The organism is Wolbachia endosymbiont of Ctenocephalides felis wCfeT (assembly GCF_012277295.1).
In the GTDB taxonomy this organism is placed as follows: domain Bacteria; phylum Pseudomonadota; class Alphaproteobacteria; order Rickettsiales; family Anaplasmataceae; genus Wolbachia.
Genome location: NZ_CP051156.1, coordinates 1,095,162 through 1,152,832 on the forward strand (window position 1 = coordinate 1,095,162; position 57,671 = coordinate 1,152,832).

At 35.1% G+C, this 57,671-nt stretch carries 49 protein-coding genes, 2 tRNA genes and 4 pseudogenes (1 of these 55 only partly in view); 24 read left to right on the top strand and 31 right to left on the bottom strand.

The window, feature by feature from the left end; all coding sequences use genetic code 11:
• The 5 genes from HF197_RS05320 to HF197_RS05345 all read left to right on the top strand — a co-directional run.
• Positions 1-1,601, top strand: partial view of a TrbL/VirB6 family protein gene (locus HF197_RS05320; protein ID WP_168464537.1) — the 3' portion only. It extends 937 nt beyond the left edge of the window; the window shows 1,601 of its 2,538 coding nt (coding positions 938-2,538); the start codon falls outside the window, past its left edge; it ends in the stop codon at positions 1,599-1,601.
• Between the two features lie 8 nt (positions 1,602-1,609).
• A complete protein-coding gene (locus HF197_RS05330) occupies positions 1,610-4,384 on the top strand; it encodes a TrbL/VirB6 family protein (RefSeq protein WP_246168468.1) in 2,775 nt (924 codons plus the stop codon).
• A 3-nt stretch (positions 4,385-4,387) separates the two neighbouring features.
• Positions 4,388-7,309 carry a TrbL/VirB6 family protein gene (locus tag HF197_RS05335; RefSeq protein ID WP_168464538.1) on the top strand — a complete coding sequence of 974 codons (2,922 nt, stop codon included), beginning with the start codon at positions 4,388-4,390 and terminating at the stop codon, positions 7,307-7,309.
• 80 nt (positions 7,310-7,389) lie between these two features.
• Entirely contained in the window at positions 7,390-10,662 is a 3,273-nt protein-coding gene (locus HF197_RS05340) for a TrbL/VirB6 family protein (protein WP_174855539.1), read from the top strand.
• On the top strand, positions 10,663-11,328 hold the full coding sequence (locus HF197_RS05345) for a WD_0853 family protein (protein WP_168464540.1): 666 nt from the start codon (positions 10,663-10,665) through the stop codon (positions 11,326-11,328).
• Positions 11,329-11,407: 79 nt separating this feature from the next.
• Here the strand turns inward: HF197_RS05345 and tnpC (HF197_RS05350) are convergent.
• Positions 11,408-12,768, bottom strand: a pseudogene (tnpC, locus tag HF197_RS05350) (IS66 family transposase).
• Between the two features lie 311 nt (positions 12,769-13,079).
• Complete coding sequence (pstC, locus tag HF197_RS05355; protein WP_168464914.1) at positions 13,080-14,156, bottom strand: phosphate ABC transporter permease subunit PstC; 1,077 nt, start codon at positions 14,154-14,156, stop codon at positions 13,080-13,082.
• An 82-nt stretch (positions 14,157-14,238) separates the two neighbouring features.
• On the opposite strand from pstC, the gene rpmH reads away from it, so the two are divergent.
• From rpmH to HF197_RS05400, 11 genes and pseudogenes are all read left to right on the top strand, one after another.
• Positions 14,239-14,373: a 50S ribosomal protein L34 gene (gene rpmH, locus HF197_RS05360; protein WP_168464541.1), complete on the top strand. Its 135-nt coding sequence runs from the start codon at positions 14,239-14,241 to the stop codon at positions 14,371-14,373.
• Positions 14,348-14,716: a ribonuclease P protein component gene (rnpA, locus tag HF197_RS05365; RefSeq protein WP_168464542.1), complete on the top strand. Its 369-nt coding sequence runs from the start codon at positions 14,348-14,350 to the stop codon at positions 14,714-14,716. The genes rpmH and rnpA overlap by 26 nt, the downstream gene beginning before the upstream one ends.
• Positions 14,717-14,806: 90 nt before the next feature.
• Positions 14,807-15,043: a hypothetical protein gene (locus HF197_RS05370; protein WP_168464543.1), complete on the top strand. Its 237-nt coding sequence runs from the start codon at positions 14,807-14,809 to the stop codon at positions 15,041-15,043.
• Between the two features lie 91 nt (positions 15,044-15,134).
• The gene (locus HF197_RS05375) at positions 15,135-15,653 is read left to right on the top strand and encodes a demethoxyubiquinone hydroxylase family protein (RefSeq protein WP_168464544.1); all 519 of its coding nucleotides are present in this window, start codon (positions 15,135-15,137) and stop codon (positions 15,651-15,653) included.
• 647 nt (positions 15,654-16,300) lie between these two features.
• Complete coding sequence (gene ltrA / locus HF197_RS05380) at positions 16,301-17,782, top strand: group II intron reverse transcriptase/maturase (protein ID WP_168464545.1); 1,482 nt, start codon at positions 16,301-16,303, stop codon at positions 17,780-17,782.
• A gap of 29 nt (positions 17,783-17,811) precedes the next feature.
• A complete protein-coding gene (locus tag HF197_RS07575) occupies positions 17,812-17,937 on the top strand; it encodes a hypothetical protein (protein WP_256359332.1) in 126 nt (41 codons plus the stop codon).
• Positions 17,938-17,984: 47 nt separating this feature from the next.
• The gene (gene trhO, locus HF197_RS05385) at positions 17,985-18,800 is read left to right on the top strand and encodes an oxygen-dependent tRNA uridine(34) hydroxylase TrhO (RefSeq protein WP_168464546.1); all 816 of its coding nucleotides are present in this window, start codon (positions 17,985-17,987) and stop codon (positions 18,798-18,800) included.
• An 86-nt stretch (positions 18,801-18,886) separates the two neighbouring features.
• Positions 18,887-19,474, top strand: coding sequence for a cell cycle transcriptional regulator TrcR (locus tag HF197_RS05390; RefSeq protein ID WP_168464547.1), 588 nt, complete (start codon positions 18,887-18,889; stop codon positions 19,472-19,474).
• Positions 19,475-19,645: 171 nt separating this feature from the next.
• On the top strand, positions 19,646-21,064 hold the full coding sequence (rho, locus tag HF197_RS05395; protein ID WP_168464548.1) for a transcription termination factor Rho: 1,419 nt from the start codon (positions 19,646-19,648) through the stop codon (positions 21,062-21,064).
• 290 nt (positions 21,065-21,354) lie between these two features.
• A pseudogene (locus HF197_RS07600) lies at positions 21,355-21,457 on the top strand (IS5/IS1182 family transposase); the annotation flags it as partial.
• A 111-nt stretch (positions 21,458-21,568) separates the two neighbouring features.
• Positions 21,569-22,579 (top strand): hypothetical protein, encoded by a 1,011-nt coding sequence (locus HF197_RS05400; RefSeq protein ID WP_168464549.1) that lies wholly within the window; start codon positions 21,569-21,571, stop codon positions 22,577-22,579.
• Here the strand turns inward: HF197_RS05400 and tnpC (HF197_RS05405) are convergent.
• The 10 genes and pseudogenes from tnpC (HF197_RS05405) to HF197_RS05450 all read right to left on the bottom strand — a co-directional run bounded on the left by tnpC (HF197_RS05405) (position 22,576) and on the right by HF197_RS05450 (position 34,316).
• Positions 22,576-23,936: pseudogene (gene tnpC, locus HF197_RS05405) on the bottom strand (IS66 family transposase). The gene HF197_RS05400 and the pseudogene tnpC (HF197_RS05405) sit on opposite strands and share 4 nt — an antisense overlap.
• 137 nt (positions 23,937-24,073) lie before the next feature.
• Positions 24,074-24,940 (bottom strand): FAD-dependent thymidylate synthase, encoded by an 867-nt coding sequence (gene thyX / locus HF197_RS05410; protein ID WP_168464550.1) that lies wholly within the window; start codon positions 24,938-24,940, stop codon positions 24,074-24,076.
• Between the two features lie 9 nt (positions 24,941-24,949).
• Positions 24,950-26,218, bottom strand: coding sequence for a UDP-N-acetylglucosamine 1-carboxyvinyltransferase (gene murA / locus HF197_RS05415; RefSeq protein ID WP_168464551.1), 1,269 nt, complete (start codon positions 26,216-26,218; stop codon positions 24,950-24,952).
• A 109-nt stretch (positions 26,219-26,327) separates the two neighbouring features.
• Positions 26,328-27,086 carry a phosphate ABC transporter ATP-binding protein PstB gene (gene pstB, locus HF197_RS05420; protein ID WP_168464552.1) on the bottom strand — a complete coding sequence of 253 codons (759 nt, stop codon included), beginning with the start codon at positions 27,084-27,086 and terminating at the stop codon, positions 26,328-26,330.
• A complete protein-coding gene (gene dapB / locus HF197_RS05425; protein ID WP_168464553.1) occupies positions 27,083-27,871 on the bottom strand; it encodes a 4-hydroxy-tetrahydrodipicolinate reductase in 789 nt (262 codons plus the stop codon). The genes pstB and dapB overlap by 4 nt, the downstream gene beginning before the upstream one ends.
• Before the next feature lie 58 nt (positions 27,872-27,929).
• Positions 27,930-31,403 carry an isoleucine--tRNA ligase gene (locus HF197_RS05430; RefSeq protein ID WP_218938886.1) on the bottom strand — a complete coding sequence of 1,158 codons (3,474 nt, stop codon included), beginning with the start codon at positions 31,401-31,403 and terminating at the stop codon, positions 27,930-27,932.
• Between the two features lie 66 nt (positions 31,404-31,469).
• Positions 31,470-31,793, bottom strand: coding sequence for a Grx4 family monothiol glutaredoxin (gene grxD / locus HF197_RS05435; RefSeq protein ID WP_168464554.1), 324 nt, complete (start codon positions 31,791-31,793; stop codon positions 31,470-31,472).
• Between the two features lie 108 nt (positions 31,794-31,901).
• Entirely contained in the window at positions 31,902-32,492 is a 591-nt protein-coding gene (gene pyrE / locus HF197_RS05440; RefSeq protein ID WP_369800004.1) for an orotate phosphoribosyltransferase, read from the bottom strand.
• An 8-nt stretch (positions 32,493-32,500) separates the two neighbouring features.
• A complete protein-coding gene (locus tag HF197_RS05445) occupies positions 32,501-33,685 on the bottom strand; it encodes a dicarboxylate/amino acid:cation symporter (RefSeq protein ID WP_168464555.1) in 1,185 nt (394 codons plus the stop codon).
• Positions 33,686-33,791: 106 nt separating this feature from the next.
• Positions 33,792-34,316: a hypothetical protein gene (locus HF197_RS05450; protein ID WP_168464556.1), complete on the bottom strand. Its 525-nt coding sequence runs from the start codon at positions 34,314-34,316 to the stop codon at positions 33,792-33,794.
• A 420-nt stretch (positions 34,317-34,736) separates the two neighbouring features.
• Between HF197_RS05450 and HF197_RS05455 the strand changes: the two genes are divergently transcribed.
• Positions 34,737-36,809 (top strand): ankyrin repeat domain-containing protein, encoded by a 2,073-nt coding sequence (locus HF197_RS05455; RefSeq protein ID WP_168464557.1) that lies wholly within the window; start codon positions 34,737-34,739, stop codon positions 36,807-36,809.
• On the opposite strand, the gene recA is transcribed toward HF197_RS05455, so the two are convergent.
• The 11 genes from recA to ykgO all read right to left on the bottom strand — a co-directional run bounded on the left by recA (position 36,806) and on the right by ykgO (position 43,459).
• Positions 36,806-37,858, bottom strand: coding sequence for a recombinase RecA (gene recA, locus HF197_RS05460; RefSeq protein WP_168464558.1), 1,053 nt, complete (start codon positions 37,856-37,858; stop codon positions 36,806-36,808). The two genes, HF197_RS05455 and recA, sit on opposite strands and share 4 nt — an antisense overlap.
• Before the next feature lie 98 nt (positions 37,859-37,956).
• Complete coding sequence (locus tag HF197_RS05465; protein ID WP_168464559.1) at positions 37,957-38,787, bottom strand: 3'-5' exonuclease; 831 nt, start codon at positions 38,785-38,787, stop codon at positions 37,957-37,959.
• A complete protein-coding gene (gene era / locus HF197_RS05470; RefSeq protein WP_168464560.1) occupies positions 38,780-39,664 on the bottom strand; it encodes a GTPase Era in 885 nt (294 codons plus the stop codon). Before era ends, HF197_RS05465 begins: the two co-directional genes overlap by 8 nt.
• A 101-nt stretch (positions 39,665-39,765) precedes the next feature.
• Positions 39,766-40,548 (bottom strand): lipase family protein, encoded by a 783-nt coding sequence (locus HF197_RS07495; RefSeq protein WP_246168470.1) that lies wholly within the window; start codon positions 40,546-40,548, stop codon positions 39,766-39,768.
• 4 nt (positions 40,549-40,552) lie between these two features.
• Positions 40,553-41,065: a hypothetical protein gene (locus HF197_RS07500; protein ID WP_246168473.1), complete on the bottom strand. Its 513-nt coding sequence runs from the start codon at positions 41,063-41,065 to the stop codon at positions 40,553-40,555.
• Positions 41,066-41,164: 99 nt separating this feature from the next.
• The gene (locus HF197_RS05480; RefSeq protein ID WP_168464561.1) at positions 41,165-41,866 is read right to left on the bottom strand and encodes a triosephosphate isomerase; all 702 of its coding nucleotides are present in this window, start codon (positions 41,864-41,866) and stop codon (positions 41,165-41,167) included.
• A 21-nt stretch (positions 41,867-41,887) separates the two neighbouring features.
• Positions 41,888-41,960 (bottom strand) — tRNA-Thr (locus tag HF197_RS05485).
• 45 nt (positions 41,961-42,005) lie between these two features.
• Entirely contained in the window at positions 42,006-42,608 is a 603-nt protein-coding gene (locus tag HF197_RS05490) for a TIGR02217 family protein (protein ID WP_168464562.1), read from the bottom strand.
• Positions 42,609-42,715: 107 nt separating this feature from the next.
• Positions 42,716-42,937 (bottom strand): hypothetical protein, encoded by a 222-nt coding sequence (locus HF197_RS05495; RefSeq protein WP_168464563.1) that lies wholly within the window; start codon positions 42,935-42,937, stop codon positions 42,716-42,718.
• A gap of 76 nt (positions 42,938-43,013) precedes the next feature.
• Entirely contained in the window at positions 43,014-43,262 is a 249-nt protein-coding gene (locus HF197_RS05500; RefSeq protein WP_168464564.1) for an FtsB family cell division protein, read from the bottom strand.
• 68 nt (positions 43,263-43,330) lie between these two features.
• Positions 43,331-43,459 (bottom strand): type B 50S ribosomal protein L36, encoded by a 129-nt coding sequence (gene ykgO / locus HF197_RS05505; RefSeq protein WP_168464565.1) that lies wholly within the window; start codon positions 43,457-43,459, stop codon positions 43,331-43,333.
• Positions 43,460-43,664: 205 nt separating this feature from the next.
• On the opposite strand from ykgO, the gene HF197_RS05510 reads away from it, so the two are divergent.
• Positions 43,665-45,272 carry a hypothetical protein gene (locus tag HF197_RS05510; RefSeq protein ID WP_168464566.1) on the top strand — a complete coding sequence of 536 codons (1,608 nt, stop codon included), beginning with the start codon at positions 43,665-43,667 and terminating at the stop codon, positions 45,270-45,272.
• 25 nt (positions 45,273-45,297) lie between these two features.
• Here the strand turns inward: HF197_RS05510 and HF197_RS05515 are convergent, their stop codons facing one another.
• Positions 45,298-46,116 carry a pyruvate, water dikinase regulatory protein gene (locus HF197_RS05515; protein ID WP_168464567.1) on the bottom strand — a complete coding sequence of 273 codons (819 nt, stop codon included), beginning with the start codon at positions 46,114-46,116 and terminating at the stop codon, positions 45,298-45,300.
• 48 nt (positions 46,117-46,164) lie between these two features.
• A complete protein-coding gene (locus tag HF197_RS05520) occupies positions 46,165-46,422 on the bottom strand; it encodes a hypothetical protein (RefSeq protein ID WP_168464568.1) in 258 nt (85 codons plus the stop codon).
• Positions 46,423-46,759: 337 nt separating this feature from the next.
• Between HF197_RS05520 and HF197_RS07505 the strand changes: the two are divergent.
• From HF197_RS07505 to HF197_RS05545, 5 genes and pseudogenes are all read left to right on the top strand, one after another.
• Positions 46,760-47,715, top strand: a pseudogene (locus HF197_RS07505) (IS5 family transposase).
• 525 nt (positions 47,716-48,240) lie between these two features.
• Positions 48,241-50,043 carry a Ulp1 family isopeptidase gene (locus HF197_RS05530; RefSeq protein WP_246168632.1) on the top strand — a complete coding sequence of 601 codons (1,803 nt, stop codon included), beginning with the start codon at positions 48,241-48,243 and terminating at the stop codon, positions 50,041-50,043.
• An 82-nt stretch (positions 50,044-50,125) separates the two neighbouring features.
• Complete coding sequence (gene dusB / locus HF197_RS05535; protein WP_168464570.1) at positions 50,126-51,094, top strand: tRNA dihydrouridine synthase DusB; 969 nt, start codon at positions 50,126-50,128, stop codon at positions 51,092-51,094.
• A 125-nt stretch (positions 51,095-51,219) separates the two neighbouring features.
• Positions 51,220-52,410, top strand: a complete 1,191-nt coding sequence (locus HF197_RS05540) for a bifunctional 2-C-methyl-D-erythritol 4-phosphate cytidylyltransferase/2-C-methyl-D-erythritol 2,4-cyclodiphosphate synthase (RefSeq protein WP_168464571.1) — start codon at positions 51,220-51,222, stop codon at positions 52,408-52,410.
• A gap of 103 nt (positions 52,411-52,513) precedes the next feature.
• Positions 52,514-52,861, top strand: coding sequence for a hypothetical protein (locus tag HF197_RS05545; protein ID WP_168464572.1), 348 nt, complete (start codon positions 52,514-52,516; stop codon positions 52,859-52,861).
• On the opposite strand, the gene HF197_RS05550 is transcribed toward HF197_RS05545, so the two are convergent.
• Genes HF197_RS05550 through rpmF form a run of 3 tightly spaced genes read right to left on the bottom strand, consistent with a single transcriptional unit; the run spans position 52,862 to position 55,035 of the window.
• On the bottom strand, positions 52,862-53,821 hold the full coding sequence (locus HF197_RS05550) for a beta-ketoacyl-ACP synthase III (RefSeq protein ID WP_168464573.1): 960 nt from the start codon (positions 53,819-53,821) through the stop codon (positions 52,862-52,864). It lies immediately after the preceding gene.
• Positions 53,814-54,842: a phosphate acyltransferase PlsX gene (gene plsX, locus HF197_RS05555; protein ID WP_168464574.1), complete on the bottom strand. Its 1,029-nt coding sequence runs from the start codon at positions 54,840-54,842 to the stop codon at positions 53,814-53,816. Before plsX ends, HF197_RS05550 begins: the two co-directional genes overlap by 8 nt.
• Positions 54,843-54,852: 10 nt before the next feature.
• The gene (gene rpmF / locus HF197_RS05560) at positions 54,853-55,035 is read right to left on the bottom strand and encodes a 50S ribosomal protein L32 (protein ID WP_168464920.1); all 183 of its coding nucleotides are present in this window, start codon (positions 55,033-55,035) and stop codon (positions 54,853-54,855) included.
• 143 nt (positions 55,036-55,178) lie between these two features.
• Here rpmF and HF197_RS05565 point away from each other — a divergent pair.
• Positions 55,179-55,254: transfer RNA gene (locus tag HF197_RS05565), tRNA-His, on the top strand.
• A gap of 226 nt (positions 55,255-55,480) precedes the next feature.
• Here HF197_RS05565 and HF197_RS05570 read toward each other — a convergent pair.
• The 3 genes from HF197_RS05570 to HF197_RS05580 form a co-directional block, all read right to left on the bottom strand.
• Complete coding sequence (locus HF197_RS05570) at positions 55,481-56,437, bottom strand: IS5 family transposase (RefSeq protein WP_168464516.1); 957 nt, start codon at positions 56,435-56,437, stop codon at positions 55,481-55,483.
• A 68-nt stretch (positions 56,438-56,505) separates the two neighbouring features.
• Positions 56,506-56,826 (bottom strand): ankyrin repeat domain-containing protein, encoded by a 321-nt coding sequence (locus tag HF197_RS05575; RefSeq protein WP_369800005.1) that lies wholly within the window; start codon positions 56,824-56,826, stop codon positions 56,506-56,508.
• Positions 56,827-56,882: 56 nt separating this feature from the next.
• Positions 56,883-57,554, bottom strand: coding sequence for an ankyrin repeat domain-containing protein (locus HF197_RS05580; RefSeq protein ID WP_168464576.1), 672 nt, complete (start codon positions 57,552-57,554; stop codon positions 56,883-56,885).
• Positions 57,555-57,671: the final 117 nt, after the last annotated feature.

A 57,671-nucleotide genomic window follows, 5' to 3' on the forward strand; every position in this document is an offset into this window, starting at 1 on the left:
TTGCTCCTATGTGTGAACAATCTATAATGATATTCAAGAATAAAGACGGCACAGGTGGTGAGGAAAGAGTTTCTATCGGCAATGACGATGATTACAAAGCTATTATCAGAAATAAAGAAAAGGTAGGAAAGCGTTTTATAAGTTACGACAATAAAGGTTGTTTCCAAGATTACATCTCCGAGGCTTGTTACAACCAGGCAGGAAGTAAATCATTAGCTCCTCTTCCTATAACTTCTATGATAGTACAGTGCATTAAGGAATCATTAGATAATTTAGTTGCAGGCATTGATTCAAGTGGTGATCTGCTAAAAGATAAGAATGGAAACAAAAAGGGTAGCTTTTTGTTCGTTGCTCAAAAGAGGCTAAAAAATACCGTAACTGCTGCTCTAGTATTAGCTTTAGTATTGTTTTCTATCAAGGCAATGTCCGGTGGCGTCCAAAGGCCTCAGGAAATGTATATGTTGATCCTCAAATTTGCCTTAGTGCTTTATTTCACAACGGGTGATACCATGTCCAAGTATTATGGATACCTAACAACACTTTCAAATGGTTTATCAGAAATAGTACTAAAAGCATCATCCGAAAGTAAAAATATATGTAACTATGAAGCAGGTAAAGATTATGAATACACTCGCAATGGAAATAAGATATCTTACAGCTACCTCGCTCCTTGGGATAGACTAGATTGTAGAATTTTATTTTACTTGGGAGCTCCTTTGAGTGGCATTGGAAGTAACATTAGTGGTGGTGCTGCCTTAGTGACAATTATAATTGGTGCTGCTCCTGTCTTATTGGTTGCTGGTTCAATAATTGGTATTGTTCTTGCTGGAGGACAGATTTTAATAGCGCTTGTTTGTATATTTATGGCACTTCTACTGACAATGGTTATTTTATGGATGTGCTATGTATTCATTTTATCTTTGGTTGCTTTAAGCGTAATTGTCATTTTATCACCGCTATTTATTCCAATGGTTTTATTTCAGCACACTAAAACATATTTTGAGGGGTGGGTAAAGGAGTTGATTACTTATAGTCTATACCCAGTTATTCTTTTTGCATTTTTGTCTTTTATGTTCATAGCATGTGACAAGATTTTCTATAAAAATCTAAATTTTGAGAAAAAGGAGACAACAGTGTTAGGTAATAAAAAACAATGGTTTAGTGTCAAGGATGGAGAGTGTAATGCAAATGAATCCACCTTAGCATGCGTTTTGCAGAACTATAGTTTTAAACAGAGTAGCATAATTGGTTTATTTGACATCAACTATATAGAGTTCGGCAGCTCTCCTCTCGGAGAGTTACTAAAATTATGTTTAATATTATTCCTCTTCTATCACTTTTTAACTATTCTTCCTTCAATGGCTGCTGAACTTGCAGGCAACCACAGAGCAGCACTTGGTCAAGGCTCTACTCCTCAACAAATGATTGGTAAAACTTTATCTGCTGCCAAGGCCATTATAGGAGCTGCTGCTAAAGCAAAGTCTGGAGATGCTTCTGGAGCTGCTAAAGATGCCAAGAATGCTACAAACAAAGCAGGTGGTGCTAATGGTGGAGGTTCTAAAGAAAGTATTCGTAAAGGAGGTGTAGGGGGTGATTCGTAAGATATGCCATGTCTAAGTTTTGGTTGATAGCATTAGTATTTCTTCTTTCTGGTTGTGGTGAGAATCACTGCATTAAACCAGAAAGTCTATCAAACTTGCGTGAAAAACTTAATGTAGTATCAACAGAGCAGAAATGGGTTGAGTCTAGTGTGTACATTTCAGATAGGATAACAGTGACAGAAATTGATATAGTACCAAGCAAAATTAATTTTTGCCCCAACCAAGATAAAAAAGATTTTGTAGTTAAAAATGATGGTTCAGTACCTGTAAGTACAATTGATTTTGTAGCCCTTGGTTTGAATGATGGCAATCCTATAGCAGTAATCAATGAGCAGTTGAGTTATTTATGGGAACTAAGAAGAGAAGCATATAGCAATTGGTCCAATCAAGAGTATGTTCTTAAGCAGTTTGAGAATTTTAAAAACACCACATCCAGTAGAATAAGCTATTGCTTCGAGAAAGATTGGTATGCAAATGGTGTAAGAGATGCGAAAAATAGCACAAAGTGGAGTACATGGAAAGATGTTCCATTAAGAGTAAATGATAGCAGTCAGGATCCTTATCGATATCTTAGATTAATTGATGGCCACATAAACGCTTGCCAAAGAAATAAACGTCATTTTGAAGGATTTGCAAAACAAACAGTTTCACTACCATTCGAGCTTAAAAAGGGTGATACGATCAGTTTTAGTGTAGTTGAAAAAAAAATGTGCGAAAATGATGAGACTAATGAAAAAAGATATATCACAACCGATGAAAAGTGCGGTGAACACGAAACAGAATATTTTGCAAAAACTTTAAATCAAGAAGAATGTCAGGGTGATATATGTCCTAATAGATACACTATAGGTAATGCTGAATGGTTAAATGGAAAAGAATATTGGAGTTCTAATTTTTTAAAATCAGATAAAGATAAGAAAAAAAGTGAGATTATAGATGTTATCAAATTTCTAAAAGATAACAACGGAGATTGTAGTAAGCTTTCAGATGATCACAAGAGTAAAGTAGATACGTATATTTTAAACTCTATGTGCAATAAAGTATGTCATTTTAAGGCTAAAGATTGTGTGCAAGTTGAAGGCCTTGATTTGATAAGTGGCATGCATGATTATAATGATATGCGTGATGAAGAGGGTGATCATGATGAAGAGAATAATAAAATCAGGTTTGCAAAAACACTTATAAGAGAGGTAGAATCTGGAGCGCAGTCTAACGTTCCTTTATTAAGAATTACAATGAGAGATGAAGATTTTGAGCACCTGCAAGGTGGTATACGCACTAACTATAATCATAAAGTAGAAAAGGATTACCCTCAGGGTGAAAATTTAATCTTTACCTTTGGTTATGCTGGTGGAAAGGGTGGTTATAATATGAGAGTGACAAAAAATCATAGCCTAGCAGATAACCTATATATACACGTTTCTGATAAACTCCCAGAGCATAAAGCTGGTGAAAATCAAGCAGACATACCTGTGGATATTAGCAGAATTCATGATGTCCAATATATGGAAAATTTAAGAGATAAACTGAAGGATAAAACTGGCTACATATACTATGGAATAAAGGATCATGGCTGTGATTATAAAAATGAAGGTAAGTTTAACATTAATTTAACAATAAAAGAACCGCCAGTTAAAACTTTTAGTGCAATATATCACTTCTTTGATGAGAAAGTTAAAACTGCATTCTTTGGCTCTAGCTACAAAGATGGCAATGCAACTCACTCCGAAACCAGCCCTGTAAAATCACTTTATCAAAGCTTCGTAGGATCAAACAGAGCGCATAATATTAGATCTACAATAATATCACTACTAACACTATATATAGTCTTATACACTCTTTATTATTTTTTTGGACTAACTCATTTATCTATATATGAGTTTTTAATTATATGTGTGAAGATAGGAATTATTGTCCAATTATTACGAGACGATAGCTGGAATTTTTTCTATAACAATGCATTTTCTATGTTTATCAACGCCCCAATGCAATTGATAGAAGTAGCAAATTTCAGAGGTACTACTTCAAATGTTTTTGAATTCCTTGATTTGCCATTAAATAGATTTTCATCATCACACTTAATACTATTAATAGTATCTCTTATCTTTTCTGGTCCTTTAGGTTTTGTATCTTTTTGTTTGGTAATCTGGGGCTTAATAATAGTATGTTTATCTATTTGTCATGCATTATTTTCTTTTATTACATCAATAGCAATTGTTGCATTATTATTATCCTTAGCGCCTCTTTTTATTATTTGTCTGCTATTTCCGTATACTCGGCAGATGTTTCTAGATTGGGTAGGATTTTTAACAAGATTTGCAATTCATCCAGTGGTGCTTCTACTTTTCATATCATTGATAAGTCAAGCTATGGACTATATTATATATTCAGTGTTTGATTTTGAAGTCTGTACTACATGTATATTTAGTATTAACTTAAAGATTTGGGAGCCATGTATACTTTATAGTTATGCCTCTAAATACACACCCAATATCACTGCTATGATGGCTTTCGTCATTTTAGGCCATGCTATGAAAGCTTTGATCGAAGCATCTTCAACAATATCTGAAGCATTATCTAGTACTAACCCGTTAGGTGAGCCTGGAAGACATTATCAACAGAGTTTAATGGGATTAGTTGGTCTTGATGAAACCAGCGTTGCAAGAAGAGAGTACGCAAAACAACATGAAGAAAAATATGGAACGTCTACTGGCATCTCTCAATCATCTGGTGGATCAGCTCAAAAAGCACAAACACCTCTACCAAGGCCTGAAAGGAAGTGAAATATGATAAACAAGATATCATTACTAATTATTATATGCTTCTTAATCACTGGATGCACAATGGATTGTGTTGAACCAGGATTACAAAGTAGAAATACCAGCGTGAACGTAACTGTTCCAGTTCATGAATCTAAGGATGGAGCTAAGATTTACTGGATTGATTCCGATCAAACAATTAGCAAAGATGAAAAGGTAAAATTTAGTATTAGCGGATCAATCAATTTTTGTCCTTCTCAGGGTGAAAAAAAGGTGCTTGTTCCTGCTAGCTTCTGCGATGATGGTTCAGAACCAAGGTATGCAAAAGCTAAAAATATTAATGCAGTACAAGATAATTACGGTATTGATAAAAACGAGATGTGTGGTGGTCAAGAATTTGGTAGTAATAGACGCTATGTTGATGCTGAAGTAAAAGTCAATCCAGGTGATAAATTAAGTTTCAACTTAGTTGCAAGGGAAGTAGAGATTAATTACAGCGATCCTGAAGGAAAAGGCATAAGTTTTGATGATAACTGTTATAAGGCAGAGGGAGGTAATGAGAAAGCTACAGCAAAAGACATAATTGAAGGAGGAACATTTTGGTGTAAAGATAAGGATGGTAAAAGGAATGAGGTAAAATTTCCATCGCTTAGTGAACAAGAAATGAAAACCAATAGAGTGCTTGTTGGTAATGGCTACACTCCTTACGATAACAAAGTGCATTTTAATAAAGATTATATTAAAGACGATGTGCCATGGATAAATGGTGCATTATCAGATTTGCGCCGTACTAAAGTGGGATTAAATGAATTATGTGATGGAAAGAGATGTAGTTCTGGTGAGGTAAAAAAATATAGCTCATATGAGCTTAATTGTTACTATCAGAATATATGTTACAACAAGGAAGGTACTGGTGATAATTGTGTTTCCTCAATCAGATATAAAAAATACGACAATAATAATACATGTGACATGTATTCTCACCTTAAAGAAATGCAGGAAGCGCATGAACGAGGTGATTATAGTGTAAAAACTATAGATGATGCATGGGCTGAAGCTCTTGTCGCAAAGATTGGTAACCTTGATGCACAATATACTGCTAAAGGTAATCAATGTCTTCCAAATAGTGGTGGTGCAAGAAATGATAATACATGTTCAAGAACTAACGGCGACTTCAAGGACTTTTCTTTACAGTTAAGCCGTGAATACAAAGTAAATGAAAACATACAGCCTGGTAGTAATGTTATGCTTGGTATAGCATATAATGGTAATGCTTCAGGGTTTAAAAGGGGTGGATATCATGTTAAAGTAAAAAGATCATGTGAACATACTGATGGTAATAAATTGTATGTATATCTAGGCGATAAACCACCTAAAGATTTATCCACTATAGGAAGTAATAATTTTAATAGAGTATCGGTATTAAATAAAATTAAAGAAGATGATATTGATTATTATACAATAGATGGAAACAAACTTAATGAAGAAGGGCCAAAAAAGATATATTTTGGTATTGATGTAAGCAATGTTAATATAAGTGATATTACAGACAAAAATGGTAAGTACTATGAAAATAATAAATACACTATCACTCTGTTTGTAAAAAAGAAAATAAATGATTTTATTTCATCAAGTATAAATAAGCTATTTGATTTTATAAGGGAAGGTGGTGATGATAACGTTAAAACTTCCTATGAGGGATATAGAAAAGGGCTCCTACAAGGGGTAAGAGCTTTACTTACTCTATACGTTATATTTTCCGTTGTTGGCTATATGATGAGAACAATACAACTAAGTAAGTTCGACTTCATCGTAAGAATGATGAAAATAGCATTTATAGCTTTTGTTTTCAGCGAAAAAAGCTGGGAATTGTTTGGTATGACTCTATCTGGGCTTTTTGTAAATGGTAGCACGTATTTAGTTGACAGTTTCTCTGGCTATATAGCAAGTGATGGAAGAAAATTTGCATTTTTAGATCTAACAGCAGGAGTATTATTTACTTCAGAAACTTGGTTGAAATTTCTATCGTTGATGCTTTCTGGTCCTTTTGGCTTTATTGCCTTTTTAATGATACTTAGAGCTACGTTTGCATTCTTGAGATGTATTATTAGTGCCACATTTAAATATGTAATATCTACTGTTTTGGTGGCGTTTCTTTTGTCACTAACACCTCTATTTATTGTATTTATGTTATTCCAACAGACAAAATCTTTGTTTGATGGTTGGATAAAAACGCTCGCACATATTGCAATAGCACCAGTTATTTTATTTTCATCTTTGTCTCTTTTGAATCAGTTGATGTATTTAGTTCTGTATAACCTCACGAACTTTTCTGCATGTTATCAGTGCTTAATTAGCGTAAATTTCTTGTCCTATGATCTATGCCTTATGAAATCAATACTACCTCTGGGATATAATCCTGGCACTACTGTTGACGTAGCATTAAGTAGTGGAGAAAGAAGCGGTGGACATTTTGCAGCTTTACCTATAGACCTTATTCAAGCGTTTATATACTTAATTATTGCCAGTGCAATGGAAGTCTTTGTCCATGCATCAGAAGTAATGGCACAATCGATATTTAGATCTGGCTATGGAGTGACAGGTAGTGTACGTCAAGTTGCGCACAATGCATCGCAAGCTATACTATCAACTGTTGGCCTTGATAATGAAACACAAGAACAAATTAAAGCAATAAAAAGGTCGCCTGCTAAGGATAGAGCTAAAATAGATATTCAAGATAGCAAATCTTCTGATGGCACTGATCCTCAATCAAATAAATCTAACACAAAAAAGCAACCAGGTAATAAGGGAGGGGAAAAAACAGGTAAGTCAGGAGTACAAGAAGAAGTCGCACGTAGAGGGAGCACGAGTAGTAGTGATTCTGGGAGAAGTAACGTCAACAGTCGTGAAACAGGAAATGGGGGAACAGGAAATGGGGAGGAAAATTAAAAGGAGAGTTACATTATATAGTAACTAATTAAAAAGAGATTTTAAGTAAAGTTTTAGAAATTTATTTTGTGGTGAGAGAAATGCAATTATATTGCAGCAGATATTGGTTTAAGTTACTACTTCTTGTAGTATGTATATTGATAACAGGCTGTAACAAAAACGATATGCCTTTTCCAAGATGCATATCTGCTGATTATTTCGGTCCTGAGCCTGTTGCAGTAGGTGCTCATTTTCCAAGTGATCATGTTAATTTTCTTCCAGAAGGGGATGATAGCAGTCCTATTGATCCTGATACTGGAGAAGTCAATTATGGTTTTCACTCCAATCAAGTAGTGCGATGGAAAGATACTGGATTTGAAACTAATGGAGATGATCTAGTGGTGCGAGTTAATGGTGCGTGGACATCTTGGGGTATTAATAACAAAAAGGAATCTAATAGTAGCTATAGTTTAGAGAATTTGGAACAATTAAAGTACGCAACCAAATTTGAAGGTGGTAGTGGTGATAATGCACTACCTGATTTTCACCTGATTTGTAATGATTATAAATCTAGCAATAGAAATATCTCAAGCAATCCTAGCGTGAGCTGCAGTGTAAATTGTAAATGCCTTAATGAAGACGAAAGTACAAGGCGTGGCATACCATGCTGGTTTACTAATGGTCACGGTGCTTATTTCTTATTTAAAAGACCAGGCGATGAAAATCCCAATAAAAGTTTAAAATATATGCGTAATCCACAATCTCCCAACATACATTTGGGTTATAATTCTATAGCAGAAAACGGAAGCGGACTTTTTACCTTAAAGAGAGATAGCACTGAACTAAAGGATGGAAAATGTGTTGGACAAAAGCTAGAAAAAGGATGGAAAATATATGTAAAAATATTAGACAGATATTACCTAGATAATGCAGGTGGTTATTCCTTTGAGTTTTTAAGTGGAGTGCAAAAACCAAGTAGCTTTGGTTTTTTTGATGAAGTTTATAGCTTTCTAAAATGTACACTGTTAATCAATGGAAACTGTCAAGGATATTTTGAAAGTAATGATCCTGCAGCTGCGCAAGCTATGTTTGAGAACATAGCTGAAAAAAGTACAGACTTTCATAATTTTGTACGCTCGCTGTTAGTGTTATATGTAGTGATTTCATCGCTTCTCTATCTTTTTGGTATGGTGCAGGATACTAGACATGATCTGATTGTTAGAATGATGAAAATTACGCTTGTAGTAGCGCTTATCTCTCCTGGTAGCTTCAAGTTTTTCTATAATCATTTCCTTGTGTTGTTTATCAAAGGTCTTGAACAATTAGTAAGTATCATTACTAACTTTGCTCCCAACTCAAATACTGATAAATTATTTGGCTTCATAGAGAATATGTTCAATAAGTTTTTTGCTTATTCAGTATGGAAAAAATTTGCAGGACTTTGGCATTACCAAATGTGGGCAAGCAGCTTGATGATACCAGCGATTTTTGTAGGAATAGTTCTATATTTCATATTATGTATATATGCTTATGTAATATTCTTATCTGGTTTTGTAGGTATAGCGTTCCTCATAGCTATAATGCCACTGTTTTTCATTTCCATTTTATTTTCTCAACTAAAAGATCTATTTCAAGGTTGGATAAAATTCTGCATTAGTTTTTGTTTACAGTCGATTATGGTATTTACTTTCTTGTCGTTGTTTGCTGCACTTATAATGAGTACCTTTTATAGGCAGTTAGGCTTTACAGTATGCTATAATAAATGGCTTGAGATAAGGCTATGTGCGCCGTCATGGATGTTTGGTGGATTTTGTGTTATTAACAATCAGTATTTTGATTGGACTCCAGGGCAAATTTTTGTACCTTACACTATTGGGGAAGCTTCTCCTCTCAATGTAGATAAAAGCATGGCAGGAATAGAAAGCTTAAGTAGAGAAGGTGGAACAGTAAAATTTACTAATGGTGCCGGATATATTCTCCTTCCACCGGATTATGTTGAAAAAGGGTTCCGCTATATAGATTATCCTTTCTTTAACCCAGTTCCTGGTACTGAAAGCAATCCGACAGATCACTATATCACAGAAAGCGATTTAGTTATTAATAAAGACTGTAATGTAAAGGATCTGGTGCGTTTAACAAATAGTTTATCACATGCAGTAGAAAAATCTGATATCCTATCTCTCATCGACAATATAGGTAAGAGAGTAAATATAGACAGTACAATAAAGAAAAAAATCGAAAAATATAAAAAAGATAACATTCTATCCGATCTAAAGGACGAGATAAAATCTTTAGTAGTTAAAGAAGTAGAACGAGATGCAAGTTGCCAGATACAAAAATTTCATGAGGTAAATAAAAAGTATCAAGAAAATAGTGACTATAAAAGAGTGCAGGATATCAAGAGGGGATATTTAATCAATGCTGGAGATATATTTGTATTATTCTTGCTCTCATTTTTAATGTTCTCTCTACGTAAGTTTGCACAGGAATTGGGTTTAAGTCTTGCTAGAGGTGGATACAGCATTGGCAGCATATCTCAGATGTATGATTCATCTCCCTTGGCCGGCATAGCAGAAGCGATGAAGAATCAGTATCAAAAGTCTGTTGGTGGCAAACTAGAATCTTTGGGTAATTGGGCTATGAATCAACCTAATAGAATAGCTGGTGGTGTAGCTCACCTTATCGGTAGGGGTGTCGGTAAGTATCTGCCTGTGAATGTTAATATTGGAGGTAAGGAAGTTAATCTAGTGCAGGCAGCTTTAGATGCACCACGCAAACTTATCAATGTTGCTGTTGGAGCAACAAAATTTATGACATCGCCTAAAAACGACGTTGATAAACTTGAAGAAAAAATTTATAATGCATTTGGAGTTGATAAAGAGGATATTGCACATAGAAGAATTAACAAATACTTGGATTACTATAGAGGGTATGTAGGATCGCACTTAGGTTATACACTAGAAGATGCTATGAAATTTGCTTGGAATCATGGAGTTGATTCCATAGGAAAACGCGGATATAAGCATAATTTACTTTATAGGGCAAAAACACACAGAAAAGAATTCTTACAAAAGCTTCGCGATTACACCATAGGCCGCAAAAGGGTGCCAGAAAGATATAAGGATGAAGAAGACAATACTCAACCTCAATCCAGTGAAGAAGTAAGAAATATCTCAGGAGATAATGATGAAGGACGTGAAGTGCTCACAAGAAGCTCTCCTGGTTCACCAAGTTCACAAGCATCAACAAGCTCTTCTGGTCCATCAAGTCCACAAGCACCAAGAAGACGCCCTAAAAGGAAAGCACCAGAACCACCAGACAGAAGAAGCTTGCCTGGTGATAGGGAACCTGATTCAGACGACGATGAGGTATAAATGAAATCTAAGCAAAATTTTAAAGGTCTTGATCATTATAAGCTGAAGCAAGATGAAAATGGCAACATAAAGTTGGATAGTTATGATGACGTTTTAAATGCGCGTATAGCAAGGCTGAATCTATTATTAGACAATGTGCAGCCTAATGATGACATTAATCTTACTAGATTGAATAATGCTTTAAGCGAAAAATTTACAGGTGATCAGGGATTGTCATCAGAATTTGAAAAAGAGGACCAAGAAATTGCACAGGAAGAGCTTAAGATGTTTAGCATTTTAGATAAACTTGATGATCTTACAGATGTGAAAAGTGAGGATTTATTAGAAGTAAGCTTATTATTATCAGATCTAAGCTTTATAGAGAGAAATATTGTGCTAAATCCTGACCAGAACTCAGATTTAGCAGGATTTAAAAATTTATTTATTGAAAAAAAAGCTTCAGGTGAGGAATATAATCATAAGGAATGCGAAAGTTTTCTCGATAATATAGAAAAGATAAATACTATAATCAAGCTAGAGCTAGAAAGTAGAATTGAAGGGCGGGAAAATGCTGAAGAAATTAGCCATGACAATTTACAGGATGACATTGGTCAAGCAATGGATACAGTAGATAAGAACAAGGTAGATGATTGTATCCATTCAGGGGTATGGCTTAAGAAGCAATAGCCAGGTATCCATTCAGGTATATGGCTTAAGAAGCAATAGCCAGTAGGTTTTGAAAAGGGTATCCATTCAGGTGTATGGCTTAAGAAGCAATAGCCAGTAGGTTTTGAAAAGGATTTAACTTCTTTTGCCTCCAAGTCAAGTACAATGAAATTATCCTCTCAAGAAACATATTTCCCCGTTTCGATTGTGTAAAATATGAAACTTTTCGGTAAACAACGTAATGCCGAATCTGTCGCTCAGCATAGTTGTTTGTCAGTGGAATATTTTCTGGATCGTCCAAAAATTTCCACATCATCAGATCCGATTTCATGATATTTTTTGCTACTCGAGACGCTCCAATTGCCTCGGGTAAATTTGATATATTCTTTAAGTAATATCTCGTTCGCTTGCGTAATTTTCTTGCTCTTCTTATGAACCTTAATGTGTCTATTTCATCCTTTAACAGAGCTTTTTTCAATGCAAATAATTCAGTAGCAACATTCCTTAAATAATACCCCAAAACTTTCACTTCGCTATTCCAACTATGAGACAACCTTTCAAAATCTCTTGCTAAATGTGCCCAACAGACCTGCCTTTTCTTGCTGGAAAAGTAGTTGTAAGCTGCATATCTGTCGGTCACTACTAGGTTGTTATTCTTTCCAAATTTACTATTTTCCAGGACTTTCATCCCTCTTGACTCTGTCAATTTGATCACACTTCCTATTTTGCTCGCAAACATCCAGCACCAGCCCTGTTTACCTTTGTTGTAATGGCTAGTTTCATCGATATGTAAAATTTTGCTCTTGCTTACCTCTTCCTCAATTTGCTCATATGCTTCTTGGCATTTTTCTGCCACTCTAGCCTCGCTATTTGATACACTACCGACGCTGATATCCAGGTTGAAAATGTCCTTTATAATATTTGCCACTTCTTTTTTCGAATTCTTGTAAAATCCACTTAATGCTGCAATTACTGACTTAACTCTTGGACCAAATGTGTCCGCAGTTACTCCTTCTTGTAGCTTGCTACTTTTTCTTTTTCCACATTTTTTGCAACGTCCATGCTCTAGTTGATATTCAACTACATACGGCTTGATTTCCGGCAAATCGACCTTTTGATGAGTATACGGATCTTTTGATACCGCAATTTCTCCTCCGCACTCACACGTATTGGGCAGTTCTATTTTTACCATCTCATCTGCCTCCATTTTAGGGCGGTAACTGCCTTTATGTCCAACCTGTGCTCCTACTTTCCTGTCACTTTTTGGCTTATTTTCCCTCATCTTATATAATTCTTTGGAGCTTGGTATAGATGAATTTTTTGAACTTAAGCCAAGCCTTTCTTTTAACTCAGCGTTTTCGATCCTTAGCGCTTTATTTTCTGCTTTAAGCTCTTCTATTTTTGTTTCTAACTTTTCTATAGTCTGCTTAAACTTTCGCAAAATTCTAAAAGATCAACCATATTACCTCACAGCCACTCTAGTTTACCTTTTTAGCATTCCTTGTCTACTCTTTATTTTACCGCCCAGCTGAATGGATACCTATTTTCTTTAAAAATATCATTATTAATATATAAATTTTATCTAATATTCTTAACTTTCGTCGACTTTTTAATGAGATTATGGGAAATTATATACAAATCAGTTATTTCCAAAACGGAAATAACTGCCCCTTAAATGGAAATAACTGGTCTTTAAAAGTATGTTGCCACATAATGATAGCGTTAAAGTTGTAATTTTGAGGTTTGTGGAAATTTTAATATTCTTACAGTCACTAATTACGCTTTACTATAAATAACGCAAACGCATTTAACAGCCAAGTGATAACAAACAGCACTAAACTTAGTGCATAAGCAGCAAGAGTTTGCACGCTGCTAAAATCTTGATCTCCTGTAAGTAGCGTTGCTATTTGCACAGTTATTGTGGTGACCGAGTGAAGGGGGTTGAAAGTTAGATTTGCATTTATTCCCACAGCCATCAGCACAATCATTGTCTCACCTATCACCCGCGATATTGACAACAAAATTGCGCTTAAAATGGTAGGCATTGCATATGGTATTGTTATGTGCCACACAGTCTCTGCTTGAGTTGCTCCCAATGCCATAAAGCCATAACACAAACTCTTTGGAACGGATCTAATTGCATCTTCCAGTAGAGAAATAATAAAGGGAAGAATCATTATTCCAATCGCCAGTCCAGCAACCAAAGCACTTTCTGAGTGTATACTTAAACCAAAAAAATTTGCTATCTGTCTTATAAAGGAAGACAAAAATACAACTGAAAAATACCCATATACCACGGTAGGAATGGCAGATAAAACTTGTAAAGTCGTATTAACGACATAACGCACTTTCTCGCTGGCATACTCACTAATGTATATTGCAGAAAATAAACCAAGCGGAATAACAACTAACATTGCTACAATAGTTATAAGTAATGTGCCAACTAAAAGTGGTGCTATACCAAAACATCCTATCTTTTCCTTATTAATAGTAAATACGTTGTAATTCCATTTAAGGCAAAATAGAAACTCTGAAAGAGGTACTTTATCAAAAAAGCTAATAGATTGAGAAAAAATGGATAGCATTATAAATAAAGCAATAGAAAACGATAAAGCCAAAGCTGTAAATAAAGAGAGTTTTATTATTCTTTTTCCCTTATATTCGAAAGCAAATACAAACAATACTATTACAATAGCAATTATGAAACAATGATCACACAGCGTTGATAGCCACACTAGCACCCATGCGCCACTTAGGTATAAGTAAGATTTAACTTTATCTGTTCGTTGAAACCTGTTAACACAAAACAAAAGAATTAGTAATATGAGTATGGAAAGTAAGATGCTCATATGCCAAGTTTTATTTTGCAAGCCATTGTTTGACAATCAGATAGAATAGTTTAAAATAAGTAATTATATTAATATAAAAACAATGAAGAGGACATTTCAACCAAAAAATTTGATAAGAAAGCGCAGGCATGGTTTTCGTTCGCGTATGTCAACAAGAGCTGGAAGAAAAATTCTAAATAGACGTCGATCACTTGGATGCGCTAAGTTATGCGCATGATAGGCATAAAAAAAAAGATTTTTCCTTTGCTTTTAAAAACAAGCTAGCATCCAATAATTTTTTTTATCGCGGTCTTTACATATCGCTATACGTGATAAAGGAGAGAGAGCCTCAAAAATATACTCATGTTGTTAGAACAGGTTTTGCTATCAGCAAAAAAATAGGGAAGGCAACAAAAAGAAATAAAATAAAAAGACAATTATGTACTCTTGCCAAGTCTAGTATTTTAAATATAAATAGTGTAGGATACTATTATATAATACTTGCTGGTAAAGATATTATGCAAGCAAGCTATCAAAATTTACAAAAAGATCTAATTACTTGCATAAAAAAGATAAAATAAGAAAAAACTTAAATTAAGGTGTTTACACCTATATTATTTATGATAATATAAGTAAAATTTTTAAAATTAATTAATAGGTGTAGGTGCTTAATGGTAGAGAGCAGAGACGACAGCAATCCTAATACAAGTAGCAAAATAGTTGATCCTTATAGATGCACAGAACTTGGTAATCGTAACCCTAATAGTATAGGTTGGGGAGAAGCATTTAAGCAGGGCCAATTTTTAACAAGAGAAACACCAGAGTCAAAACCAAATTCAAGCGCAATAGAAGTAGAAGAGATAGTAAAGGTAGGAGATGGTAAGAAAAAAAACGACTTGCCTATTTAATCATACGATTTAATAAATATCTATAATTTTATTGTATACTTTTCTGGGCTGAATTTGTATGTTACAGTAGGTAAAACAAGTGGAGAAGTAGTTGATCGAAAAAGTAAAAGGAAATTTTCTGCATCAAGCAATAAGAGTAAATCATGCTGGAGAATATGGAGCCATTTGCATTTATTCAGGTCAAAAACTAATTCTTAAAAAATCATCTATAATTAACGAAATCATTGAAATGGAAGAACAGGAAAAAAAGCATTTCCATTACTTTGACGAAAAAATCAAGGAATATAATGTGCGCCCTACTTTTTTGATGCCAATTTGGCGTGTTTTAGGAGTGTCGCTTGGTGTTGCAACAGCAGTGATGGGAAAAAAAGCTGCTATGGCTTGCACTGCTGCAGTTGAAGAGGTTATAGGAGAACATTATAAGGAGCAAGTTTCACATCTGGAAGATGGAGAATTAAAAGACACTGTAAGTAAATTTCGTGACGAAGAGTTAGAACATAGGAATATTGCAATTGAGCACGATGCAGAAAATGCACCTTGTTATAGTGCCCTGTCTTTATTTATCAAAACAGGCTGCAAAGTCGCTATTTACCTATCTAAACTAATTTAACTGATTATTGATCTGTTAAACGATTTTATGTATGTGCGACGTGAAAAGTCGCTTATTAAATTGTTTAGCAGGTCACCCTGACTAAACCGAGTGTTTTGCTACTCGTACCCTACTAGGCTGTACAAGTACAGTAATGTCTTGTGCAAAGCGTCTAGGACAACGTGCCCGCCTGAAAAGGAGAAGTTTGATCTGCGAAGAGAGGACAATGCTGTGAGTGTCAATATGGCACGGGTGCTAGGGTTGTATGGTATGGATAATGTAAGTGAACGATTATAAGCATCGTTAAGTCGAACAAGCCAAAGACACTGACAGGCTTGAACCAAAAGGTATGTAGCTGGTTGTCAGACTGAACGTATCTGATACGCAAACACGAAAGCTACCGGTGTAGTAGATCGATCCTAACCCGTACGTTGTTTAATAAGTGGAACACGGAAACCCCATATATCTCTGGGTATCTTGATACTTAGTAAGGTTGATCGCGAGAAAGACTGATGGGTATGTGGGATTGGGAGTGTGGAAAAAGTGAATGCTCATCTGTAATGGATGTGATACAGGTTTAAACGTTACCTGGCTCGAAAGGGAACTGACGTCCACAATGGTCATCTTGGACAAGATTGTTTGTAAAACCTTTAAAGAGAGGAAAGCAGATGGTTACAGGTAAAATTGTAAGTGCACCTTTCGGTACTGCCGAGCACTGGAACCAGATTAACTGGTCTCGGTGCAAGAAAAATACAAAAAGGCTACAATCTCGTATTGTTCAGGCAACAAAAGATGGTAGATGGAATAAAGTGAAAGCTTTACAACGTCTCCTCACACGTAGTTTTAGTGCTAAAGCATTAGCAGTTAAACGCGTGACTTCGAATAAAGGAAAATACACATCTGGTGTCGATCGTCAGTTGTGGCAAACACCTTCAGCTAAATCTCAGGGAATTAAAAACCTAAGGCAACATGGATATAGTCCTCAACCTTTGAAACGGATTAATATCCCTAAGCCCACAGGCGGCAAACGACCCCTTAGTATCCCAACGATAAAAGACAGAGCTATGCAAGCCTTATACCTAATGGGACTTGACCCTGTTGCAGAAACAATAGGAGATATACACTCATATGGGTTTAGAAAACATCGCTCAGCGGCCGATGCGGTAAGCCAGGTTTTTCTAACTTTGGCTAGACATGACGCTCCACAATGGATTTTAGAGGCAGATATTAAGAAATGTTTCGATGAAATAGACCATCACTGGCTAGAAAGTACAATTCCAATAGAAAAAGGTATTCTCAAGAAGTGGTTAAAATCTGGGTTTATAGAGAAACAAATGTTCCATTCCACAATAGCAGGAACTCCACAAGGTGGAATTATATCTCCTGTACTTGCTAATCTAACCCTAGACGGTCTTGAAGATGTTTTCATTAAACACTTTGGTAAGAAAGGGACAAAGAAACGCAAGGCAAGTGGTGTGCACCTGATCCGCTATGCCGATGATTTTATAGTAACTGGAAAATCGAAAGAAATTCTTGAAACTAAAGTCAAACGGCTAGTAGAGGTTTTCTTAGGTTATAGGGGGTTAACCTTATCAGCAGGAAAAACTAAGATCACACATATAAAACATGGGTTTGATTTTCTAGGTCAGACAGCGCGTAAGTACAGAACGAAATTAATCATCAAACCTTCAGTAAAAAGCATAAGCAGGCTACTGAAAAGCGTTCGGTGCTTGGTTCGTAAGAGTGGTGCACAAACCCAAGAAAAGGTAATTGAAGTCCTCTCACCTCATATTCGAGGTTGGGCCTATTATCATCGTGGGATATGTGCAAGAAAAGCTTACGAGAAAGTTGACCATGAGATTTTTAAAGCCTTATGGCAATGGTCAAAGCGCAGACATCCTAACAAAGGTAAACGCTGGATCAAAAGGAAGTACTTCAAAGTCATAGAAACCAGAAAATGGTGTTTTGCGGCTTTGACTAAGGATAAAGATACAAACAAATGGAAAGAACTTTTCCAGGCGACAAGTGTATCAATTCGACGCCATAAGAAAGTTAGAGCAGTAGCTAACCCCTATGATAAAGAGTGGTATGCTTACTTTAAAGAACGTCAATCAAAAAACTTTTCTCTTTGCAGAAATGGTGTAATATGATTAACGTTAGCTCTAAGAAGGGATTTGATATGTCCAAAAGTTCGAAGAAAATTGTAGCCGGTTCTCATCAAAAGGACTTAAGGTGGCTCGAGCCGTATGAGGGAAAACTTTCACGTACGGTTCCTAGAGGAGGGTTCAATGGGCAGGTATCTTAGTCCATTGAATCCTTACTCGTTCCATATCTCAATTACAAATAATAATTATGAGCTTTGTTATTGCAACCTTTTATCATTTTGTAGAGCTTTCTAATTATTATGATATGAAAGATGAAATCAAGGCTGCGTGTGATGCTGAAGGATTAAAGGGTACTATACTTCTCGCAGAGGAAGGCATTAATGCAACTGTATCGGGTAAAAGAGACACAATAGATAAAATATTTGATTTTCTGCGTTCTGATCATAGATTAAAAGATATCATGTGGAAAGAAAGTGCAGCAGAATATCAACCTTTCAGCAAGATGAAAGTGAGGCTAAAGAGAGAGATTGTGAACCTTGGTGTAAGAGATCTTGATATTTCCCTTCGTGGTCAATATGTTGAGCCAGAACATTGGGATAATTTCACGTCTCAGCCTGACGTTTTAGTGATAGACACAAGAAATGAGTACGAAGTAAAGTTAGGTAAGTTTAAAAATGCAATCAACCCAAATACTCTGTGTTTTCGTGACTTTCCTCAGTGGGCAGAATCATTTTCCGAGAGTAAAGATCTAAAGTTAGCTATGTATTGCACTGGCGGAGTTAGATGCGAGAAGTCTACAGCATATATGAAAAATATTGGATTTAATCACGTTTACCACCTAAAAGGCGGTATTCTTGCTTATCTTGAAAAGACTAATAACAAAAATGACAATTGGACAGGAGAGTGCTTTGTTTTTGATGATAGAGTCGCTGTTGATAATTCTCTTATTCCAAGTGACAGGATAAAATGTATATTTTGCTCAAGTCAGGTCTCAACAGACGATCTAAAATCAGTCCCACGCGGTCAAGTGATTTGCTCTAACTGCAAAACAAAAAATAACTAGTATAGGAAAATTAATGCTTTTTTAATTTTAATGGTTTATATTCTAAATTCTGTGAAAATATTTATAATAAGGGAGATAGTCTTTTAATGTTAATGAAATCTTCTAAAAACAACAATGATAAAAATAAGCAATTCCTTATGCAAATTGCCGGTTGGTTGGTAGATAATACATCTCTAACTTTTGATCAAATAGCACAGTGCTGTAGATTAACCCTCGAGGAAGTTCAAGGTATAGCTGATGGGGAAATAGAGGTTGAGAACTACAACCCTGTTCCTGGGATAATGAGTGACGACGATATTGATAATTGTCACAATAACCCTAATAAGGTACCAAGTTTAATTGTAAAAAACATAAAAAAAAGGAGCAAGGTAATTGGCAATGCTCTCGGTCTCGTTTCCATGGCAAGACGTAGAGATAAGCCTGATGCTATTTACTATTTAATAAAAAAATTTCCTAGCCTGGATAACAATGTTATAGCTAAATTGATTAGCACAACAAATTATACAGTGGAGCAAGTGAGAAATGGAACTCACCATAATATGCAAAACATAAAACCTCAAGATCCAGTGCTTTTACGTTTATGTAGCCAAGAAAGTCTAGACACAGAAGTAGAAAAAGCAAAGGTAGAAGAAGAGAAGCAGGAAAGATTGAGAAATATAAAAGATAGTTATTAAAATTTCTTGTTGAATTAGCTTGACTTGTTTTTATTTGTTAGTACAATACAGTTAAGTGTCAAGTTTATGGACAACTTAGCTTGATGCTTCCTAGAAACTAGCTCAGCCTAATTTATTGTCTTATAGTTGCATTTTAGGTTAGCAGGCATCAATTAAAATTTTTGGAGGACTATGACAACAATCAATGAAGGTGTTTTAGCAAGAGAAAGTGTTCAAGCTAAACTAGAATCGACAAAAGAAAATGAAAAAATTCCCAACAATAGTATGACAGAACAAGAAGTAAATGAAAGTGCTGAGGAAAGCAAAAAAACTCTAGACTTAAGTGAACTGAAAGGGAAAGGAGCAGAGGAATTGTTAGCACTAGCTGAAGAGAGAAAGATCTCAACTAATGGCAAAGGTAATGGTGGCATGCTGAAGCATGAAATCATATTTAGCTTAATGAAGAAAATAAGTGAGGAAGGAGGAATTACTACGGGAAGTGGGGTTGTAGAAATATTACCTGACGGTTTTGGTTTTTTACGTTCGGCAAGCGCAAATTATGCACCAAGTACTGATGATGTTTATATTTCTAACGGGCAAATAAAAAAATTCAATTTACGTACAGGGGATATAGTATGTGGAGAGATAAGGCCACCTAGTGATAAGGAGAGGTATTTCACTTTAACTAAGGTACATAGTATAAACTGCACTGAAATAAATGAACTCAGAAAGTACGCTCATTTTGATCACTTAATTCCACTTTATCCTGATGTAAGATTAATTCTCGAGGATAGCAGTAACAGTGACAAAAAGAATATAAGTATGCGTGCTGTTGACATAACCGTACCACTTGGAAAAGGACAAAGAGCATTAATTGTTGCTCCACCACGTACGGGGAAAACAATGTTGCTCCAACAAATAGCTCATTCTATAGCTATAAACCACCCTGAAATAGAGTTAATAGTATTATTGATAGATGAAAGACCTGAAGAAGTAACAGATATGAGGCGTTCTGTCAAGGGTGAGGTGATAAGCTCTACGTTTGATGAGCCAGCTTATCGTCATATTCAAGTTGCTGAAATAGCTATAGAAAAAGCCAAGAGAATGGTTGAAAATAAGAAAGATGTGGTTATTTTGCTTGACTCTATCACCCGTCTTGCACGTGCTTATAATGCAGTGATTCCTTCATCTGGAAAAGTATTAACTGGAGGCGTCGATTCAAACGCACTACAAAGACCTAAGCGCTTTTTTGGAGCAGCTCGTAATATAGAAAACGGTGGCTCTTTAACAATTATTGCTACCGCTCTTGTAGATACAGGCTCAAAAATGGATGAAGTAATTTTTGAAGAGTTTAAAGGTACAGGTAATGCTGAGATTATACTTGACAGGAAGCTTGCTGATAAACGTATATTCCCAGCTATTGACATTACAAAATCTGGAACAAGAAAAGAAGAGTTGCTAATTGATAAAGCTATACTAAATAAAATATGGGTGCTACGTAGGATACTTAATACTATGGGATCTGTTGAAGCGATGGAATTCTTGCGTGATAAATTGCTTTTAACAAAGAGTAATGCAGACTTTTTCAATTCTATGAATGATGCAAAGTAAACGACATTAGACTTCTTTCAAAACCTATTTATGATGAGAAAATTCTAGGAGAAGAGAAGATGAGCACCATAGAATAACTTGAGCGTATTTGAGGAGCGCAAGCAATCTTTGACGCCGAAATTGCCATCAGAAATTGAGTTTAGAAAAAAGTCTATTGTTTTAACTCTGAAAGTAAAACTGTAAGGTGTATTTGTATCCGTTCAGGGCAGCGGTAAAAAGTAAATAGATAAGGAATGCTAAAAAAGTACACTAGAGTGGCTGTGAGGTGATATGTATATTCATCAAAAGGTCGATTACTCAAGAAAATGGAGCCGCTTCTAGTAAAAAAAAATCACAATTACAAAAGATAGAACCATGACACCAGAGAGAATTTTAAAGATTTTAGAAGAAATATAACATGAGATTCAACATAATTGTAAAGGTCAAGTAATTTGTTGACAAAAGTTTTAAAAATTTATATAATAATTATATAATTATTAAAAACTATGATGCTTAAATGTTTAAATGAGAGGCAAAACAATCTTTACTCTAATAAAGAACGTAAAAAACTTATCTGATCTTAATGCTGCATTAAAAGATGTTACTGCCGAAGATCTAAAAACAGTGCTTCTTGCAGAAGATGAAAGTGGTAAAACACTATTGCACATGCTCTTTGATAGTACTACAGCTGTAGATTATGATATTGTTAAGTGTATAATAGAAAAATTAGAGAAATTTGAAAAAGAATTAGAGAAATTTGAAGCTTTAAAGGATATACTTACCGCAAAGGATAGCGGTGAAAAAATGCCTCTTGATTATTTAGTGAGTAACCAAAGCCTTGCTGGATCTAATCTTGGTTTAGTTCATTTTGTGCTAGGAAAAACTAAAAAATGTTGTGATAAAGATAATCAAAATGTGAAAAAAGCTGAAGAAGAAATTGGAAAAATGGATTCAAAAGAAGTTAAGAAGATATTAGCAAATGGAGAAGGGTTGTGCTCACAATTGCGAAAAGCAATACAATGCGGAATAGACATTTCACCAATACTAAATGGTCAATCTAAAGAGAATATAAATAAAGCTCTTGCTGCTCAATACTGTTGGAACAATACACTATTACACAGTGCTGTTAGACATAGTGAAAAGAATGGGAATAATGTTGCTATACTACTTAATATAGCTAAAAAACTTCAGATTACTAAAGGTGTTCTTTCTAAACAAATGCGCTGGGAAGAAAAAGGAGTGGATGCCAATCGTCATAGTGAAGCAGATAATAATTTTCTTCATATGTCACCACTAGCTCTTGCTATTTACGAAGAAAATGAAGATGCTATTAGAGCAATTGAGAGTATAGATAAAGTTACCGCTTATACCGCATTAGCACAAGATATTAAGGATCATTCCTCCTCTACACATGAGAAAAAGGAGGAATTTCGCAACAAAGTTTCACGGTTCACTGGACTGCGGTCTGATGTTTCTGGTATTGGAGTTGTGCGGAACAGTCTTAAATCTACGTATCCATTCAGGGGTATGGCTTAAGAAGCAATAGCCAGTAGGTTTTGAAAAGGATTTAACTTCTTTTGCCTCCAAGTCAAGTACAATGAAATTATCCTCTCAAGAAACATATTTCCCCGTTTCGATTGTGTAAAATATGAAACTTTTCGGTAAACAACGTAATGCCGAATCTGTCGCTCAGCATAGTTGTTTGTCAGTGGAATATTTTCTGGATCGTCCAAAAATTTCCACATCATCAGATCCGATTTCATGATATTTTTTGCTACTCGAGACGCTCCAATTGCCTCGGGTAAATTTGATATATTCTTTAAGTAATATCTCGTTCGCTTGCGTAATTTTCTTGCTCTTCTTATGAACCTTAATGTGTCTATTTCATCCTTTAACAGAGCTTTTTTCAATGCAAATAATTCAGTAGCAACATTCCTTAAATAATACCCCAAAACTTTCACTTCGCTATTCCAACTATGAGACAACCTTTCAAAATCTCTTGCTAAATGTGCCCAACAGACCTGCCTTTTCTTGCTGGAAAAGTAGTTGTAAGCTGCATATCTGTCGGTCACTACTAGGTTGTTATTCTTTCCAAATTTACTATTTTCCAGGACTTTCATCCCTCTTGACTCTGTCAATTTGATCACACTTCCTATTTTGCTCGCAAACATCCAGCACCAGCCCTGTTTACCTTTGTTGTAATGGCTAGTTTCATCGATATGTAAAATTTTGCTCTTGCTTACCTCTTCCTCAATTTGCTCATATGCTTCTTGGCATTTTTCTGCCACTCTAGCCTCGCTATTTGATACACTACCGACGCTGATATCCAGGTTGAAAATGTCCTTTATAATATTTGCCACTTCTTTTTTCGAATTCTTGTAAAATCCACTTAATGCTGTAATTACTGACTTAACTCTTGGACCAAATGTGTCCGCAGTTACTCCTTCTTGTAGCTTGCTACTTTTTCTTTTTCCACATCTTTTGCAACGTCCATGCTCTAGTTGATATTCAACTACATACGGCTTGATTTCCGGCAAATCGACCTTTTGATGAGTATACGGATCTTTTGATACCGCAATTTCTCCTCCGCACTCACACGTATTGGGCAGTTCTATTTTTACCATCTCATCTGCCTCCATTTTAGGGCGGTAACTGCCTTTATGTCCAACCTGTGCTCCTACTTTCCTGTCACTTTTTGGCTTATTTTCCCTCATCTTATATAATTCTTTGGAGCTTGGTATAGATGAATTTTTTGAATTTAAGCCAAGCCTTTCTTTTAACTCAGCGTTTTCGATCCTTAGCGCTTTATTTTCTGCTTTAAGCTCTTCTATTTTTGTTTCTAACTTTTCTATAGTCTGCTTAAACTTTCGCAAAATTCTAAAAGATCAACCATATTACCTCACAGCCACTCTAGTTTACCTTTTTAGCATTCCTTGTCTACTCTTTATTTTACCGCCCGGCTGAATGGATACGCTTAAAACTTCTTTTGAAATCAATTTATTTAAGAGAATTGGCTTTCTCTTAAATAAATTATCTTCCAGTCTTCTTAAGTGTACACATCATCTCATCCCATTCTCTTTTACCAATATTACTTTCTTCTCTAGTAACATTTTCTCCATCAATCAATTTACGAATAATTTCCAAACCTGTTCTTGAAATACTGACTGACCCTAAACAATATTCAACAAAAGCATTGTAAGCTAGAGGAACCCACTTTTTAACTATATCCAACATAACTTCCGCATAAACTCTAATTTCGTATTGAGCGTGTTTGTCAGCTCTAAGTTTTAAGAAATGGAGGAGATTGTGCAAATCTATTTTCCAGTAAAATTGTGTATAGTAATTAAGTGTTAGATTAGTTCGAGCAATCTCTCTTGCAAGCCCTTGTTCAATAAACTTTTCATAATGAGAATAGACTAAATTAGAATCTTTCGTTAAAGAATCTATTATTTCCTGCGAAATGTGTGTATCAAAAGCTTCACCACTACCTTGTTTATTATTATCAGACTGCTTTGCAACTTGCTCTGGCTTTGGTATGTAAAATTCATGATCAAGAATTGAATACCTTGCTGAATACTCATTTACATTTGCTGTCCTATGCCTTATCCATTGTCTTGCAACAAAAATTGGAAGTTTCACGTGAAACTTAATCTCACACATTTCAAAAGGAGTTGTATGATGATGCCTCATTAGATACTTGATAAGAGCTTTATCTTGACTTACCTGTTTTATTCCTATGCCATAAGAAACACGAGCAGCTTGAACTATGCTATTATCAGAACCCATGTAATCTATTACTCGAATAAATCCATGATCTAGCACTTTATGTTCTTCATATAAAAGATCATCTATCTCCTTTACTGTAACACGTTTAGTTGTGTAATATTCATTATCCATAAAATATCCTCAAGACAAAATAGCTCCACACGAGTTAAGTTTTTCAAGCATTGCTTCATATCCTCTACACAAATGATGTGCGTTATTTATTATAGTCTCTCCACCGGCTACCAAAGAAGCAATAATTAAAGCCGCTGTTGATCTGAGGTCAGTAGCATACAAATTAGCATGAGACAAGCTTTTTACTCCACTGATAGTAGCTATATTTTCTTCTATACTTATTCTAGCTCCTAGCTTTTTTAGCTCAGTTACATGTGTAAATCTACTTTCAAAGATATTTTCTTCAATAACAGATACCCCATCGGCAATGGACATTGCAGACATTAGCTGAGGTTGCATATCACTGGGGAAGTTAGGATATGGATTTGTTGCAACTTGTATGGGCTTTATCGAGCAATTCCTCCTTGAAATGACAAGGCTACTATTACGTGACTCAACGCTAGCATCCATATACTGCAATTCATTTGCAATACATCCTATATCGGACAAATTTATTCCTTCCAATTCTAACTTACCATCCGTAACTATAGCAGCAAGTGCATATGTACCAGCTTCTATACGATCAGGTATGATTGTGTGACAACATCCACTTAATACTTCGACTCCTGTTATTGTTATCCTTGTATCTTCAATTTCAATCTTGGCACCCATCTTCTTTAAAAACCTTACTAAATCAAGAACTTCAGGTTCTATTGCAGAATTTTCTATTATTGTCACCCCATCAGCTAGCGTTGCTGCCATTATTATATTTTCTGTTGCACCAACACTTACTTTTTCAAATATTATTTTTTTTCCCTTTAATTTTCCCTTTGCTGCTGCGGTTATATTATTACCATCGATTTCAATTTCAGCCCCCATTGTTTCTAATGCGCTAACGTGTGCATCAATAGGACGTTTACCTATATTACACCCTCCAGGAAGTGTTGTTTTCACTTTGCCGAATCTGCTTAGCATTGGACCCAGCATTACAAGAGAAGCTCGCAATTTACTTACAACCTCAAATGACATCACGTGATTACTAACAGAACTGCAATCGATTTCTAAAATATGATTTGCCTTGTAGTTTTTATTATATACAAAGTTTACCTTTGCCCCAAGATCTTCAAGCAACTTAGACATTAGATGCACATCAATCAAGTCAGGTGCATTATATAAAGTTACAGGAGAATTACTTAACAAACTTGCCGCCATTATAGGTAAAACAGCATTTTTTGAGCCATTAATCTGAATTCTTCCAATAAGCGGATTATGATTGCACTTGACTAATATTTTATGCATTTAACTTAAGTGGAGTCTTGTTAAGCAAGTATAATAAACTAGCGATCAAAAGCAAAATATTTAAAGTATAAAATTCCTATCTCACTTTTTATACGCTGAGCAGTATAGTTTAATGATCTAGTATATATTCCTGTGTTAAAGGAGACCGAGCATTGTTAAATATTTCTTCAGTACTTCCAGATTCAATAATTTTGCCACTATGAAAAAAAACTACACTATCAGATAACTTTCTCGCCTGTTTCATTGAATGAGTTACCATAATTATAGTAAATCTTGATTTTAACTCTTGTATAAGATTTTCAATTGCACTGGTTGCCACCGGATCAAGGGCAGAGCATGGCTCATCTATCAACAAAATGGTAGGTTTTATTGCTATTGCACGAGCAATACATAACCGCTGTTGTTGGCCACCTGACAAATCCAGTGCACTGTCTTGCAACCTATCCTTCAGCTCTTCCAATAAACCGACCTTTGTTAAGCTATTTTCGACTATTTCCCTTAATTTTTGTTTATCTTTTGCCATGCCATGAAGCTTTGGCCCATAAGCAACATTATCATATATAGACTTTGGAAAAGGATTTGGTTTTTGAAATACCATACCAACCTTTGCTCTTAGCAGCACCACATCCATATTGCGCGAGTATATATTACCCAGTCCATCAACATCCAATTCACCAGTAGTTTTGCACCCATGCACGTAGTCGTTCATACGATTAAAGCAGCGCAAAAGTGTTGATTTACCGCACCCAGATGGCCCGATGAAAGTATTAATCTTTCTCTTGTAAATATCTAAATCTATATCAAACAAAACTTGCTTAGAGCCATACCAAAGATTCAAATTTTTCACAGAAGCATGTATTTCATTCATATCACATCCTGCATCGAATAGAGCCCCGGAACTTCTCTTTTATTTTCATATAACCATATCGCTGCTTGAACAGCCCCTCTTGCAAATGCTTTACGATCTATTGCCTTGTGATTTAACTCTACCCGCTCATCAGAATTAATAAACATCACACTATGATCTCCTATTACTCCACCCCCACGAGATACTGCAAAGCCTATTTTTCCTTTTTGTCTAATATTATGATCCAAATACTGATTAACTTGAAAATCCACCTTTAAAGTACTAGCAATGGTTTTACCAAGCTCTAAAGCTGTCCCAGATGGTGAGTCCTTTTTTAAACTGTGATGCATTTCCCAAATTTCAACATCATATTCATTTCCTAAAAGTTCAGCAGCTTTTTTTACTAATTTTAGTAATATATTAACTCCAACGCTCATATTTGCTGACCACAAGATCGGAGCTTTAGCAGCATATTCACTTAAATTGATATCATCTATTCCAGTTGTACCACTGACCAGAGGTTTTTTTAATTTCATGGCTGTCTTAAGGCAGTCTAACACACATTCTCTGGTTGTAAAATCTATTATAACGTCAGATAATTTACATATCTCATAAATAGAGCTCGTAACCTTAACCCCTACATTAGAATTATGACCTACAATCAACCCAATGTCAGAACCTATATACTGGCTGCTTGAACGTGTAACAGCACCTACAATTTCCGTTTTTGTATTCCCAATCAATTCAGCAAGTGTTGCTTTACCCATTCTACCTAAGCAACCCACTACTCCAACTTTGATCTTCATAAATTTCTTTTGTTAGATCTTTTATCTGCTGATTCTCCTCTCAAATTCTGGTGAAAATTCACGCTACTCTACTTACACATATAGAAACATCTTCATAATCACTGGAATAGTCACTATTTTCTCCAGCGTGCATATCTGCTCCAATTTCAAGCGATAAAGTCTGCTCTTTCATGTATTCGCTCCATTTATTTATTGCTTCCTTAATCTTTTCATCTTCTGTTTTCACAATCACTTTAATACGGTCAGATATATGAAAATCTGCTTGTTTTCTGGTCTCTTGAATAAGCCTGACAATGTCCCGTGCAAGCCCTTCTAAAATTAACTCATCATTCAAAGCAGTATTGAGTATTACAATTCCTCTGTTATTATCAAATACAGAAGAAAACTCGCTATTCGCTTTTAACAACAGATCATACTCATTTTTTTCTATAATGTAGTTCTCTGATTCATCTCCCACAAGTATCAAATTTTTTATCACTCCTGAAGGCTTTGAAGTATTTGTCTCAGAGATGGTGTCATTCCAGTGCGTGACACTGGAATCCATCTTGCGTTCACCCTTGCCATGCCGACGTAGGGTTTCAGGTTTATTTGCAGGCAAAGCCTGCTGGATCCCAGTGTCACGCACTGGGATGACATCGGAGTGAGTTTCTTCAATTTGCCTCCATTTTCCCTGCTTAACATATTGAATTAAACCTTTGATCTTGTTTGGAATTCTTTTTCCAAGCTGAGAAAAATTTAATTTTAACTCCAGTGAAGCAACTTCCTTCAATTCGCTAACTACTTTTAATTCTTTTACGTTAACTTCGTCTTTTATCATTTCTTGATATTCACCCTCAAGAAAATCACAAGAAGACTTATGATAAATCGTCATGCTGCTCAGCGGCTGCCTGATACGTATATTGTAAGTATTTCTAATAGACAGAGCAGAATTGCATATTTCTCTTATCAAATCCATTTTTGTAGTAAGCTCGCCATCAAACTCTTCCAATTGTGGAAAGTCTGCCAGATGAACTGAAGCTTCTTGATACTTCAGCCCCTGCCATATAGCCTCTGTTATGATTGGTAGTAAAGGAGCAGCAGCTCTTAGGATATGGTAAAAAACTGTATACAACACGTTATAAGCATCAGTTTTATCTTTATCAAGTTCTTCTTTCCAAAAACGTTCACGACTGCGGCGAATATACCAGTTATTCAGCACTTCAAAAAAATCCACCAGAACTTTACAAGCCTCTTGCGAATTATAGTTATTCATGGATGTATGAATTTTTTGCACAGCTTCAGAACACTTAGCTATCATATAGCGATCAATAGTGCTCTTATAATCCTTACAAACCTCAGCTTTTATTCCATCTGCATTTGCGTACATAGTAAAAAAGTGATAGCTATTCCAAATAGGCTTTATCACATTTCTGAGTACATCTCGTATTGAATTTCCTTCTTTATCAAGCAACAGGTTACCACCACAAACAATAGAGCCAGAGAGCATGAGAAAACGCAATGCATCAGAACCATATTGATCAAAAACTTCCATGGGATCTGCATAATTGTTCAGGCGTTTTGATAGCTTTTGTCCTTTTACATCCAAAACAACACCATGGCATATGCAATTTTTAAACGGCTCACTATCAAAAAGAGCTGTAGACAATACAAATAACGTATAAAACCACCCTCTGGTTTGTGCTATATATTCAGTGATAAAGTCTGCGGGAAAATTGTTCTCGAACCACTCATTATTTTCAAACGGGTAATGAACTTGTGCAAATGGCATCGAACCGGACTCAAACCAGCAATCAAACACATCAGGCACACGACGCATAGTTGATTTTCCAGTTGGGTCATCAGGATTAGGTCTTGTTAAAGTGTCGATAAATGGCCTATGTAAATCTTCTACTTTAATATTAAAGTCTTTTTCCAGCTCTTCTATTGAACCATATACATCAACTCTTGGATATCTTGTATCATCTGACTTCCACACAGGTATTGGCGTACCCCAGAAACGATTACGTGAAATTGACCAATCATGCGCACCTTCAAGCCATTTTCCAAACTGACCATCCCTGATATGACCTGGGATCCAATTAACTTTTTTATTGAGATCCATCATCCTATCTTTGAATTTTGTCACAGCAACGTACCAAGAAGGCATAGTACGGTAGATTAAAGGAGTATCAGTACGCCAACAGTGTGGATAATTGTGAATATATTGTTCAGTTTTAAACCAACTTCCCTGCTCTTTTAGCTTCTTTATTATCGTATCATTTGTATCAAAAACGTGAATGCCTGCAAAATCTGCAACTTCAGCAGTAAATCTACCACCGTTATCGATTGGACAAATAGCTGGAATATCATAGCCTTGGCAGAGGTTAAAATCCTCTTCACCAAACCCAGGAGCGGTGTGCACAATACCAGTTCCATCTTCTTCCGTTACATAGTCAGCAATAAGCACACGAAATGCATTTTTCGTACCTTTAAAATAATCAAACAGTGGCTTGTAAGAAAGTCCCGCAAGATCATCTGCAGTAAGTTCAATATTGCATTCTTCATACTGAATCTTATTTTGTTTACAATGACTAACGAATTTTTCTAGATAACTTTCAGCGAAGATATAGATTTCACTATTTTCTGTCATTTCAGCACCATCTATTGTAATTCCAGCGCGTGACGCTGGAATCCATGTACTTTCTTCCTGGATCCCAGTGTCAAGCACTGGGATGACAGAGGATTTTGTAAAAGACTTATTACTTACTGACACTGCGCAATATTTAATATCTCTCCCTATCGCCAAAACCAGATTACTAGGTAATGTCCAAGGAGTTGTAGTCCAGGCAAGTAATTTACATTTTTGATCTTTAAACTGCTTTGGCTTTTCCAGAAGCTCAAATGCAACTGTTACCGCCTTACTAGTCTTTTCTCTATAAGCGTTATCCAGCCTCGTTTCAAAGTTGGATAAAGGAGTCTCACATGCCCAGCTATAAGGAACAACTCGCACCGATTCATACATCAAACCCTTATCATGTAGCTGTTTAAATGCCCACATAACTGACTCCATGAATGACTTATCCATAGTTTTATAGTCATTGTGGAAATCCACCCATCTTGCCTGCCTATTTACATACTTTTCCCATTCTGAGGCAAATTTCATTACTGAAGTACGGCAATGGTTATTGAATTTATCAATGCCAAATTTCTCTATCTCAGTTCTGCCAGATATTCCAAGCTCCTTTTCAGCTCCCATTTCAGCAGGTAATCCATGGCAATCCCAACCAAATCTGCGTTCAACTCTTTTTTGAAGCATGGTTTGATATCTTGCAAATGCATCTTTTATAAAGCCAGTAAGTAAATGTCCATAATGTGGCAATCCATTTGCAAATGGAGGGCCATCATAAAATACAAAGCAATTATCCTTAGAACGTCCTTCCACTGATTGCTCAAAAACTTTATTTTCCTGCCACAATTTTATTGTTTCCTTTTCAATTGAAGCAAAATTAGGACTGCTACTTGTATCAAGGTAATGTTTTGGCTTTGGTTTCATACTCACTAGATAACCTAATATTCACTGTTAAAGCATATAGAACTTCCTTAAGAATTTCAAACTAGCTTACTTGGCAATAATCTTTTTGTCTCTTAATAAGCTTTGCAACTCACCTTTTTCATACATTTCTCTAGTTATATCACAACCACCGATGAATTCTTCTTTTATGTATAATTGTGGAATTGTTGGCCAATCAGAAAATTTCTTTATAGATTCACGTATTTCATCATTTTCCAGTACATTGATATCTTTAAATTTTACATTTAATTTTTTAAGAATTGATACCACAAGCCCAGAGAATCCACATTGAGGAAAGTCAGAAGTGCCTTTCATATATAACACTACGTCATTTTCTGCTATATCTTTTTTTATTTGTTCAAAATCACTCATAAACTTTAATAGAACGCGTTCTTTTAAATTATAATACCTAATTATTACCTAAAACTCTTGTATGTGCAATCGAATCTTTTTCTTGCAATATAGGCTTACAAATTAAAGTTATAGCAAATATTCCCTGCTTCCTGGCTTAGTTATAGGTAATTGTTTTAGCTCACTAGGAATTTCTTTTTCACTATAATTTTCAATATTGAGTTCAACCAAAGATATCACGGGAAAAGGTAATTTCGTTTCACTGCTCCTCTTTATCAAAGAAGCTTCCGCAATGACCTTACCCCCCATACCTTCTGCACATTTTACTGCTTCAAGCGATGATTTTCCTGTAGTTATCACATCTTCAATAAGTAGTATCTTATCGCCTTGTTTAATTTTAAATCCACGGCGTAATTCAAATTCACCATTAACACGCTCGCAAAACATTGTCTTTACTCTAAGCTGCCTACCAATTTCATAGCCTACAATTATTCCACCAATTGCAGGAGAGAGTATTAAATCTATAGGAGTATTTAGCTCTTTTTTTATTTTATTTGCTAGTAATTTACAAACTTTCATAGCCCTGCTTGGATCTTCAAAGATTTTGGCACATTGTATGTATGTATCGCTATGCAAGCCAGATGATAGAACAAAATGCCCCTCTAGTATTGCTCCCGCTTCTTTAAATTCTTTTATTATTGGATGACTTTCTTCTAACATTATTTTAATTAAGTTTCACTATCACATTCTTTATTAATTATCTGAGTTACGCAAACATCAGACCAAACATTTATTGCAGTTTCAAACATATCAATGATTGTATAAATAGGCAAAATTAGCCCCATAATATGCAATGGCACATTCATCGATACTAGGTAGCTAGTTGCCATAAAATAGCACCCCATCGGCACTCCAGCATTACCAATTGCAGCTCCTGTAGCCAAAAAGATCCATATAAACATTTCACTCAGAGAAAAAGTGTACCCATTCATTTCTGAAACAAACATCACTGTAACCAGTATAAACGCAGCACATGCGTTCATATTAATTGTTGTGCATATTGGCAAAATAAATGATGACAACTTCTTTGGCACTTTGAGCTTATTTTGCACACAATCTATAGTGGTTGGCAGAGTTGCACTGGATGATTTTGAAAAGAATGCGAGTGTCAATGCTGGCATTGCCCCCTTTAGCGTCTGAATTGGCGATATACCCTTGTACCACATAAGTAATGGCAAAATAAAAATTGCCTGCACGAGATTTGCAGACATTATACAAGCAAAATACCATATAAGACTATATAACTCACTTCCACCTTTTAGCTCGTGTAAAAAGCACGTTATAAATGACCACACAGCAAGTGGAATAAACTTCAACAATCCTTGAGCAATTTTAAGTAATGCATCAAAAAGTGCAGAGAACACTTGATGCAGTATATCCTGCTTTTCCCTTGAGAGCGAGATAACAGACCCACCCATTAAAAAAGCAATTAATATGCTACCAATTATATTATTCTCGAGAAAAACTTGCACGAAATTTGAAGGTATAAGTGATTTTAAATACGAGAAGTAATTGTGACCATTCTCATTTACACTTTCTATCGTATTGCCTATAAAATTTTTTCTTACTGGATCGATTAGTAAATAAAAGGATAATGCAACAAACGCAGCAATAATGGTTGTAAGCAGTGTATAGAATAGCGTTTTTTTGACTAAAACTTTGATTTCAATTGAATCTTTCAGCCCAGAAATTGTGGATACTATAGATAAAAACACCAATGGTAAACTTATCAATTTTAACAGACTGATAAATATATCACTAAATAACTTTGCTATTTCAAATATAATATCATTAGCTAAATAATACGCAATGATCGCACATATTACAGCGCAAAATATAGCTAACTTATTCATGTGAAATACACAACGTATAAAGCAACATTATACGACTAATCTTGAAACAGAGAAATAATTTTACAGATTTAAACCAGATCTTATGAATAAGAATATTCTGCTTTGATCAACCAAGGTCATGACCATAATCGTGACCTTGATCATGACCAGGTGTAGGGCCAGGTGAGAAAGATTGACCTCTATAATTGCCTTCGTTATGCATGTCATGTAAACCTTCCGCATCATGAGCCATCGCATTATTAGCATGAGGATAGTCATTCGGGTCAGGTCCTTCCATGCCTCCACCCTGCGCACCTTCATGCTGCATACCATCTTCTGGTGGCGCTTCCCCGCCTTCTCCGGCATAACGTGAAAGATATTCTGCAATACCAGAAGCATCAAACATTTTTATGCCAAACATATTATCTGGTTTACTCAATCCAAATAATGATACTAAACTGCTACAACTTACTAAACCTTCAAATACGTTATTAAAAGCAGCAATTGACCCTTCATGAACATTAAACAGCCACTTCATACCATCTACAATCGTTGCAGCAAAATCTCCATGACCAAGGCCGAAGCCGCTTTTCTCACCACCAGATTCTTGGTGTTGTTGCATCGATTGCCATTCTGAAATATTTGGACCCATAAATCTTTAATTGTAAATTACTAACTATTATTATATCAAAAATAGTTAAAAATCAATTGATTAATTGCTCGTAGCAACAGTGAAGTTGCAACAGGCACACTGAGGAAGAGTGTTAATATTTATCATTTCTTAAGATAAAACGTTTAAAATGTTAGACAATTGTTAAAGTGAGGTTTAACTATGTCAAAGTATTTTCCAGTAGATTGTAATTCCTTGTATTTCTATCTTTATTTTGATGAGGTTTAGCTTTCATCTGCAATCCAGTGTGCCGCTATTAACTTAGCGGCACTATTGTACTACTCCGATTAATAGAAAATTAATCATTAGGCTCAACTGTTAGTTGGTGTATTTTAATTTTAACTAGAAATATATCGATAAATGCAACTTTGCAGATAAATGGCTTTAATATTGAGGTTTAATATGATAGCATTATTTACACTTATAAGGAGAATACTACTACCGCCCTCCAAAAGTAAACAAAATGTACCTGCCAGTAAGTATAGAAGAATAGCAGAGCAACTATTGCCAGGTGAAAGAAATCAAGAGTTATATGATGCCGTAAAAAACAAGGTAAGTAAAAATAGTCATGAGCCAATGACTTTCAAGTGTGGAGCTATTGAACGCTGTAAAGAACTATTGAAAAACGGTGCTCACCCTCACCGGCTAGTGCTATTTAAAGAAGATTTTAACGCATTATCTAAAAAACAAAAAGAATACTACTTAGAGTTTTTAAAGCGCTTAAACAAAATAGTGCAGAAATCAAAATATATTTCACAAGAAAAAAAAGAGAAGGTCGCCAACATTGTTAAACAAATTAATAATATTGTTAAGAAAGAAATAAACACACGCGTTAAAGAAAAAAGTCATGACAAAAGTGATGATAGCGGAATCGGAAGTTGTATCGAAAGTTGTTCTGAAGAGGATTCATACTCGCTAGAATCCTCTTCAGAAGATGAGCTTCATTCTAATAATATTGAAGATGGCCCTTCTACAAGTAGAAAAGATCAAAAGAGTAATGAAGTCATTAATAACTTACATGCTATTGCTCGGCAAAGTGGAAAACAAAAGTGCGAGTTTTTAGATAAAGTCATTCAGAACACACCTCAGGAGAGCTTAGAATCGTATATCAATAGTCAAAAAGATGGAAAAACTCCTCTGCAAGTAGCGTTAATTGCTAAAGTATCAAAAACAAAACATAAATCTAACACAGTTAGAGATAACGATAACACCCTTAAATTCATTGCCAAGTTACTACAACATGGAGCAGATCACACTGGTTTAAAACTATTGCCAGACCAATTATGTGACCTAAATAAAGAACAAACAACATATTATTATGGCTTCTTAAAAAAATTATCTGAATCGATAAAGCAATCTGAATTAGATCAGAAAATAAAAGATAAAATAATAATTAAAATTGCAGAGATTATTGACAATGGCTATCCATTACATTCAGCAGTTCGAAATAAAGAGAAAGATAGGTTTTTTAATCTTTTAAAAATTGATTGTGATATTACCACCCAAGATGAAGAAGGTAATAATGTTTTACATTATATTGCTTTGCTCAAGAAAAATAAAAAAGTTGATTATTTAGACCGAGTATTAAACTATAAAATACCTAAATATAAATTATATGAAGCTGTAAATGCTGTTAATAATGAGGGATATACGCCGCTACAAGTCGCATTAACAACAAAGGCTAGGAAGCCAAAAATCGAATACCTAAAACAAGAAACATTTTTTGACTTAAAAGCAGTTGATAATAATACAACACAATTTTGTGCAAAATTATTAGAAAGTGGTGCAAGTCCTGACTCTTTAGAATTAAAGGATAGGGAGTCAAAAAATGAATTTAATCAATTTCACACTAAACGATATTATTTTGCTTTGCGAAATTTAAAGTACTACCCCGAAACTCCACCAAACGCTCGAAAAGAAGCGAGAGGATTAAAAGAAAAACTTGAAGAAAAATACGGCTGTAGAACTGCTTCTAAGGCATGCAAATCTGGAGCCAAATCTGTTGCTAAAGGGTGTAAGTCTGGAGTTAAATATGTCGCAAAAAAAACAAAATCCGCCGTAAAAGCTATAGGAAGATTTATTGATCCAGGTAGAAGAGCTTTCATTGCAGCAGTGGCGGCTGTTACAATTACCATTATTATAATAACAATAATTGCTTTTGCTGAAGGCGCAATTTCACCAATAGCAGCTATATCTCTAATAGCTGCTGCAGGGATTTGTCTTGCTTTAACTTTATTGGGATGTGGTGTTCATAAGGGATTCAGCAAAAAACCCTCTTCTGATTCACCTAAAGATGAAAGTAAGTTTCAACCAACTATTGAAACTAAGGATCAGCGCTTAGCTAATGATCCAGAGGAGAAAGCAGAACAATTGGAGTTTAATGATGCTCCTGTAACTGGACTAAACAGTGTATCAATAACTTCTGGGCAGATTACGAACTCTCAGCAATCTAATAGACAAGTCAGTAACCTTTAAAATACTGCTTCTTCTAAAAGCTGCTCGCTTTCATCATCAATGGTCATACCATTTGTTAGCAGTAAATCCCTGATTTTTGTTTCTATCTCGTCTGCAACTTCTTTATTTGTTTTTAAGTAACTTTTGACATTTTCTCTTCCCTGCCCAAGACGTGTATTTTTGTACGAATAATAAGCACCAGCTTTTTCAAGCACACCAAGCTTTGCTCCCATATCTATTATTTCTCCAAGCTTTGATATACCTTCATTATACATTATGTCAAATTTTGCCTCTCTAAATGGAGGCGCAACTTTATTTTTTACCACTTTCACTCTTGTCTCATTTCCTGTGATATTTTCCTTATCTTTTATTGCACCAACTTTTCTGATATCAAGCCTGATAGAAGTGTAAAATTTCAATGCATTTCCACCAGTCGTTGTTTCTGGATTTCCATACACTACACCTATTTTCATACGGATTTGGTTAATAAATATCAATATGCAGTTTGCCTTTGAAACAGCAGAGGTCAATTTACGGAGCCCATGACTTAAGAGTCTTGCTTGAAGACCCATGTGTTGATCACCCATATCTCCTTCTATTTCAGCCCTTGGAGTGAGTGCTGCAACAGAGTCAACAACTATCACATCAACAGCTCCAGAACACACTAAATACTCAACGATATGTAACGCTTGCTCTCCAGTATCTGGTTGTGAAATCACTAAATCATCAGTATTCACTCCAAGTTTACGAGCATATATTACATCCAGCGCATGCTCCGCATCAATGAACGCGCATGATCCACCTTTTTTCTGCGCCTCAGCAATTACATGCAAAGCAAGAGTAGTTTTTCCTGAGCTTTCAGGGCCAAAAATTTCAATTATACGTCCCTTTGGTAATCCTCCAACACCAAGAGCTGAATCAAGTGCGATTGATCCTGTAGATATTGTATCTATCTTCTCCACAGGATTTTGCTTTAATTTCATTATAGCACCTTTGCCAAACGCTTTTTCAATTTGACTTATTGCATTGTCCAGTGCTTTCTGCCTATCACTACTTCTTTCGTCTGTCATGGTTCGTTTACAAGTTCATACAATCTTCTATGGTAACCGAACGCAAATAACCTGCCAAGGTTTTTTCTTGGAGAAGCCCTATGAAAGAGATAAACAAGTTATGTAATGGATTCAATATCAAACTTTCCACCACAAGCTGCTTCCCACTCTTTCTTGAATTTTTTCAAATGCTCTTTTTTTTCACATTCCAAAAGCAACTCCTCTATATTCTTGTTATAGCTTCCTGCAGTGATCCTTCCCTGGTGATACATAAATCTTAAGTAAATCAAATAAGTATTAACTACATCTGTTTCACAATAGTCTCGAATTTCTTGCAACTTGCCACTATCGTATAAGCTCGTCACTTGTGAACCATCAACTCCGATCTTGCCAGGAAGGCTAAATGCAGCACAAACTTCATTCATTTTTACCCTTGCAGAAGCACCAAAATCAGAAAGAGACTCAAGTAAATCACAATGCCAATCACTACTATACCTTTGATTATAGCTATTCCACTTATCACCTGCTTTATGTAAATATTCTGCTTGAATACCATGAACCATAGCACGATACTTGAGCACTGGCATGTCAAAAGTGCGTCCATTAAAAGAAACTAATCTAGGCTTTTTTTCTGACATGTAGTTAAAAAACCCTCTAACTAATTCCTTTTCGTTAGAACCCAGTGTTCCTCCTGATCTGATTTCTTGAAGTGTAAATACTTCATATCCATTTTTATGGCTTATGTTACAAAGTAAAAAGCTGATAACAACAACTTGGTGAAAGGGTTGACGTAAAAAAGGATTTTGCCCACTTGTTATTTCCAGGTGATATTTTGTTAATGCCTCCCTTCTTTCTTCTACACTAGTATTGTTACTGATATTGAGTAAATTCGTGCAGGAATCTACGTCTGGTATAGTTTCAATATCAAATACTAGTAGAGAATTAAGCATCGCTTATATACTCCTCAGGGCGGTCAGTCCAAGGCCGTACTTTTACAAACAAAAAAAGGTGAACTTTACATTCAAATAATTTTTCTAGCTCAGCACGCGCTTCAATGCTAATTTTTTTAATACTACTCCCATCTTTTCCCAACACTATTTTTTTATGACTATCTTTTAATACAAATATAACCTGCTTTATAACCAAACTCTTGTCCTTTTTTTCTTCAAATTGCTCAGTTATTATAGCTGCAGAATACGGCAACTCTTCACGTAAATTCAAGAACAATTTTTCTCTCGTAATTTCCGCTGACAAAAAATTCATTGATGAGTCGGTTATTTGATCTTCTTCATAAAACCAAGGACCAACAGGTGCGATTTCAGATAGGTAATCCATCAAGTCATCAAGTCCATCATTTTTCAAAGCTGATATCGTAAAAATCTTTTCAAACTTATAAAGTAGTTTCAGATGCTCATATGCCATTTTTAGTTCAGGCTTTTTTATTAGATCAGTCTTATTGATAACTAAAATGCATCTACTTCGCGTACGCTGCAGCCGTGCAAATACAGTCTTGATTCTCTCTATATTCTTTAAATAATTGCTTGCATCAATAAGCAGCAAGGTAACGTCATTACCCTTAATGGCCGACCACGCAGATTTAACTAAAGCTTTTTCAAGCTTTGTCTCTGCTGAAAATATTCCTGGAGAATCAGTAAATATAACTTGTGTCTCATTATACGTTGCAATACCCCTAATTTGCGTTCTTGTTGTCTGCACCTTAGGAGTAACGATTGCAATCTTTTTACCCACTATACTGTTAATTAATGTAGACTTCCCAGCATTTGGTAAACCAGCAATAGTAACGAATAAGCACTTTTGTTCTTTCACGTGGAATTTTTTTTTATCTTATATATTAACTATACAGATACCACGCTTTATGGCAACTATGGTCTTCTTATACGCTACTATACCTTACTCTTTTATAACAATTATAATCCTCTTGAAGAAGATACAACACTCTTATGTGATTCATCCTCTACTTGCTTAGCATAAGAAGAAAGAGATATAAAACTCTCATATGGTTCAATCTTTACTTGCTCAATATAAGAAGAATTTTTGTAATTACTTTTCACTTCATCAAAAAAATTTACACCTCTTAAGACATAATCTACCAAATTGGCAGCATAATGTTGAACTTTACCCAAAACTACAGCATTGACCTTATTTATTGCTCTAACAGGATAGTAAAAGAGAGATACATAATTGTTTGACCGGAAATCGCTTTCATCTGTTCTATAAATAGCTTCGTGGTAACCATCTATTTTATGGACGCTATACTCCTCTGGAGCTGATACCCTTAATTGTGCACCCACATGTGCATAACCAAGGCAACCAGGTGATACTGCTGGTACTGGATCTTGTCTATGCTGAGTTACCCTGATGGTTTTCTCTTCCAGAGCTTCATTATAGAATTCACTAGCAGTAAGATCAAAAACCCTTGGATCACCAAAAGTTGCAACATGAAGATCTTCAGCACCTTCTGTTTTGTTAAGACATAAAGCAGCTATTTTTGCAACAGCTCCTCCCATACTATGGCCTGTAAGATTAAATTTAAAATCTTTAATTTCTGACCCTTGTTTTTCAGCATGAGATTTTAAAATACCATAAAGATTAGGCCATGAATCCGTAAATGAATTATAAAAACCACGATGAATCCTTCCACCTTCAGGTAAAAGCTCTGAAGTAGTAAAAGACATGTTGAGATCAGTCATTACATCATTTAACCCCCACAAACCATGCTTTAGACGAGTACCATGGTAAGCTATTGTTATTCTGACCTTTTATGAAAACGCACCCAGCATCTTCTTCAAAGCTGTTACCAAATGGAATAACCTCGTAACCTTCGCTCATAAATTCAGCTCTGGTTTTATGCATTTTTTCGTTTTCAAGGATAATAAAATCCTCTTTCTCTTCTGTAAGCTTATCAGCTACGGCTTTGTATTTTTTCTCACTTAACTTAAAGTCAGCGTCACCATAGCTTATTTTGCAGAAATTACTCATTTCCAGTAATTTCTCTTTATTAAATCCTGCAATTTCTACAATGCTTTTGTCTATTTGATACGAAGAAGGTAAAGAGTGTATCTCATTTGGATCACGAGGATTTATAAACTCATAATCCTCAATAATTTCAAATCCTTCACTTAAAGTAGGGTTTGATTGACCGTCTGACTCTTGGCTTTCACCACTTGCACTGAAATTAAACCAGTTACGCCAAAAACTAAAATCCATAAATGCCTCACAATTATATCTTCAAATTGTAATATAAACTGGTATAGCTGTCAACAATGAATTTCTTGTTTATTGCTCTGTACGTCTTAATTTATTACGTTAATACAGCTTTTTTTCTACTTGCTGCACAATGTGATAAAAGCAATCAAAATCTAAACTCGCACTACCAATCAGCACTCCTGATAAATCTGTAATATCCAGCAAGTTTTCTATATTTTCAGAATTCACTGATCCGCCGTATATGACGTTCTTGTCAGTAAAAGATTTGATTATCTGTATTACCTCAGTAATAGAACTATTATTTGGTATATTACCTGTACCGATCGCCCATATTGGCTCGTATGCTACAGTATATTCACCACTAATTGGCAAACGATTTCTGCATTGACGTTCTATCACTTCTTGTGTTTTGCCACTTTTATAATCCGCTAAATTTTCACCCACACAAACAATTGGGTGTAAACCTGACTCTATTGCCGCTTCTGCTTTGAGTTTTATATCATTATCCGTTTCATGAGTTCTTTCAGAGTGTCCAAGTATTACATGAGTGCATTTCAACTCTTTCAGCATTGCCACACTGATTTCACCTGTATAAGAACCAGATTGCTTATAATGGCAATTCTGTGCCCCTATACTTAAATTATCACTTAAATTTATACTATCTGGAAATGATGTAAAAGGCGGGCAAATCACCAACCGAGAGGTAATCCCACTACTCTTCCCACTCATCTTACTGATAAAATCAACAAACGAGGAACGCATTCCGTTCATCTTCCAATTTGCTACTATTAAAAAGGGCATTAAATATTAATTTTATAAGAGTGCCGGCTATCGGACTTGAACTGATAACCTACTGATTACAAGTCAGTTGCTCTACCAATTGAGCTAAGCCGGCCGCTTACAATATACAATTGTTGGCGAATTTGAGTCAATCAATTTTTCATGTAAAGCTTTTTATTTCCACTAAGGGAACGTTGTTCCAGCTATTGTTTCCATAGCTATCCATTGAAGCATTTAGATAATCTGTATCAAAGCGCACTGGTACATCAAATTCAAAGCTTGCAGTGATTATTGCACCTCTTGCTGGAGGCTTCATAAATGTTACTTCCCCGGTTGAACAATTCACTAAGTATTTACTTTCTTCTGTACCATTTATATAGATCTTTATTGCACCACTTACTGGCTTCCTGATCACACGAACATGCTTATCAGTTCCACTTGTGTAAGTTTTGATCAATTGAAAAGTCAAGCTTTTACCATCACCCACTCCAATTTCTTGATTAATGGCTCTAAAATCTGACCAATCCTTGAAGCGAAATCCTATCGCCTTACCCTTTCGTGCCCGAAAAAATGCCACTAATTCTAGCAATTGTTCATTCGATCTAACTCCGCACCCTATGTTATACTTAGCACGAGCATGAAGCCAATTGATATTACGCTGCTCACAGCCATTATGAGTTATCACAATTTCGGTGGAAAATTCTGGCCCTCCAGTGGAACCGTAAGATATATCGTCTGGAAATCTAATTTCTGTAAATGACATATGTCCTCCTATGTAAATAAGTTTATATATTGATTGTAAATGCTATTGCTTACCGTAGAACATTGTTCCAAAAGGTGCCACTTGAAATGACACCTCAACGCAAATGCTTATTGCTCACCAAGAATAGTAGATTGATAAAGATTATCAGCAAAATCATAAAGTTTCTGATATTTTTCTTCTAACTCTACATACCTTTTTTGCTGCTCTTGTTGTGACTGTTCGTACTTTTCTTTTATTTCTAATGTTCTACGAAATACCTCAGCCTCTATGTGCTGATTAATAACATCTTGATTGCATATATAATCACTATATTCAGATTTGTCAAGCATAATTTTACCCTCATAAAAATAAAAATCTTATGGTAAATTAGTTGCGAATTTATGAAAACTATGGTAAAAAAAACCGCTATTTTTTTGCGTCAAGCATAATCATAAATTCATTAGGATTTACATAACCCAGCGCATTTTTTGCTTGTTCATCAAGTAGATCTAAGTCTAAACTTTTTTCGTATAAGCCAAATATTCTGTTGCTCAATTTATCTCTTTCAAGGGAAATATGCTGCAATAAAAGCTTATTATGTTCTATTTCCTTTTTCAAATCCATCAACGTCAATAGACCACGCTTGCCTCTGACTGCACTGACACTAAAATACATCGTTAAGCAAAAAGCAAAGAACGTTAGGATTAAAAAGAGTAATTTCTTCCTTCTCTTAGGCACGTGCTTTAAGAACCTTGGCGTACCTTACACCTTGGTCTTACTTTGTTTATAACGTAAACTTTACCACCTCTTCTCACAACTTTGCAATTTTTATCTCTGTTGCGATGAGATTTAAGCGATCCTTTAACTTTCATATCAATATCAAATTATCTTACATTATTGTCATCTATAGATTATTAGTCAACAGATTTTGTAAAGTATTATACATCCCAAAAATATAGGTACTACGAAGAAAGACCCTTCAATATACCATTGATTTTCCAGTACGTTATAAAATTGTTCATAACTTCATGATACGATTCTTACCATATTTATCATATTTACAGTGAGGTGTTAATTATGACAAAGAACCCAGCAATTACATTAGCAGCCAAAGCTAAAGAGTTTAGTTTTCATAAATTAAGAGCAGAGAAAAGCAATGAACAAGCAAAGTCTGGTGTGACAATGTCCTTAGATTTTCACAGGATGAGTTTTATTATTAACGGAAAAAAAATAGATAAAAATCTTATTACTGCGTTTAAAGAAGGAGCTCAACACTACAAAAGCGGGCTTTTTAAAAGCGAACTTTTTAATAGTAATGATATATATAGTGATGAAACGTTTAACAACAGCGAAACAAGAGAAATAGATACAGATTATGGCAAAGCTTTTGTTGCTTCAGTATTAGAAAATCTTGAGAAAGAGCTTATAAGTGATGAATTGACTAAGTTGTGGAATAATCACTGCAAAAATTCTGAAACTGCTGATTATCAAAAAACTGATTCATTTAAGAAAGAATTTGAAGAATTTTACAATGCTGGAAAAAGTTATGCCCATCTACTGCCTGCAGAAAAAGATGAAGTCAAGTATGACCGCTTCCTTGCAAAAGAAATTTTTAAGCAAATGTTCAGATACGCTGGAGCAGAAGTTCCAAGTGATGCTATTTTAGAAGAGCTAATAACTAATTGTAATCAAGCAGGGTATGATGCTGCTCCAGCTATACACACCCAATTTGCACTTGGGGAGCCGTTCATAGTAACAAGCCCTGAAAAAGTAATTTATATTGATTGTACTAACCAAAATAATGTGAGAATTAGATCTGATATGAGGATTCCAATATGTTCTGTCAAGAATCAAGTTATACATAAGATATGTGATCTGCCTCATTCATTAGAATTTACACTTGAACATCAAGATGATGAAAACCTCATCACATATACAGATGGTAAATTATTACTTACTATTCCTGAAGAGTTAAAAAATTATAAATATAATGGCCAAAGCTTATTTGACATTATTACAGAATATTTTAAAACACTCTGTGAAAAACTAGGATTTAAATTCGAGGCAGAAATACAAACAGAGATAGAGCTTGACTTAGGTGCCCCAATAAAAGTGAGTAGATATTTAGATGGTACAATATCTACCATAGGATCAGAGGCAAATAAAGATTTTATTAATCTTTTAGAGAAAAATCTCGAAGATAGGTTATTGAAATCAGGTGTTAAAAAAGAAGATATTGATGCTTATGTTGAAGTTAAAGTGCCTACTGTTATCGATCTATTGAGTAATTATGCTAAACTTGAGGATACTGAAGAAAACAAAGAATTATTAATAAAGGAAGTAACAGATAATTTAGGGCTTTCTTCTCATGATCATATATCTCACGGTAATAGCAGTCCTTTTGCACTAAAATTTTTACCTTCTTTAGTAAAAGGTACGATTAATTATGACCACGCTAAGTTTGTTGCAAATACTTTTACCAAGTTAATTATTGAAGGAAAAAGCGAAATATATGAAAAGCAAGGAGCGATCAATGCAATTGATGCAATTAATCAGAAGGTAGATAAGAAAATTGTTGAACAAGAAGAAAAAATAACCAACAAACACGGTACTGATAAATGGGCAGATAAAATAAAAGAGCAGAGATTATCTATGGGATCACATTCACTATCCATAGAAATGTAACAAGACTATCTCATGTATAGTCTTGTTACATTTTATTAAAGAGCTGTATAATTGTTGCAGATACTTCCTCTATTGATTTTTGTGTAACATCAATAACTGGCCAGTTATTTTGTGAAAATAGTTTTTCTGCCTCTTCAACTTCCGCTTTTACTCTATCATAATTAGCATAGATCTCATTACCTTCGTTATTAATTGAGCTCAATCTGTTCTTACGTATTTCAATTAATCTATTAACATCTATTGTTAATCCTATAGTAAGTTTATTTTTTAATCTTGCTAAATCCACATAAAACGGCACATTGCCCACAAAGGGAATGTTGGCAACTTTGTAACCCCGATAGGCCAAATAAGTGCTGGTTGGAGACTTTGACGTGCGTGAAACTCCAACCAAAATTATATCTGCTTTTTCAATATCTTGAAGATTTTGTCCATCATCATGATTGATAGTATAGTTTATTGCCTCAATACGCTGAAAATATTCGTTATTTATTTCAGCATGTAAGTCAAGTTTTTCATCTTTTTCGATTTCAAGATAGGAAGAAATCTCTCTAATAATATGGGATAATATTGCTCTATAGGGAATTTTTGACTTTACGCAGTTATCTTTTAAATATTTTCTTAACTCATCATCGGTAATAGTGCAAATAACAAAGTTATATTCATTACTTTTCTTATTAATTTCTTCTAAGATTTTATCAACTTGCTCCTTTTCTTTTACAAAAGACCAGACATATTCAACCGCTTCTATAGAGCGAAAATGCTTTAGTGCTGACTTTGCAACTGATATCACAGTTTCACCGCTTGAGTCCGATACTAAGTGTAAGTTGAGTTTTTTTAGAGTCATGTATAATAGTATAGCAGCTAAAATCTATAGAGCTATATTTTCTAAACTTTAAGCACCTTGCGCAAGTGGTGCAGGACTATTTTCTCCATGTACAGGCTGCTTTACCGCATTTACTCCATCAACTCTGAGTCTAGCAACACTACTATTTATCCCTCTAGCTAATGCAGGACCTTCCACTCCACTAACTTCGGGTTCAGCAACACTACTTTTTACCTCTTCAGCTAATGTAGTACCTTCCACTCCACCAACTTCGGGTTCAGCAACACCACTTTTTACCTTTTGTCGTGCTTCATATATAGAACACATAATGTGTAAAATACATAAAATCATCAACACTATCGATCCTATAGCTAATATCAATCCAATACTTTCTCTCTTTTCTTGTGGTACAAGTCCTTTCAAAATCGACACCTCTCCTAGTGGCAAATACCAGAGACCTGATGCTAATGCGAATACTGCTATTACTGAGAAACAAAAATAAGTATCCCATGAGGAAAATACAATCTTGAGTGGTAATTTTGATCTTATATTAGTAGGTGAAGTGTTGATTCCAGGTGGCTTTGTTGCATAGCTAAAGTAAAAAGAACTGGGAGTTACTGACAAAATTCATTATAAACAGGCATTTAACCGACAAAGGAAAAATATGCCAGTCAAAATGAAAGTCAGTAACTGCTACGAATATAACAAATTTCTCCAAGAAAGAGGAAATATTTTTTATTACGTCAACGATGCCATAGAAAATTGGTACGAAAAAAGTCCCAAAATGGCCGGTAGCAACAATATTTATAGTGATAAAGTCGTAATTCTAATTCACATAATAACTTATTTGTTTAGAATAGGCCTAAGACAAACGGTGGGGTTTATAGCGGGATACCTTGAGCAAATAGGAAAAAATTTGCAAGTTATCAGCTATTCCCAGGCTTCCAGAAGATTCAAAAAGCTTAACTTAAAAATTAATGATCGAAGACATGATAAAAACAGTATGGAAAATATTGAGATCGCCATAGATAGCACTGGAATAAGCATCTACAATAATATTCCAGGCCATAGTAAGGCAAACGGTACAGATAGAAAGTACCGTGGCTATAAGCAAACAAGAAAATTGCATGTAATGCTGGAGATAGGTAGCAAAAAAGTCATAGCTGCAAAATACAGTAGTGGAGTTTATTCTGACCACTATGGAGCCTGTGATCTTATTGCAAGGGCTAATGCTAAATACAATATAAGCACACTATATGCAGACAGAGCATATAATCGAAAGAAGTTATACAAATTGTGCAATGAGCTTGGCATAAGACAAAAATTCCTCTGCAAAACAATGCAGTGGAGCATCCAAAGCTGGATTATATGGCTGAGAGAAATTCTACAATCAAGCTCATAAAGTCATATGGTGAAGATGGTATGAAGAAGTGGAAAAAAGAGATAAATTATGGGAAGAGATCTTATATAGAAAGTTTTTTCTCGCGACTGAAGCAAACATTTGGGTTTAGTTTTAGGAACAAATCTGAGATTAACCGTGAGAAAGAAATGCTACTCAAGTGTTATTTGCTGAACAAATTTACTGAAATAGGCATGGCTAAATTTGAGATAGCTTCATGAATTTATTATGCATTGCCTCCTATCCAAAGAGCGATGCAACAAAGCCAGCTAGAATCCAGATTTTTTTAACTTGATCCTATAATCAAGTTATAGTATGACAAAGATGCTTTAGTATTAAAACATTTTTATTAATTTCATAACTATAACCACCCATTCTACTTCCTTTAAAAATATCATTATTAATATATAAATTTTATCTAATATTCTTAATTTTCGTCGACTTTTTAATAAGATTATGGGAAATTATATGAAAATCAGTTATTTCCAAAACGGAAATAACTGGTCTTTAAAAGTATATTGCTGCATGATGGTAGCGTTAAAGTTGTAATTTTGAGGTTTGTGGAAGCTTTAGCGTTTGTGTAGTTGTGAATTTGATTATATGATATAGTTAAAAAATCTATATTCCAGCGTAGTGCGCTGGAAAGCAGCTCTTTTGTAAAATGCAATGAAAAGGTAGGCAAAGTCTATTGACTTCTTGATACGATTTTCGCTATAATTTTAGTGTAGGTGATAGGGTGTGTGGCAATGTTAAATATCTACAGCAGTTATATAAAGAAGTACTTTCCCAGTAGCTTTAAAACTGGAGCAAAGTATGCTGCTTGTTTTTACTTGGTACTCGGCCTTCCAATTCTGATGTTCCACCCCCTAGCCTGGGTTTTAATTGGAGCTATTTTTATATCTGCATGTGGAGTTACTGCAGGTATAGTCACATCCTCATTTCACTGCATTAAGGATTATATTAATGGAAAAAGAACTCCGCTACAGGAGGGTGAAAAAGAAGAACAAAAATCACTGAAGCACAAGAAAATTGTAGAAATTCAAGCAGGGCCAAAAACTCCAGATAGAGATAGTGCTATTGTTATGCATGAAGAAAAAGACGAAAATTATTTTATAGACAAAACAAACAATCAGAATTATGAGTTTTGGTTAAGTGATACGCAGATTAGGAGTATTGCAAGAAGTATCTACGGATGGGTAGCACATAGGAACAAAAAAGGTTTAAAAGATACCTCTAAAGGTGTATACTTTGCTTGCACGTCTTTCTTAGAGACAGAGCTGCAAAAATACAAAAGCAAAGTTGCACAAGGAGATAAAAGTTTAATATTTACTGCAATCCTACATTTAAATAACAATCATTGGGTAACACTTGTATGCAATCCAAATAAAAAGCCCATAGTAAGATCAAATAGCTTAAATTTCTTAGATTTAGAAAGTAATGATAGAAGTAAAAAGTCAGAAAGAAGACCATCTCTTGGTAATGAAGATAATAATCAATTTAAAGCATATTACTGTGATTCATTTGGAAATCCAATACCAAGAGAAATATCAGACGCATTACAAAAAGCTCTAAAAATAGATGATAGTTGTATTAGAAGCTCAAAGACTAGACAACAACAAGATACACACAATTGTGCAATATTTGCATTGAAGAATGCTCATAAAACTACACAAATGCTTGGTGAAGGTAAGTCGTTTGATGATATTGATGCAGAATTATCACAATACAAGCCTACTGAGCAACAGCTAAACGAAGAGAGAAAAAAATTTGCAAAAGCATTAGAAATAGATAAGCAAAGCTGGGCTAGAAATAGTGCAGAAAGCGTAAGTCGCAGTAGCTCCCGTGCTTCATCGGATAGTGGTGCGAGTTCAATCTCATCTCCAGTTGACGCTGCAAGGTATGACACAAATCATGGATCACAAAATCTTATCAACCAAACACAAGCAGGTAATTACAATTATTTTTTGCAACAAATTGATATAGGACGTTTAGCAAATATTGTACATGGTTTAGATCCCAAAGTACATGAAATTATTGGGTCAAATGATCAATTAAAAAAACAATTACAACAATTTAAAAATAAAGTCGAAAATAGCAATGAAACTCAAAAATTAATATTCATTATAAGTTTACAAAATGGGCATTGGGTCACGTTATGTGTAAATCATTGTAACAAACAGTTTAATGCTTACTATTATGATTCGCTGAATGGAAAAGAAAGCAGGTCTATATTTACAACAATACTTAAAGAAGAACTCAATATGAACGAGGATAATATAAAATTTTTCAATGAAAAAACTCAAAGTGATGGTAGTAATTGTGGGATATTTGCATTAGAAGCGGCAAGTAGAATTAATCAAGTGTTGGATAAAAGTGCACTTCTTGATGATATTGATAAAGCATTATCAGAATTTAAACCAACAGCTAGTGAATTAAAAACGTTGCGAGAACAGTTTGCCAAAATATTAGGCAGCGATGAAGAACATGCTCGGTTTGTTGTTACAGATTCAACACCAATCAATAACTCAAATTATTGCTCCATATCATAATAAAAGTATTTTAGATTTTATATTATAATATATAATTGTTAGTTACTATTATAATTCAGTTTTTATCAAATCTTTTAACTTTATGCCTCTCCAAATAGGAAATTTAACTATCAACTCCCCAGTAATTTTAGCGCCAATGTCTGGAGTCACTGATTACCCATTCAGAAGCGTTGTTAAAAAGCTGGGTGCTAGTTTATTGGTTTCAGAAATGATTGCAAGCAGGGCTATGATTATGCAAACTCGCCAGAGTTTACAAAAGGCAAAAGTTGATGAGTTAACGGCCGTGCAACTTGCTGGGTGTGAACCGGATGTTATGGCAGAAGCTGCAAAACTAAACGAGGCTATGGGTGCCAAAATAATAGATATAAATTTCGGTTGCCCAGTTAAAAAAGTTGTCAATGGTTATGCAGGATCTGCTTTAATGAAAGACGAGAAGAAAGCAGCAGAAATAATTGAAGCAGTTGTAAATGCAGTCAAAGTGCCAGTTACTGTAAAAATGCGCACTGGATGGAATGATGAAAATCGCAATGCCCCACGCTTGGCAAAAATTGCAGAGGATTTAGGAGCAAAAATGATCACTGTGCACGGCAGAACAAGAGCACAGCTTTATAACGGTCAAGCAGATTGGAAATTCATTAGGAATGTTAAAGAACAAGTTAAAATTCCAGTGATAGTAAATGGTGATATAAAAAGCTTAAATGATGTTCAAAACGCCTTAAAAGAATCAGGGGCAGATGGAGTGATGATAGGCCGTGGTGCTTATGGCAAGCCTTGGTTGATTAATCAGGCAATGAATTTTTTAAGGGGAAATGAAGTTTCTGAGCCATCACCTTCAGAAAAATTAAAAATAATGCTTGAGCATTATGATAGTATTCTTGACTACTATGGAGATGATACAGGAATAAAGATGGCCCGCAAACACATAGGCTGGTATAGTAGTGGACTTAAAGATTCATCCGAATTTCGCGTTAAAATCAATAATATGGCAGATAGTATGAAAGTAAAAGAAAGTATAATCAGCTTTTTCAGTCCTTCTACAAATGCTATTTAAGTACATAACTGTACAAACATTGTACTTTAGGCCAGTTACCCACGTGTCATCCGACACTGGGATGACACGACTACCGCTAGAAATGACACCTTCTAGAACAATTCCCATACAGTTGCGACTTAAGCATGAGTATAAATAAACCCAAAAAGTATAAAATTGCAGTACTAATAGTTGCAGCAGGAGTAGGCAAAAGGTACAATGATACAACTCCTAAACAGTACATAAAACTCAGAGGCAAATCTGTCCTACTGCACACAGTTGAAAAGTTTCTAGCTAACAATCACACAGATTATGTGAGGATAGTCATTAATGAAAATCACGAAGGTTTATACAAGGAAGCTACATTATCAATTACAAACAATATACTAAGCCCGGTGTATGGAGGAGCAAGCAGGCAAGACTCAGTTAAGTTGGGGCTTGAAAGCCTGCAACAAATTAGCCCTGACTTTGTGATGGTACACGATGCTTGTAGACCTTTTATATCAGATAATCTGATAGATAGATTAGTTGAATCTATAGTTGGCAATCAGTATATAGGAGTGGTGCCAGCAATAGAAGTTGAAAGCACTGTATCGTTAGTAAAAGACAATTTTATTGAATCAACGGTTTCAAGAGAAAAATTAAAAGCTATACAAACTCCACAAATTTTTAACTTTAAAGAACTATTATCATGCCATCAATCTGCGCATAAAGAATTTACTGATGACTCTTCACTAGTAATAGAACAAAAAAAACGTGTTGCTATTATCCAAGGTGAGAAAAACAATTTTAAGCTCACTACAAAAGAGGACGTTGATATGGCAAAACTAATTTTAGAAGAGCCAAGATTTCGGATAGGAAGTGGTTACGATATACATAGGTTTATTGCAACTCAAAATGGTGATAAATGCTTTATAAAACTTTGCGGAGTAGAAATTGAACATGGCATGGCAATAGAAGCACACTCTGATGGTGATGTTGCAATTCACGCAATCGTTGATGCAATATTAGGAGCTTTGGGATTTGGTGATATAGGGGAGCATTTTCCTCCTAATTCTCTCGAATGGAAAGAGTGCAACTCGCTGCACTTTCTTGAATTTGCCACTCACAAGATGAAGAAAAAGGGTTATGTTATATCCAATTTAGATGTAACTATAATTTGTGAAGAACCTAAAGTATCTCCTTATAAATCAAAAATGAAAAAGATTCTGTCCGAAACATTAGAAACTGATAATGAATTTATTAATATAAAGGCAACCACCGCAGAAAAGTTAGGCTCCATAGGCAGAAAAGAAGGGATAGAAGCGCATGCTTCAGTTTTATTACTCAAAGTATAGACAGTAGACTATCCATAAGATGATCTAATGTAAGAAGTATATTGTTTTAAATTTAATAGTAGTGTATAATTTTAGTAATACATATTTTTATGGTAGGTATATTATGGTAGATAAAGTACAAGAAGATGAGTTCATGAAGCAATACATGGAAACTTGCAAAGAACAAATAGAAAAGCTAGCTAAGAATCCTGAGTTGCTTACTCAGACTTTAAAACCATTTATGCATATGTCCCAGCAGCTTATGACCGGTGGTATGATAGATGGAGCTTTGCCTGCTGATATGGATATTAACAGGATGATAGCTCTTATGATAGAGATGGTTAATTACATCAAAGGCAATCATAAGAAAATCATGCAAGAAGATGAAGCGCTTATCCAAGAGCTTGATGAGCATAGCAAAAGACTAAGAAGCTTGATAAAGAAGTTAATTGAGAAGATTGAAAACAAGTAATTAGTAACTCAGTAGCACAGAACCCCAGGTTAGTCCTGCACCTATTGAAATTAATAGTACTGTGTTTCCTGGCTTTATTTTTGATTTTTGTACTGCATAGTCAAATGCTAAAGGAATTGATGCTGCTGAAGTGTTTGCATGCTTGTCGACTGTATTAATAACTTTTTCTACTGGAAAGTCTAATTTTTTTGTCACTGCTTCAATAATACGGATATTTGCTTGATGAGGAATTAGCCAATCAATATCGTTGATTTCCAAATCATTAGATTTAAGTGTTTCTGATATTAAGGCTATTAGTTTATCTACTGCATGTTTAAATACCTCCCTTCCATTCATGAATATTTTTCCAGAATCACAGGTAGAAGATACCCCTCCGCTGGTAGATAATATATCTGTATTGCCATCAGAATGTAGGTCGGCTGATATAATCCCATTTGCTATACCAGTTTCTGACTTTATTATCATTGCACCAGCACCGTCACCAAAAAGTATACAGGTTGATCTATCTTCCCAATCAACAATTCTAGACATTATTTCAGCACCAATGACGAGTGCACATTTAATGTTATTATTAGATTTCATTAGCGAATCAGCAACTGTCACTGCATATACAAAACCAGAACATGCTGCTTGTATGTCAAAAGCAAATGCATTTTTGCATCCCAACTTGTTTTGCACAATTGTTGCACAACTAGGAAAAGTCTTATCAGGCGTAGTTGTTGCCACTATGATTAAATCAATCTCATTTGTTGAAATTTTTACCTTTTCCATAGCGTTTTTTGCTGCACTTACAGCTAAGTCTGACGTCCATTCCCTTTCATCTGCTATATGCCTTTGAGTTATTCCTGTTCTCTGCCTTATCCATTCGTCACTTGTTTCAACCATCAGCTCAACATCTTTATTGGTCAGTATTTTTTCTGGTAGATAGGATCCAGTACTTAATATGAAATTCTTATTCAATGTGACCAACTCCATCAATTATCTTTTGGTTTAAATTTTCACTAATTGAGTTTACTGCAAATTTTATAGCATGAGCAAAGGAAATAGCGTCAGAATTTCCATGACTTTTAATAACAATGCCATTTAATCCTAAAAATATAGCTCCACTTCTAGTCTTAGGATTAAAACGTGACAATGCTCTTTTTAATTTAGATCTGATGAACATTCCGAACAATTTTGCTATTAAAGAACTAGATAATGCACTTTTCATTAATTCCAAAAAAGTATTAGCAGTTGCTTCAGCGGTTTTTAGCATTACATTACCAACAAATCCATCTGCAACTATTACATCTATATTGCCCTCTAGAAACTCGCTTGCCTCTATATAACCTTTAAAATTGATAGAACTTGAATTATCTTTCAACAATTCAAAAGCCCCACGTACTGCATCATTGCCCTTAACTTCTTCTATACCAATATTCAGAAGGGCAACCTCTGGATTATCTATTTTCAACGCAATTTTTGCAAATATGCTACCCATTAGTGCAAATTGAAACAATGAATCTGCATTACAATCAACATTTGCGCCAAGATCAAGCAGCGCAAGACTTTTCGTCTTGGTTGGACAGATAGAAACAATAGCAGGACGATAAATGTTGGGCAACGCTCCCAAAACAAATCTAGAAATTGCCATTAACGCTCCGGTGTTTCCTGAAGAAACGATCCCTGAAGCCCTACCTTGTTTTACTGCTTGAATTGCAGCTCTCATGCTTGAGTCTTTACGATGCCTCAGTGCAAAAGATGGCTTGTCAGCTGCAAGCACATTATCAGAACAATGAATAAATTCAGAATTACTACTTACTTTTTTATATTGTGAAAGTAGAGGAAATACTTCTTTCTCATCTCCATAAATATGGAAAAAAACTTTTAAATTTGGGTCAACAAGATTACTTAGAAAAAAATCAGCCCCTTGAATCACAGACAAAGGCGCAAGATCCCCTCCCATAGCATCAAGTGCTATAACTATGTTTTTGGGTGGCATGTCAAAACAGTTATTCTGCCTTTTGCTTTATGAAAACTCGTTTTCCTTTGTAACTTCCATCAACCGCTACATTGTGAGGCAACATAAACTCACCAGTAGTTGAACATATCACAATATTCTTAGGTTGAATAGCATGATGAGAACGATGCATCTTCTTCCTTGATTTTGACTTCTTTCTTTTTGGAACTGCCATAACTTCTTCCATTTTATGAATTAAGGCTTATTAATAACATATTTCCTGCAATATGTAAATAGTATATGACTCATAAGACTCTTGCTGTAAGAAAAATAATCAATTGACTATTCGCACTGATATGTTAAGTATTTTATACCTTGGCGGGCGTAGCTCAGTTGGTAGAGCGTTAGTTTGTGGTACTAAATGTCGCCAGTTCAATCCTGGTCGCTCGCCCCATAACACTTTTTCAATAAGATAAAATGGTATCATGCAAGTAGCTGATACTGGAATGATAACCATAGAATCTTTTTATCATCCTATAAATTGACCACATGACCTAGTGAAGAAACCTGGATTTCATCGTTAAGTGCTGGGGTACAAGGTGTATATTTCAACATCAGATCTTGGATCCTGCGTGGCTTTATTGCATCGCTCTTTGGATAGGAGGCAATGCATAATAAATTCATGAAGCTATCTCAAATTTAGCCATGCCTATTTCAGTAAATTTGTTCAGCAAATAACACTTGAGTAGCATTTCTTTCTTACGGTTAATCTCAGATTTGTTCCTAAAACTAAACCCAAATGTTTGCTTCAGTCGCGAGAAAAAACTTTCTATATAAGATCTCTTCCCATAATTTATCTCTTTTTTCCACTTCTTCATACCATCTTCACCATATGACTTTATGAGCTTGATTGTAGAATTTCTCTCAGCCATATAATCCAGCTTTGGATGCTCCACTGCATTGTTTTGCAGAGGAATTTTTGTCTTTATGCCAAGCTCATTGCACAATTTGTATAACTTCTTTCGATTATATGCTCTGTCTGCATATAGTGTGCTTATATTGTATTTAGCATTAGCCCTTGCAATAAGATCACAGGCTCCATAGTGGTCAGAATAAACTCCACTACTGTATTTTGCAGCTATGACTTTTTTGCTACCTATCTCCAGCATTACATGCAATTTTCTTGTTTGCTTATAGCCACGGTACTTTCTATCTGTACCGTTTGCCTTACTATGGCCTGGAATATTATTGTAGATGCTTATTCCAGTGCTATCTATGGCGATCTCAATATTTTCCATACTGTTTTTATCATGTCTTCGATCATTAATTTTTAAGTTAAGCTTTTTGAATCTTCTGGAAGCCTGGGAATAGCTGATAACTTGCAAATTTTTTCCTATTTGCTCAAGGTATCCCGCTATAAACCCCACCGTTTGTCTTAGGCCTATTCTAAACAAATAAGTTATTATGTGAATTAGAATTACGACTTTATCACTATAAATATTGTTGCCACCGGCCATTTTGGGACTTTTTTCGTACCAATTTTCTATGGCATCGTTGACGTAATAAAAAATATTTCCTCTTTCTTGGAGAAATTTGTTATATTCGTAGCAGTTACTGACTTTCATTTTGACTGGCATATTTTTCCTTTGTCGGTTAAATGCCTGTTTATAATGAATTTTGTCAGTAACTCCCAGTTCTTTTTACTTTAGCTATGCAACAAAGCCATGACTGCATGGTGCAATGGGGTAGATAATTCATTATCTCTTGCATTTATATCACACCCTGTCTTTATTATTCCCCTTACATTCCTTACTTTTCCTTTATGCGCAGCCCTATGTAACGGTGTTTCTCCTTTGTCGTTTTTAGCATTTATATCTGCACCTTTTTCTATTAATAACTTTATTGTTTCGCCACTTGCATACTCTGCTGCCAGATGTAGTATTGTGTTACCTTTTTCGTCTTTACTATTGATTTCTTGAAATTGCTTTTCCTTCAACTCCTTCAATAGCTCACAGAATTTTCTCATATCACCTCCTCTAAAACTTAATCCCTTTTACACTTTTTAAACTAGATTACTGCTTGTTACTCTATTTGTACGCTTTTACTTAGGAATATTATCTCCACACCTGATGACCACAATTCCCTTAGTAGGCTTACTTGATCCTTAAACCTTTTTGCTAAGACCTCAGGTGAGTATAGATATACTTTCTCAACTCTACCTTTTGCAGCTTTATAACGTAAGCTTGCGAGTTCTGATTCACCGATGAATTTATTCTCATCCAACAACTCATATCTATCTGCCATAATCCTGTTACTCAGCTGCTCTGCTTGCTTTTCTGATGGTGCATATAAACTTACTACTTTGCACCTCCACCACATCCCTGCACTTAGGTTTGCTCCAGCTTCCATTAGCACTTCCACCTTCTCTTTACTTTCTGTCTGGCTTGCATAATATAATGGGGTACGTCCCCTTGAATCTACAGCATTAACCTTAGCTCCAAACTCCAAGAGAGCTACTAAGTTCTGAGTTTTTCCTATAAATGCTGCTCTGTGTAGTGGCGTCTCTCCTTTATTATTCTTCGCATTAACGTTTGCATCTCTTAATATTATTGATATTATTATTGGATAGTTAGAAACCATTGCTGCTAGGTGCAGTATAGTGTTACCATTCTCATCTTTATCGTTAATTCCATAAAATGAGTTTTCCTTTAATTCTTGTAATCTTTTTTCGAACTCACACATAAAACCCTCCAAAATTATAGCCTCTTCAACGTTAAGTAAAATTGGTTTATTTACTTATTGTTGTTATTACTATTATATTCTAGCCACCCACGAAATACAATATTTTTCAACAATTATAGATTGCATATT

What these genes read in the sequence shown, in the direction of transcription:
- HF197_RS07575 (WP_256359332.1), top strand. Translation starts at nt 17,812, where the DNA reads ATGTCCAAAAGTTCGAAGAAAATTGTAGCCGGTTCTCATCAAAAGGAC.
- HF197_RS07495 (WP_246168470.1), bottom strand. Translation starts at nt 40,548, where the DNA reads ATGACTGATCTCAACATGTCTTTTACTACTTCAGAGCTTTTACCTGAA.
- thyX (WP_168464550.1), bottom strand. Translation starts at nt 24,940, where the DNA reads ATGGATAATGAATATTACACAACTAAACGTGTTACAGTAAAGGAGATA.
- HF197_RS05370 (WP_168464543.1), top strand. Translation starts at nt 14,807, where the DNA reads ATGGTAGAGAGCAGAGACGACAGCAATCCTAATACAAGTAGCAAAATA.
- dapB (WP_168464553.1), bottom strand. Translation starts at nt 27,871, where the DNA reads ATGAAGATCAAAGTTGGAGTAGTGGGTTGCTTAGGTAGAATGGGTAAA.
- murA (WP_168464551.1), bottom strand. Translation starts at nt 26,218, where the DNA reads ATGCATAAAATATTAGTCAAGTGCAATCATAATCCGCTTATTGGAAGA.
- HF197_RS05390 (WP_168464547.1), top strand. Translation starts at nt 18,887, where the DNA reads ATGTTAATGAAATCTTCTAAAAACAACAATGATAAAAATAAGCAATTC.
- rpmH (WP_168464541.1), top strand. Translation starts at nt 14,239, where the DNA reads ATGAAGAGGACATTTCAACCAAAAAATTTGATAAGAAAGCGCAGGCAT.
- HF197_RS05490 (WP_168464562.1), bottom strand. Translation starts at nt 42,608, where the DNA reads ATGTCATTTACAGAAATTAGATTTCCAGACGATATATCTTACGGTTCC.
- recA (WP_168464558.1), bottom strand. Translation starts at nt 37,858, where the DNA reads ATGACAGACGAAAGAAGTAGTGATAGGCAGAAAGCACTGGACAATGCA.
- HF197_RS05520 (WP_168464568.1), bottom strand. Translation starts at nt 46,422, where the DNA reads ATGTGTTCTATATATGAAGCACGACAAAAGGTAAAAAGTGGTGTTGCT.
- HF197_RS05335 (WP_168464538.1), top strand. Translation starts at nt 4,388, where the DNA reads ATGATAAACAAGATATCATTACTAATTATTATATGCTTCTTAATCACT.
- HF197_RS05330 (WP_246168468.1), top strand. Translation starts at nt 1,610, where the DNA reads ATGTCTAAGTTTTGGTTGATAGCATTAGTATTTCTTCTTTCTGGTTGT.
- rpmF (WP_168464920.1), bottom strand. Translation starts at nt 55,035, where the DNA reads ATGGCAGTTCCAAAAAGAAAGAAGTCAAAATCAAGGAAGAAGATGCAT.
- rho (WP_168464548.1), top strand. Translation starts at nt 19,646, where the DNA reads ATGACAACAATCAATGAAGGTGTTTTAGCAAGAGAAAGTGTTCAAGCT.
- HF197_RS05445 (WP_168464555.1), bottom strand. Translation starts at nt 33,685, where the DNA reads ATGAATAAGTTAGCTATATTTTGCGCTGTAATATGTGCGATCATTGCG.
- dusB (WP_168464570.1), top strand. Translation starts at nt 50,126, where the DNA reads ATGCCTCTCCAAATAGGAAATTTAACTATCAACTCCCCAGTAATTTTA.
- ykgO (WP_168464565.1), bottom strand. Translation starts at nt 43,459, where the DNA reads ATGAAAGTTAAAGGATCGCTTAAATCTCATCGCAACAGAGATAAAAAT.
- ltrA (WP_168464545.1), top strand. Translation starts at nt 16,301, where the DNA reads ATGGTTACAGGTAAAATTGTAAGTGCACCTTTCGGTACTGCCGAGCAC.
- HF197_RS05430 (WP_218938886.1), bottom strand. Translation starts at nt 31,403, where the DNA reads ATGAAACCAAAGCCAAAACATTACCTTGATACAAGTAGCAGTCCTAAT.
- trhO (WP_168464546.1), top strand. Translation starts at nt 17,985, where the DNA reads ATGAGCTTTGTTATTGCAACCTTTTATCATTTTGTAGAGCTTTCTAAT.
- HF197_RS05455 (WP_168464557.1), top strand. Translation starts at nt 34,737, where the DNA reads ATGATAGCATTATTTACACTTATAAGGAGAATACTACTACCGCCCTCC.
- HF197_RS05340 (WP_174855539.1), top strand. Translation starts at nt 7,390, where the DNA reads ATGCAATTATATTGCAGCAGATATTGGTTTAAGTTACTACTTCTTGTA.
- HF197_RS05570 (WP_168464516.1), bottom strand. Translation starts at nt 56,437, where the DNA reads ATGCCAGTCAAAATGAAAGTCAGTAACTGCTACGAATATAACAAATTT.
- pyrE (WP_369800004.1), bottom strand. Translation starts at nt 32,492, where the DNA reads ATGTTAGAAGAAAGTCATCCAATAATAAAAGAATTTAAAGAAGCGGGA.
- HF197_RS05515 (WP_168464567.1), bottom strand. Translation starts at nt 46,116, where the DNA reads ATGACTCTAAAAAAACTCAACTTACACTTAGTATCGGACTCAAGCGGT.
- HF197_RS05450 (WP_168464556.1), bottom strand. Translation starts at nt 34,316, where the DNA reads ATGGGTCCAAATATTTCAGAATGGCAATCGATGCAACAACACCAAGAA.
- HF197_RS05545 (WP_168464572.1), top strand. Translation starts at nt 52,514, where the DNA reads ATGGTAGATAAAGTACAAGAAGATGAGTTCATGAAGCAATACATGGAA.
- plsX (WP_168464574.1), bottom strand. Translation starts at nt 54,842, where the DNA reads ATGCCACCCAAAAACATAGTTATAGCACTTGATGCTATGGGAGGGGAT.
- HF197_RS05480 (WP_168464561.1), bottom strand. Translation starts at nt 41,866, where the DNA reads ATGCCCTTTTTAATAGTAGCAAATTGGAAGATGAACGGAATGCGTTCC.
- HF197_RS05540 (WP_168464571.1), top strand. Translation starts at nt 51,220, where the DNA reads ATGAGTATAAATAAACCCAAAAAGTATAAAATTGCAGTACTAATAGTT.
- pstB (WP_168464552.1), bottom strand. Translation starts at nt 27,086, where the DNA reads ATGAATGAAATACATGCTTCTGTGAAAAATTTGAATCTTTGGTATGGC.
- HF197_RS05575 (WP_369800005.1), bottom strand. Translation starts at nt 56,826, where the DNA reads ATGAGAAAATTCTGTGAGCTATTGAAGGAGTTGAAGGAAAAGCAATTT.
- pstC (WP_168464914.1), bottom strand. Translation starts at nt 14,156, where the DNA reads ATGAGCATCTTACTTTCCATACTCATATTACTAATTCTTTTGTTTTGT.
- HF197_RS05400 (WP_168464549.1), top strand. Translation starts at nt 21,569, where the DNA reads ATGAGAGGCAAAACAATCTTTACTCTAATAAAGAACGTAAAAAACTTA.
- HF197_RS05495 (WP_168464563.1), bottom strand. Translation starts at nt 42,937, where the DNA reads ATGCTTGACAAATCTGAATATAGTGATTATATATGCAATCAAGATGTT.
- HF197_RS05465 (WP_168464559.1), bottom strand. Translation starts at nt 38,787, where the DNA reads ATGCTTAATTCTCTACTAGTATTTGATATTGAAACTATACCAGACGTA.
- HF197_RS05345 (WP_168464540.1), top strand. Translation starts at nt 10,663, where the DNA reads ATGAAATCTAAGCAAAATTTTAAAGGTCTTGATCATTATAAGCTGAAG.
- HF197_RS05530 (WP_246168632.1), top strand. Translation starts at nt 48,241, where the DNA reads ATGTTAAATATCTACAGCAGTTATATAAAGAAGTACTTTCCCAGTAGC.
- grxD (WP_168464554.1), bottom strand. Translation starts at nt 31,793, where the DNA reads ATGAGTGATTTTGAACAAATAAAAAAAGATATAGCAGAAAATGACGTA.
- HF197_RS05500 (WP_168464564.1), bottom strand. Translation starts at nt 43,262, where the DNA reads ATGTATTTTAGTGTCAGTGCAGTCAGAGGCAAGCGTGGTCTATTGACG.
- HF197_RS05510 (WP_168464566.1), top strand. Translation starts at nt 43,665, where the DNA reads ATGACAAAGAACCCAGCAATTACATTAGCAGCCAAAGCTAAAGAGTTT.
- HF197_RS07500 (WP_246168473.1), bottom strand. Translation starts at nt 41,065, where the DNA reads ATGGATTTTAGTTTTTGGCGTAACTGGTTTAATTTCAGTGCAAGTGGT.